At 61.7% G+C, this 57,671-nt stretch carries 49 protein-coding genes and 1 pseudogene (1 of these 50 running past the window's edge); 16 read left to right on the top strand and 34 right to left on the bottom strand.

Translation table 11 applies throughout. From position 1 onward, the window contains the following. Positions 1-1,056 carry the 5' portion of a metalloprotease PmbA gene (pmbA, locus tag NRB16_RS12095; protein WP_045487867.1) on the bottom strand. Its footprint begins 291 nt before the window's first position, so only the first 1,056 of its 1,347 coding nucleotides appear in the window; it begins with the start codon at positions 1,054-1,056; its stop codon lies off the left edge, out of view. Positions 1,057-1,163: 107 nt separating this feature from the next. On the opposite strand from pmbA, the gene yjgA reads away from it, so the two are divergent. Next, positions 1,164-1,685 carry a ribosome biogenesis factor YjgA gene (gene yjgA / locus NRB16_RS12090; protein WP_045487864.1) on the top strand — a complete coding sequence of 174 codons (522 nt, stop codon included), beginning with the start codon at positions 1,164-1,166 and terminating at the stop codon, positions 1,683-1,685. A gap of 24 nt (positions 1,686-1,709) precedes the next feature. On the opposite strand, the gene tldD is transcribed toward yjgA, so the two are convergent. The 8 genes from tldD to mreB all read right to left on the bottom strand — a co-directional run bounded on the left by tldD (position 1,710) and on the right by mreB (position 13,205). Beyond that, a complete protein-coding gene (gene tldD, locus NRB16_RS12085; protein WP_045487862.1) occupies positions 1,710-3,149 on the bottom strand; it encodes a metalloprotease TldD in 1,440 nt (479 codons plus the stop codon). A gap of 2 nt (positions 3,150-3,151) precedes the next feature. Next, positions 3,152-3,997 (bottom strand): carbon-nitrogen hydrolase family protein, encoded by an 846-nt coding sequence (locus tag NRB16_RS12080; RefSeq protein ID WP_257106226.1) that lies wholly within the window; start codon positions 3,995-3,997, stop codon positions 3,152-3,154. A 32-nt stretch (positions 3,998-4,029) separates the two neighbouring features. Next, positions 4,030-7,851, bottom strand: a complete 3,822-nt coding sequence (locus tag NRB16_RS12075) for a YhdP family protein (RefSeq protein WP_257106225.1) — start codon at positions 7,849-7,851, stop codon at positions 4,030-4,032. A gap of 301 nt (positions 7,852-8,152) precedes the next feature. Continuing rightward, positions 8,153-9,610 (bottom strand): ribonuclease G, encoded by a 1,458-nt coding sequence (gene rng / locus NRB16_RS12070; RefSeq protein ID WP_045487853.1) that lies wholly within the window; start codon positions 9,608-9,610, stop codon positions 8,153-8,155. Beyond that, positions 9,607-10,209, bottom strand: coding sequence for a nucleoside triphosphate pyrophosphatase (locus tag NRB16_RS12065; protein WP_045487850.1), 603 nt, complete (start codon positions 10,207-10,209; stop codon positions 9,607-9,609). Before NRB16_RS12065 ends, rng begins: the two co-directional genes overlap by 4 nt. A gap of 44 nt (positions 10,210-10,253) precedes the next feature. Then, positions 10,254-10,745, bottom strand: coding sequence for a rod shape-determining protein MreD (gene mreD / locus NRB16_RS12060; protein WP_257106224.1), 492 nt, complete (start codon positions 10,743-10,745; stop codon positions 10,254-10,256). Continuing rightward, positions 10,738-11,817 (bottom strand): rod shape-determining protein MreC, encoded by a 1,080-nt coding sequence (gene mreC / locus NRB16_RS12055; protein ID WP_373568459.1) that lies wholly within the window; start codon positions 11,815-11,817, stop codon positions 10,738-10,740. The genes mreD and mreC overlap by 8 nt, the downstream gene beginning before the upstream one ends. A 350-nt stretch (positions 11,818-12,167) precedes the next feature. Next, positions 12,168-13,205, bottom strand: a complete 1,038-nt coding sequence (gene mreB / locus NRB16_RS12050) for a rod shape-determining protein MreB (protein WP_045487844.1) — start codon at positions 13,203-13,205, stop codon at positions 12,168-12,170. A gap of 208 nt (positions 13,206-13,413) precedes the next feature. Here mreB and gatC point away from each other — a divergent pair, with 208 nt between their 5' ends. The 5 genes from gatC (at position 13,414) to NRB16_RS12025 (ending at position 18,257) form a co-directional block, all read left to right on the top strand. Beyond that, positions 13,414-13,701, top strand: a complete 288-nt coding sequence (gene gatC / locus NRB16_RS12045) for an Asp-tRNA(Asn)/Glu-tRNA(Gln) amidotransferase subunit GatC (RefSeq protein ID WP_045487841.1) — start codon at positions 13,414-13,416, stop codon at positions 13,699-13,701. A gap of 14 nt (positions 13,702-13,715) precedes the next feature. Next, positions 13,716-15,167, top strand: a complete 1,452-nt coding sequence (gene gatA / locus NRB16_RS12040; RefSeq protein WP_253116329.1) for an Asp-tRNA(Asn)/Glu-tRNA(Gln) amidotransferase subunit GatA — start codon at positions 13,716-13,718, stop codon at positions 15,165-15,167. Positions 15,168-15,179: 12 nt separating this feature from the next. Further along, the gene (gene gatB, locus NRB16_RS12035) at positions 15,180-16,625 is read left to right on the top strand and encodes an Asp-tRNA(Asn)/Glu-tRNA(Gln) amidotransferase subunit GatB (RefSeq protein WP_045487836.1); all 1,446 of its coding nucleotides are present in this window, start codon (positions 15,180-15,182) and stop codon (positions 16,623-16,625) included. 164 nt (positions 16,626-16,789) lie between these two features. Next, positions 16,790-17,158 (top strand): septal ring lytic transglycosylase RlpA family protein, encoded by a 369-nt coding sequence (locus tag NRB16_RS12030; protein ID WP_045487833.1) that lies wholly within the window; start codon positions 16,790-16,792, stop codon positions 17,156-17,158. 52 nt (positions 17,159-17,210) lie between these two features. Further along, the gene (locus NRB16_RS12025) at positions 17,211-18,257 is read left to right on the top strand and encodes a calcium/sodium antiporter (RefSeq protein ID WP_045487830.1); all 1,047 of its coding nucleotides are present in this window, start codon (positions 17,211-17,213) and stop codon (positions 18,255-18,257) included. 29 nt (positions 18,258-18,286) lie between these two features. Here NRB16_RS12025 and NRB16_RS12020 read toward each other — a convergent pair whose 3' ends face one another. The 4 genes from NRB16_RS12020 to ptsP all read right to left on the bottom strand — a co-directional run bounded on the left by NRB16_RS12020 (position 18,287) and on the right by ptsP (position 24,911). Next, positions 18,287-19,228 carry an AEC family transporter gene (locus tag NRB16_RS12020; protein WP_045487827.1) on the bottom strand — a complete coding sequence of 314 codons (942 nt, stop codon included), beginning with the start codon at positions 19,226-19,228 and terminating at the stop codon, positions 18,287-18,289. A 124-nt stretch (positions 19,229-19,352) separates the two neighbouring features. Next, the gene (locus NRB16_RS12015) at positions 19,353-21,089 is read right to left on the bottom strand and encodes a PTS fructose-like transporter subunit IIB (RefSeq protein WP_045487825.1); all 1,737 of its coding nucleotides are present in this window, start codon (positions 21,087-21,089) and stop codon (positions 19,353-19,355) included. A 15-nt stretch (positions 21,090-21,104) separates the two neighbouring features. After that, a complete protein-coding gene (gene pfkB / locus NRB16_RS12010; protein ID WP_253116331.1) occupies positions 21,105-22,046 on the bottom strand; it encodes a 1-phosphofructokinase in 942 nt (313 codons plus the stop codon). Continuing rightward, on the bottom strand, positions 22,047-24,911 hold the full coding sequence (gene ptsP / locus NRB16_RS12005) for a phosphoenolpyruvate--protein phosphotransferase (RefSeq protein WP_257106223.1): 2,865 nt from the start codon (positions 24,909-24,911) through the stop codon (positions 22,047-22,049). Between the two features lie 335 nt (positions 24,912-25,246). On the opposite strand from ptsP, the gene cra reads away from it, so the two are divergent. Then, on the top strand, positions 25,247-26,230 hold the full coding sequence (gene cra / locus NRB16_RS12000) for a catabolite repressor/activator (RefSeq protein ID WP_045487817.1): 984 nt from the start codon (positions 25,247-25,249) through the stop codon (positions 26,228-26,230). After that, a complete protein-coding gene (locus NRB16_RS11995) occupies positions 26,227-27,036 on the top strand; it encodes a TatD family hydrolase (RefSeq protein ID WP_257106243.1) in 810 nt (269 codons plus the stop codon). Before cra ends, NRB16_RS11995 begins: the two co-directional genes overlap by 4 nt. Before the next feature lies 1 nt (position 27,037). On the opposite strand, the gene ampE is transcribed toward NRB16_RS11995, so the two are convergent. The 3 genes from ampE to NRB16_RS11980 form a co-directional block, all read right to left on the bottom strand. Then, entirely contained in the window at positions 27,038-27,874 is an 837-nt protein-coding gene (gene ampE, locus NRB16_RS11990) for a regulatory signaling modulator protein AmpE (RefSeq protein ID WP_257106222.1), read from the bottom strand. Then, positions 27,871-28,437, bottom strand: a complete 567-nt coding sequence (gene ampD / locus NRB16_RS11985; protein WP_045487811.1) for a 1,6-anhydro-N-acetylmuramyl-L-alanine amidase AmpD — start codon at positions 28,435-28,437, stop codon at positions 27,871-27,873. The genes ampE and ampD overlap by 4 nt, the downstream gene beginning before the upstream one ends. Before the next feature lie 88 nt (positions 28,438-28,525). After that, the gene (locus tag NRB16_RS11980; protein WP_253139345.1) at positions 28,526-30,757 is read right to left on the bottom strand and encodes a DUF1631 domain-containing protein; all 2,232 of its coding nucleotides are present in this window, start codon (positions 30,755-30,757) and stop codon (positions 28,526-28,528) included. Positions 30,758-31,115: 358 nt separating this feature from the next. Here NRB16_RS11980 and nadC point away from each other — a divergent pair, with 358 nt between their 5' ends. The 3 genes from nadC to NRB16_RS11965 are packed head-to-tail and all read left to right on the top strand — an operon-like array spanning position 31,116 to position 34,361. Continuing rightward, positions 31,116-31,964 carry a carboxylating nicotinate-nucleotide diphosphorylase gene (gene nadC, locus NRB16_RS11975; protein WP_045487801.1) on the top strand — a complete coding sequence of 283 codons (849 nt, stop codon included), beginning with the start codon at positions 31,116-31,118 and terminating at the stop codon, positions 31,962-31,964. Between the two features lie 34 nt (positions 31,965-31,998). Further along, entirely contained in the window at positions 31,999-33,072 is a 1,074-nt protein-coding gene (locus tag NRB16_RS11970) for a TIGR00266 family protein (RefSeq protein ID WP_257106221.1), read from the top strand. 41 nt (positions 33,073-33,113) lie between these two features. After that, positions 33,114-34,361 (top strand): VWA domain-containing protein, encoded by a 1,248-nt coding sequence (locus NRB16_RS11965; RefSeq protein ID WP_257106220.1) that lies wholly within the window; start codon positions 33,114-33,116, stop codon positions 34,359-34,361. A 47-nt stretch (positions 34,362-34,408) separates the two neighbouring features. On the opposite strand, the gene NRB16_RS11960 is transcribed toward NRB16_RS11965, so the two are convergent. The 13 genes from NRB16_RS11960 to NRB16_RS11900 form a co-directional block, all read right to left on the bottom strand. After that, complete coding sequence (locus NRB16_RS11960) at positions 34,409-34,987, bottom strand: TerD family protein (protein ID WP_045487792.1); 579 nt, start codon at positions 34,985-34,987, stop codon at positions 34,409-34,411. A 37-nt stretch (positions 34,988-35,024) separates the two neighbouring features. Beyond that, positions 35,025-35,600, bottom strand: a complete 576-nt coding sequence (locus NRB16_RS11955) for a TerD family protein (protein ID WP_045487790.1) — start codon at positions 35,598-35,600, stop codon at positions 35,025-35,027. Positions 35,601-35,627: 27 nt separating this feature from the next. After that, complete coding sequence (locus NRB16_RS11950; protein WP_045487787.1) at positions 35,628-36,665, bottom strand: TerC/Alx family metal homeostasis membrane protein; 1,038 nt, start codon at positions 36,663-36,665, stop codon at positions 35,628-35,630. A 27-nt stretch (positions 36,666-36,692) separates the two neighbouring features. After that, positions 36,693-37,142, bottom strand: coding sequence for a tellurite resistance TerB family protein (locus NRB16_RS11945; RefSeq protein WP_045487784.1), 450 nt, complete (start codon positions 37,140-37,142; stop codon positions 36,693-36,695). A gap of 215 nt (positions 37,143-37,357) precedes the next feature. Next, entirely contained in the window at positions 37,358-38,575 is a 1,218-nt protein-coding gene (locus NRB16_RS11940) for a TerD domain-containing protein (protein ID WP_257106219.1), read from the bottom strand. Then, positions 38,572-39,162, bottom strand: a complete 591-nt coding sequence (locus NRB16_RS11935; RefSeq protein ID WP_045487778.1) for a TerD family protein — start codon at positions 39,160-39,162, stop codon at positions 38,572-38,574. The genes NRB16_RS11940 and NRB16_RS11935 overlap by 4 nt, the downstream gene beginning before the upstream one ends. Positions 39,163-39,209: 47 nt before the next feature. Continuing rightward, entirely contained in the window at positions 39,210-39,950 is a 741-nt protein-coding gene (locus NRB16_RS11930; protein ID WP_045487775.1) for an HAD-IB family hydrolase, read from the bottom strand. After that, entirely contained in the window at positions 39,951-40,901 is a 951-nt protein-coding gene (locus NRB16_RS11925; RefSeq protein WP_253139353.1) for an HpcH/HpaI aldolase/citrate lyase family protein, read from the bottom strand. It abuts the gene before it with no gap. Further along, positions 40,901-41,974: a cysteine protease StiP domain-containing protein gene (locus NRB16_RS11920; protein ID WP_306456424.1), complete on the bottom strand. Its 1,074-nt coding sequence runs from the start codon at positions 41,972-41,974 to the stop codon at positions 40,901-40,903. The genes NRB16_RS11925 and NRB16_RS11920 overlap by 1 nt, the downstream gene beginning before the upstream one ends. A gap of 37 nt (positions 41,975-42,011) precedes the next feature. Beyond that, complete coding sequence (locus NRB16_RS11915; RefSeq protein ID WP_045487770.1) at positions 42,012-42,770, bottom strand: trehalose-phosphatase; 759 nt, start codon at positions 42,768-42,770, stop codon at positions 42,012-42,014. Then, positions 42,763-43,896, bottom strand: coding sequence for a phosphoribosyltransferase domain-containing protein (locus NRB16_RS11910; protein WP_257106218.1), 1,134 nt, complete (start codon positions 43,894-43,896; stop codon positions 42,763-42,765). The genes NRB16_RS11915 and NRB16_RS11910 overlap by 8 nt, the downstream gene beginning before the upstream one ends. A gap of 55 nt (positions 43,897-43,951) precedes the next feature. Beyond that, complete coding sequence (locus tag NRB16_RS11905) at positions 43,952-45,094, bottom strand: trypsin-like peptidase domain-containing protein (protein ID WP_257106217.1); 1,143 nt, start codon at positions 45,092-45,094, stop codon at positions 43,952-43,954. 58 nt (positions 45,095-45,152) lie between these two features. After that, entirely contained in the window at positions 45,153-46,151 is a 999-nt protein-coding gene (locus NRB16_RS11900) for an ATP-grasp domain-containing protein (RefSeq protein WP_253139359.1), read from the bottom strand. Positions 46,152-46,309: 158 nt separating this feature from the next. Between NRB16_RS11900 and NRB16_RS11895 the strand changes: the two genes are divergently transcribed. Continuing rightward, a complete protein-coding gene (locus NRB16_RS11895) occupies positions 46,310-46,855 on the top strand; it encodes a DUF1523 family protein (RefSeq protein WP_045487759.1) in 546 nt (181 codons plus the stop codon). A gap of 96 nt (positions 46,856-46,951) precedes the next feature. Here NRB16_RS11895 and NRB16_RS11890 read toward each other — a convergent pair. Continuing rightward, positions 46,952-47,044, bottom strand: a pseudogene (locus NRB16_RS11890) (IS200/IS605 family transposase); the annotation flags it as partial. A 14-nt stretch (positions 47,045-47,058) separates the two neighbouring features. Between NRB16_RS11890 and NRB16_RS11885 the strand changes: the two are divergent. From NRB16_RS11885 to NRB16_RS11870, 4 genes are all read left to right on the top strand, one after another. Then, a complete protein-coding gene (locus NRB16_RS11885) occupies positions 47,059-48,282 on the top strand; it encodes a transposase (RefSeq protein WP_257106216.1) in 1,224 nt (407 codons plus the stop codon). Positions 48,283-48,419: 137 nt separating this feature from the next. Then, the gene (locus NRB16_RS11880; protein WP_257106215.1) at positions 48,420-49,436 is read left to right on the top strand and encodes a class I SAM-dependent rRNA methyltransferase; all 1,017 of its coding nucleotides are present in this window, start codon (positions 48,420-48,422) and stop codon (positions 49,434-49,436) included. A gap of 109 nt (positions 49,437-49,545) precedes the next feature. Beyond that, positions 49,546-52,497, top strand: a complete 2,952-nt coding sequence (locus NRB16_RS11875; RefSeq protein ID WP_257106214.1) for a DUF748 domain-containing protein — start codon at positions 49,546-49,548, stop codon at positions 52,495-52,497. Between the two features lie 3 nt (positions 52,498-52,500). After that, complete coding sequence (locus NRB16_RS11870) at positions 52,501-52,812, top strand: DUF2845 domain-containing protein (RefSeq protein WP_257106213.1); 312 nt, start codon at positions 52,501-52,503, stop codon at positions 52,810-52,812. Between the two features lie 156 nt (positions 52,813-52,968). On the opposite strand, the gene NRB16_RS11865 is transcribed toward NRB16_RS11870, so the two are convergent. From NRB16_RS11865 to NRB16_RS11850, 4 genes are all read right to left on the bottom strand, one after another. Beyond that, entirely contained in the window at positions 52,969-53,319 is a 351-nt protein-coding gene (locus NRB16_RS11865; protein WP_257106212.1) for a BON domain-containing protein, read from the bottom strand. A 246-nt stretch (positions 53,320-53,565) separates the two neighbouring features. Continuing rightward, positions 53,566-55,947 (bottom strand): TonB-dependent receptor, encoded by a 2,382-nt coding sequence (locus NRB16_RS11860; protein ID WP_257106211.1) that lies wholly within the window; start codon positions 55,945-55,947, stop codon positions 53,566-53,568. Positions 55,948-56,025: 78 nt separating this feature from the next. Next, positions 56,026-56,994, bottom strand: a complete 969-nt coding sequence (locus NRB16_RS11855; protein WP_045487743.1) for a FecR domain-containing protein — start codon at positions 56,992-56,994, stop codon at positions 56,026-56,028. Then, positions 56,985-57,500 carry a sigma-70 family RNA polymerase sigma factor gene (locus NRB16_RS11850; RefSeq protein ID WP_257106210.1) on the bottom strand — a complete coding sequence of 172 codons (516 nt, stop codon included), beginning with the start codon at positions 57,498-57,500 and terminating at the stop codon, positions 56,985-56,987. The genes NRB16_RS11855 and NRB16_RS11850 overlap by 10 nt, the downstream gene beginning before the upstream one ends. Positions 57,501-57,671 lie beyond the last annotated feature (171 nt).

Genomic DNA, 57,671 nt, shown 5'->3' with positions numbered 1-57,671 from the left:
GCTGACGAACAGGTTATGCACCCCGCCAGCGTTGGCGGTGCTGGGCATACCCAGTTTGCGACCTGAATAGGTGCTCAGCACATACGACACAAGGTCGCCATTTTCGACAAATGGTTTGGCGTAGGTAGCAAGGCCGTCACCATCGAACGAGGCGCTGCCCATTGCCCGCATCAGGTGCGGCCGTTCATCGATGGTCAGCCACTCAGGGAACAGCCGCTGGCCCAGCGCGCCTTCAAGGAAAGAGGACTTACGGTACAGGTTACCGCCAGAGATCGCGCCCAGGAAACTGCCGAACAGCCCGCCGGCCAGTTCGGCGCTGAACAGGACCGGTACTTCGCAAGTGGGTACTGGACGCGCGCCCAAACGGCTGGCTGCGCGCTCGGCAGCCTTGCGTCCAATGCTTACCGGATCGCTCAGCAAAGAGCCCTGACGGTTGACGTCATACCAGTAATCGCGCTGCATCTGGCCGCCATCTTCGGCGATCATCACGCAACTAAGGCTATGCCGGGTCGAGGCGTAACCGCCGATAAAGCCGTTGCTGTTGCCGTACACACGGCAGCCCTGATGGGTATTGAGCGTGGTGCCATCAGCGTTTTTGATCCGCTTGTCGGCATCAAATGCTGCCGCTTCGCAGATCAGCGCTTTTTCGATGGCCTGTTCCGGGGTGATATCCCAGGCATGGTAAAGGTCGAAATCCTTTACCTCGCGAGCCATCAACGCCGCATCGGCGAGCCCGGAGCTTTGGTCTTCGGAAGTGTGTTCGGCAATCGCCAGCGCTGCGGCGACGGTTTCACGGATCGCTTCAGGGCCGACTGCCGAGGTGCTGGCCGACCCTTTACGCTGGCCGACATACAGGGTGATGCCAAAGCCCTGATCGCGATTGAATTCCACAGTCTCGACTTCGCGCTGACGCACCGAGGTCGACAACCCCTGGTCCACGGATACCGCCACTTCGCAGGCCGTGGCGCCCTGACGCCGGGCTTCGGCAATGATCTGCTCAACCTGCTGCTCAAGGGCCGACAAGGCCTGCGGGCCGACGCTTTGGGTTGCACTCATGACTTTCTCCATCAAATTCTGCTTTCGGCACGGCCCGTATACCGAGCGGACCGGACAAGCGGCCCCCGAGTGGTTATCATGGCGCCGTTTATTTGCGGACGGCCCCCATGGTTGATTCTTACGACGACTCCCTCGACGGGGAGAAAAGCAAAACCCAGGTAAAACGCGAGATGCAGGCTCTGGTCGAGCTTGGCGAACGCCTGACCACCTTCAAACCCGACCTGCTCGACAAGCTGCCGCTGACCGACGGCTTGCGCAAGGCCCTGGCCGAGGCCCACAAGCACACGGCCCACGCCGCCCGTAAACGGCACATCCTGTTCATCGGCAAGCTGATGCGCGATCAGGACCAGGAGGCCATTCTGGCGCTGGTGGACCAGCTCGACAGCTCGACCCGTCAGTACAACGAGCGCTTTCACGCCCTTGAACGCTGGCGTGACCGGCTGATTGGCGGTGACGACGGCGACCTGGAAAAATTCGTCGTCGAGTACCCCGAAGCCGATCGCCAGCAGCTGCGTTCGCTGATCCGCCAGGCCCAGCACGAGGTGGCACGCAACAAACCGCCAGCCTCCAGCCGCAAGATCTTCAAGTACATTCGCGAGCTGGACGAGCTGCAGCGCGGCCTGCGTTAGTTCCCGTCCTTTCCTGCCCTGCTCTCAGGCTCCGGTGCCGCCAACAGTGATCGCATCGAGCTTGAGGGTCGGCTGCCCCACGCCAACCGGCACCGATTGCCCATCCTTGCCACAGGTCCCGACACCACTGTCCAGTTTCAGGTCGTTACCGACCATTGACACCCGGCTCATGGCTTCCGGACCGTTGCCGATCAGGGTCGCACCCTTGACCGGCGTAGTGATTTTGCCGTCTTCGATCAGGTACGCCTCGCTGGTAGAAAACACGAACTTGCCGCTGGTGATGTCGACCTGACCGCCGCCAAGGTTGGCGCAGTAGATACCTTTTTTCACCGAGGCGATGATTTCCTGTGGATCGCTCTGCCCGCCAAGCATGTAGGTGTTGGTCATGCGCGGCATCGGCAGGTGCGCGTAGGACTCACGACGACCATTACCGGTGCGCGCCACACCCATCAGCCGTGCATTGAGCTTGTCCTGCATGTAGCCCTTGAGCACGCCGTTCTCGATCAGGGTGGTGCATTGGGTCGGGGTGCCTTCGTCATCGACGCTCAGCGAACCACGGCGACCTGCCAGGGTACCGTCGTCGACGATGGTGCACAGTTTGGAGGCAACCATTTCGCCAATCCGGCCGCTGTAGGCCGAGCTGCCCTTGCGGTTGAAATCGCCTTCCAGACCGTGGCCAACGGCTTCGTGCAACAGCACACCGGACCAGCCCGAGCCGAGCACCACCGGCAGGGTGCCAGCCGGAGCCGGCACCGCTTCGAGGTTGACCAGCGCCTGGCGCAGCGCTTCACGGGCATAGCCCATGGCCCGGTCTTCATTGAGGAAGTAGCGGTAATCGGTACGTCCGCCGCCACCGTGACCACCGCGTTCGCGGCGGCCGTTCTGCTCGACGATCACGCTGACATTGAAGCGCACCAGCGGCCGCACATCGGCCGCCAGGCTACCGTCGGCGGCGGCGACCAGAATCTGCTCCCAGACCCCGGCCATGCTCACCGACACTTGCTGAATGCGCGGGTCCAGGGCCCGGGTGGCGATGTCGATGCGTTTGAGCAACTCGACTTTTTCCGCACGGCTGAGCACTTCGAGCGGGTTATCCGCCGCGTACAAGCGAGTCACATCCTGGGCAGTGAAGGCCTGGACCCGGCCCTGCTGACCGGCACGGGAAATCGAGCGGGCGGCGCCTGCGGCGGCCGTCAGGGCTTCCAGATTGATGGCGTTGCTGTAGGCAAAACCGGTTTTTTCTCCCGACTGGGCACGTACGCCCACGCCCTGGTCCATGTTGAAACTGCCTTCCTTGACGATACCGTCCTCCAGCGCCCAGGACTCGGAAATGATGCCCTGGAAGTACAGATCGGCTGCGTCGATTCCCGGCCCGGCCAGCTCGCCCAGCACCGCTTGCAGGTTATCCAGGCTCAACCCGCCAGGGGCCAGAAGGTGTTCGCTGACTGAGGACACGTCACTCATATTCACTCCGAAGCAGGCCGCACCGCGTCCTGCACTGTAAAGCGCCGGTGACTGGACACCGGCATCCGCGCCCGTATGGACGCCTGTTCTTCACTGTCGCGCTGCGCCAACAGCACGGCTTCGCCTTTGTCCTGCTCGGCCAGCACCCGCCCCCAAGGGTCGATGATCGCGGCCTGGCCCCAGGTTTCCCGTGGGCCGGGGTGCACGCCGCCCTGGGCGGCTGCCAGCAGGTAACACTGGGTCTCGATCGCGCGGGCGCGAATCAGAACCTCCCAGTGCGCCGCACCGGTCACGGCGGTGAACGCCGAAGGTGCGGTAATCAACTCAGCGCCCGCTTCACGCAAGGCGGTGTACAACTCGGGAAAGCGCAGGTCGTAACATACGCTCAAGCCCAGCCGGCCTACCGGCGTGTCGGCCACCACTACGTTGGCTCCATGAGCATAGTCATCAGACTCACGGTAGCGCCCGCGATTGTCAGTAACATCCACATCGAACAGGTGCAGCTTGTCATAGCGCGCGGCCTGTTCGCCGTGTTCATCGATCAGCAGCGAGCAGGCGGTGACCTTGCCCTCGGGCTGCCCCTCGGGCGGCAACGGCAAGGTGCCGGCGACTATCCATAACCTGAGGTCGCGGGCGGCCTGTTTCAACCATGGCAGGATGGGACCATGGCCCAACGCCTCGGCACGCCCGATGGCGGCAGCGTCACGCCGGCCCAGTGCCGAGAAATTTTCTGGCAGCACCGCCAGCCGGGCGCCCTGCCCGGCGGCCTGCTCCAGCAAGCGCCGGGCCTGGCGCAGGTTGTCTGCAATGTCGCTCTGGCTGACCATCTGAATGACGGCAAATGTCATGGCTTGCTCCTGAGTCCTTTCCGGCAATACGGTTACTGAGGCTTCTCGAACGGTTTGTCGAAGGTGATCTTCGGCTCCTTCCAGGGACCTTCGACCTTGTACTGGACGCTGGCAAAGCGTGCTACACGATCGCCCAGCAGTTTGTCTGCGATAAACAATGCACCGCCGATGGCTGGTGCACCCACAATCAGCGCGGCAATCGGCAGGTTGTTGGTAACCGGCAGAGTGACCAGCAGCTTGGCATCGACCCGATCCTTGACCATATCCAGGGTGCCGTCCAGCTCAAGATTACTCGACGGACCGGTCAGGGTGATCGGCTTGCGTGTCACATAGACACCGTCGCTGGCCACCAACAGACCTTTGACCCGATCGTAACTCAAGCCCTTGCCCAGCAGGTCGGAGAAGTCCAGCCGCAGGCGACGGCCGATGGAGTTGAAATTCAGCAAGCCGAATACCCGTAACGCTTGCGCACCGCCCTCGACCTCGACGAACTGACCATTGCGCAGCGTCGCATCCAGGCTGCCGGAGTAACGCTTCAGACCGACCCAGGCTGGCGAGCCGGGCCAACGCCCGTCGATGTCCAGATCGAACGTCTGACTGGTCACGGTCGGGGCGAAATTCCAGGCTTTGAGCACATCGCCCAGATTCTTGCCCGCCATATGCCCCTTGAGCCAACTGCTGCTGGCCCCTGGCGCACCTTCCCAGCCACCCTCGCCCTCCAGCAACAGGCCCTTGAGCCCCAGGCTCAGATCGCTCAAGCGCAAGCCTGTCGGCGTCGGACGGACTTTCAGCGCCCAGGCGCCGACCAGTTGCTGGCCCTGGAACAGCTGGTTGATATTGACGTTCAGTGCCGGAATCTTGCGCGGGTCAACCTCCGCCAGCGGGTCAGGCGGGTTATCCACCACCGGCGCGTCAGGATCGGGCGCCGGCAAGCGTACATACTGCATGGCGATGTCGATCGGCGCGTTTTTGGCATCGGGCAACAGCGCACTGCCTTTGGCCTGGGTACTGTCCAGCGACAATCGCCAGGCGGCAGCATTGCGCTCCAACTGAACCCGCGCCTGGTCCAGGGTGGTGCCCATGGCGGTCAGCCTGCCGACCTGCAGATCCACACCGCCAAGGGTCTGTCGGGCGCTGCCGCCGGGGTCGTTGCCACTGTAGCGCTGAGCAATGTCCTGCCAGGGGCTGAGGTCCAGTTCCGCCAGGCTGCCGGTAATCCGCAAGCCTTTGGCCTGGGGCACCACTGCGCCGCCCTGGCCGATAAACAGCTCGCCACGGCCTTGTGCCGGGTTGCTGGCCGGCGCCGCCCAGGCCAGATTGGCCAGCTCGCCATAGGCCGCATCATAGCGCCGCTCGCTGCCTTGCAGGGTCATCCGCAATTCACTGGGGCGGGCTTCATCACGGGATTTGCCGAACGGGGCCGGCAGATCCACTGCCAATCCTTGCAGGCTTGAAGTGATCGACAGCGGCGTCGACGCGCCATCGAGCAGCAACTGCAACTGGTAAGGAATATCGCCCGACACCGGCAGCGGCTGGGTAAAGCTCAGCCAGTCGGTGAGACGCTTCAAGGCAATCTGGCCATTGGCAGTGATGCGCGTGACGTTCGCGCCTGGCTTGCCTTCAGCGGTAATCTCGGCGGTAACCGGACGACCGAACGCCTGAGCACTGACACCCTTGCCAGACAACCCCCGCGCGCTGTCAAAACGGAACTCGCCCTTGAGCTGGGTCAGGTCCAGTACCGGCTCGGCCAGTTTGAGTTGCGCGCCCTCACTGGCGAAATCCACCAGGATCTTCGGTTCCAGGCCCTTCTCCAGCGGGATGTCCAGTTTCAGGCTGCCATTGAGCGGCCCCTGCCCCTGCCAACCGGCAAACGTCGCCGCCGTACCAAGCGGCGCGCTCTGGAGAATTTTCAGACCGTCGACCAGGCTGCCTGCAAACTTGCCGTCTACCAACAGATGGCTGGGCTGCCCTTTGGGCGCATGCGGCACCTCGACGCGCACCTCACTGACCCGGGTATCGAGCAGCTGGCCCTTGCTGGCCTTGATCCGTACCCCGCTGTTCTCGACATACACCTTGCCGTCGATGCCGGTCAGCAACGGCCAGCCCGGCTGGAAGTCCAGCGTTGCATTGCCCACATCGAAGAACAGGCTGATCACCCGCGCGGTGTCGCTGGCGTCCTTGTGCAACGAGCCCTGATACTGGAAAAACCCTTCCCTGACATCTCCCGCCACAATAGCGGTGCGCAGCCAGTGGTCCAGCGCCGGGCTGAGGACGGCAGGCAGGTACTTGCCGGTAAACCGGCCGTCGCCGTCGGTCAGCCCGACGCGCAGGTCCATATAGTCTTCATGACCGGGCTTGAGATGAATACGGATCAAGAAATCCGCCGCGATCTTGCCCTCTTCGCCAAGCACTTTGATGTACGGCGCAATCAGGGTGAAACGCTCCTGATCGAGGGTCCAGGTCAGGCGAGCGTTGGCTTTGAGGTAGTGCCAGGGCTTGGCGAAAATCGGGTCCAGATGCAGCATGAAGTCATCCGTGGCCAGACGCAGCTCGCCTTTGCCCAGATCACCGCTGATCGCCCCGCTGACGTTACCGGCGGCCGGCGCGCCGTGGTAGGCATCGAAACCGACCCGGTCCAGGTTGGCGGCAAAGCTCAGCCGCTCGTCACCGCTGGCCTGCGGTCGCCAGTCGAGTAACACATTGCGCAGCCCGCCAGTGACCTGCAGACGCTTGACCACCTCGCGCAGACCATCGGGCATCGGTGCCAGCGCCTGAAGCAGCGGGGTCAGTGGGGTCAGGTCGAGGCGGTCGGCCTCGACATGCCAGCGCTCCTCATTCTCGCTGCCGGGCCGGGCCTGATGCTGCTGGACCTGCACCCGACTCTCCCAGCGCTGCTCGCCCAGACTCATGGCCAGCGAACCGAGGGTGACCCGGATCCCCTGATCGTTGCGCGCCAGCCAGGCATTGAGCGCCAGATTGTCGATGCGCGCAGGTTTGTGCTGCTGGTAACCGCCTTCCAGTTGCGGCGCATTGAGACGCACTGCTGCACGCTGCACTGTGCCCTTGTCCCAGCCCAGCCAGAACTCGCCACCGGCCTTCAGGGTGTGCAGATGCCAGTCACGGGTCAGGTTGCCGGGCAACCATTTGGCCCAGTCACTCTGTGGCAGGCTCAGATAGACATCGGCCTGGGCTTCGCGCCAGCGGCTGGCATCGACGCGGGCCTTTACGTTCAATGCCAGCGGCTGGCCATCTGGCAGATTCAAACGGGCGTCCAGGCGCTGCTGCCAGCTGCCGCTGGCCAGACTCAGGTTGACGTAGGTGAACGTCAGCGGGTTGGCCTGGAACGGCTGCACCGTGACCTGGCTGTCGAGCAGCGAAAGATGCGCGACCTGCTGCAGGCTGTTGAGAACCTGCGTCGGATCGGTCGGGGTGTCGTCCTTGACCGGCAGCCCCTGCAAGCGCCACTGACCGTCTTCGGCCTGGCTGAGCACCACTTGCAGACCGCTGACTTCCAGATGCGCCAGACGCACCGTCCGGGCCTTGAGGCTGGCCCACAGCGCCGGCACCACCCGCACCTGATCGAGGCGCAATTGATTGCCGCCTGAGCCAACCATCACATCATGGGCCAGCAACACCGGAGCGAAGCCGCTCCAGCGGCCTTCCAGGCTGCCAATGCTGACCGGCATGTCGAGTGCGCTGCTGACCCGGCTTTCAAGATCGGCACGGTACTCGGCGACCATGGGCACCAGTTGCCGGCCAAGGCTGACGTACAAGGCCGCCAGGACCAACAGCAAGGCACACAGGCTCAACCCCCAACGCGTCAGGGTTGCCAACAGGCCAGGCACACGCCCCATCAGACGAAAATCCGTCGCATGGGGGGTTGTTTCATACAGGCCAGTGCAGTCGGGGCCGAGGTTTGCTCATTGGTCACACGTTACTCGCATCGATACGCTGGGCGGGTTGTTTGCAGGGTGTTCGCGGCTAAAGCCAATACTGTTCGGTTAAGTACACAAATCTCGGTGGGAGGCAGCTCTGCTGGCGAAGACGGCAGCACATTCGCAGCAGATGCTGTGACTTTACTGGCCTCTTCGCGAGCAGACCGGGGCGCCGGCCGGCTCTTCCCACCGGGTCCGCGTGTCGCGGCTAAAGCCGCTCCTACAGCAGCACAACGTCGTATTGTTCCTGGGAATACATTGACTCGACCTGGAAGCGAATGGTTCGGCCAATGAAGGCTTCAAGTTCCGCGACATTGCCCGACTCTTCGTCGAGCAGGCGGTCAACGACCCGCTGGTTGGCCAGCACCCGGTAACCGACCGCCTGATACGCCCGGGCCTCACGCAGGATTTCGCGGAATATCTCATAGCAGATGGTCTCCGGCGTTTTCAGCTTGCCGCGCCCCTGACAGCAGTGGCAGGGCTCGCAAAGGATCTGCTCCAGGCTTTCACGGGTACGTTTACGGGTCATCTGCACCAGGCCAAGCTCGGTGATGCCGATGATGTTGGTTTTGGCATGGTCGCGTTCGAGCTGTTTCTCCAGGGTGCGCAGCACCTGACGCTGATGCTCGACGTCTTCCATGTCGATGAAGTCGATGATGATGATGCCGCCCAGGTTGCGCAGGCGCAGTTGCCGGGCGATGGCGGTGGCCGCCTCCAGATTGGTCTTGAAGATGGTTTCTTCAAGGTTGCGATGACCGACAAAAGCACCGGTATTGACGTCGATGGTCGTCATCGCCTCGGCCGGATCGACCACCAGGTAGCCGCCGGACTTGAGCGGCACCTTGCGCTCCAGCGCTTTCTGGATTTCATCCTCGACGCCGTACAGATCGAAGATCGGTCGCTCGCCGGGGTAGTGCTCCAGGCGATCGGCGATCTCGGGCATCAGTTCAGTGACGAACTGGCCGGTCTTCTGGAAGGTTTCCCGCGAGTCGATGCGGATCTTCTCGATCCGCGGGCTGACCAGGTCGCGCAAAGTACGCAACGCCAGACCCAGGTCTTCGTAGATGACGCTGGGCGGGCTGATGGTCTTGATCTGCTCGCCGATCTGATCCCACAGGCGGCGCAGGTAACGGATGTCCATGAGGATCTCGTCGGCGCCGGCGCCTTCGGCAGCGGTACGCAGGATAAACCCGCCGGCCTCCTTGATGCCCTCCTGCTCGACGCAGTCGCTGACCACCTTTTTCAAGCGCTCGCGCTCGCCCTCGTCTTCGATCTTCAGTGAGATGCCGACATGCGCGGTGCGCGGCATATACACCAGATAGCGCGAAGGAATGGACAACTGCGTGGTCAGGCGTGCGCCCTTGCTGCCGATCGGGTCTTTGGTGACCTGGACCACCAGGCTCTGGCCTTCATGCACCAGCGAGCTGATCGGCTCGACCGCCGAGCCTTCGCGCAGGGAGATTTCCGAGGCATGGATGAATGCTGCCCGATCCAGGCCGATGTCGATGAAGGCAGCCTGCATGCCGGGCAAGACCCTGACGACCTTGCCTTTATAGATATTGCCGACAATGCCGCGACGCTGGGTGCGCTCGACGTGGACCTCTTGCAGAACACCGTTTTCGACCACCGCCACACGGGACTCCATGGGGGTGATATTGATCAGGATTTCTTCACTCATGGCTGCTCACCTTCCGGGCCTTGCCAACAGGGTATGCCGAAAAGCCCCAGCAGGTCTGCTGTTTCACACAACGGCAAGCCGACAACCGCGGAATAACTGCCGTGCAGGGCCTCGACAAATATGGCTGCCAGCCCCTGAATCGCATAGCTGCCCGCCTTGTCCTGCGGCTCGCCGGTGGACCAATAAGCCCGCGCCTGGTCGGCGCTGATCGCTCTGAACCGCACCTGGCTGCTCACCACCCGACTTTCGCAGCGCTGCCGATCAAGCACTGCCACGGCGGTGAGTACCTGGTGTTCACGCCCCGACAAGGCGGCCAGCATGGCCAAGGCATCGGCCTCATCCTGCGGCTTGCCAAGAATTCGACCGTCCAGCACCACTGCCGTGTCAGCGCCCATGACACAGGCAGGCTCATGGTCGAGCAAGGCCAGGCCGGCCGCCGCCTTGCCCCGCGCCAGACGCTCGACATAACTGGCCGGTGGCTCATCAGGCAAAGGGCTTTCGTCGATCTGCGCGCTCAGCACGTTGAAAGGGATGCCGATCTGGGTCAGCAGCTCACGACGTCGCGGTGAACCGGAAGCCAGGTAAAGCACAGGTGGCATGAGGACGTCTCCTTGTCAGCGACGCCCCGCCTGGAGCGCCTGGCTTAATTGATTTTCAAGCGGTTGCTCAGCCCGCGTAAGCCATAGCTGATCCATGGCCACAGCAAGGCACTGACCAGCGCCGGCAGGACCAGGGTCAGGGTAGGCTGGCGATTGCCAGTCAGTGCGCTGAGCCACAACTGGGCCAGTTGCGCGACGCCATAGACCACCAGCAGGATCAGGCATTGCTGCCACATCGGGTAGATCCGCAGGCGCTGCTGCAAAGCCATGACCAGACAGGTGATCAGCGTCAGGATCAATGCATGCTGGCCCAGCAAGGTGCCATACAGCACATCCTCCATCAGCCCCAGCAACCAGGCGGTGGTCATGCCGATGCGATGCGGCAGGGTCAGCGCCCAGAAGGTCATCAACAGCGCCAGCCACATGGGCCGGAAGAACTCCATGAACTGTGGCAACGGTACGATACTGAGCAACAGGCCGATGGCGAACGTCAGCCAGACCACCCAGCCATTGCGCCGGGATCCATGACTAACCACCAATAGGCTCCCGGGAGGTGGACGGTGTTCTGTGGGCGGGGGCCGCTGCCGGTGGGCTCGCCGCCGGCCTGGCGGCCGGGCGACTGCTGGCCGGCGCAGGGCTGGCCGGCTGCGGCGTGCTGTGCGTGGCCGGTGCCGCAAGGCCCGGTATAGGGCCTGGGTAGAACGGCAACAACGCCCCCGGAATGTTCGACAACACCGGCGCGTAAGTGGCAGGTGTCGCAGGCGCTACCGCGGCTTCGCTTCTATCCAGGCTTTCCTGGGCCTGGGCCGCCTCTGCGGCACGCTCTTCAGGCGAACGCCCGTCAGAAAACACCAGCAGCAGGTAGCGACTGCGATTCAAAGCGGCAGTAGGCACCGCCCGCACAATGGCGAACGGTTGCCCGGAATCGTGAATCACTTCCTTGACCGTCGCCACCGGATAACCGGCCGGGAAGCGCTGGCCCAGGCCAGAGCTGACCAGCAGATCACCCTCTTTGATATCAGCGGTATCGGCCACATGCCGCAATTCCAGACGCTCCGGGTTGCCTGTACCACTGGCGATAGCGCGCAAGCCGTTGCGGTTGACCTGCACCGGAATGCTATGAGTGGTGTCGGTCAGCAGCAGGACCCGGGCGGTATAAGGCATCAACTCGACCACCTGGCCCATCAACCCGCGGGCATCGAGCACCGGCTGGCCGAGGAACACACCGTCGCGCTCGCCTTTGTTGATGATGATGCGATGAGTGAACGGGTTGGGGTCCATGCCGATGAGTTCGGCCACCTCGACTTTCTCGTTGACCAGCGCCGAGGAGTTGAGCAACTCGCGCAGCCGCACGTTCTGCTCGGTCAGGGCTGCCAGTTTCTGCAGGCGCCCTTGCAGCAGCAAGGCTTCAGTCTTGAGTTTCTCGTTTTCGGCGAGCAGCTCGGTGCGGCTGCCAAATTGCGAGGCAACGCCCTGATAAAGACGCTGTGGCAGATCGACGACCCAGTAAGCCTGCATCAGCACCAGCGACATCTGGCTGCGCACCGGCTTGAGCAGGGTGAAACGGGCGTCCACCACCATCAGCGTTACAGACAGCACCGCCAGCACGAGCAGACGCACACCCAGCGAAGGGCCTTTGGCGAAAAGCGGTTTAATAGGCCACTCCTTTCGGGCATTCGCTCGAAGGTGCGGGCCTGGCTTGGCGGATGTTCATGAGCAAGAGAAGCCTGGACAGATGAAAAGCGCGTTGGGCGCGCACACAGGTCGCACAAGGGCTACCTGCAAGAGGATGCTTACAACATGGCTGCACTCGGCGATACTGCGTTGAAATCGACCTCAAAATGCTCATTTACTACAGTAAACTCCGCTTTTTCGGCCAATTTCGCCTTGTATTGCCTTGGTTCGCCGACTTTGTAAGCACCCCCTCACCAAAAAGTGGCTGGCGCACGTCCGACGAATCACTCGCTGGAGAGCAGGTCCATGGAGTGCTTGTCCATCATTTCCAGCGCGCGGCCACCGCCACGAGCCACACAGGTCAGCGGGTCTTCGGCAACGATTACCGGCAGGCCGGTTTCCTGGGCCAGCAACTTGTCGAGGTCGCGCAGCAGGGCGCCACCACCAGTCAGCACCAGGCCGCGCTCGGCGATGTCCGAAGCCAGCTCAGGTGGCGATTGCTCCAGCGCGCTCTTGACCGCCTGAACGATGGTCGCCAGCGACTCCTGCAAGGCTTCAAGCACTTCGTTGGAGTTCAGGGTAAAGGCACGCGGCACGCCCTCGGCCAGGTTACGGCCACGAACATCAACTTCACGGACTTCACCACCCGGGAACGCGGTGCCGATTTCCTGCTTGATACGCTCGGCAGTGGATTCGCCGATCAGGCTGCCGTAGTTACGGCGCACGTAAGTCACGATGGCCTCGTCGAAACGGTCACCGCCAACCCGTACGGATTCGGCATAGACCACGCCGTTGAGCGAGATCAGGGCGATTTCGGTGGTACCACCACCGATGTCGACGACCATCGAGCCGCGGGCTTCTTCAACCGGCAGGCCGGCACCGATGGCAGCGGCCATCGGCTCTTCGATCAGGAACACTTCACGGGCACCGGCACCGAGTGCCGATTCACGGATGGCGCGGCGCTCAACCTGGGTGGACTTGCACGGAACGCAAATCAACACGCGCGGGCTTGGCTGCAGAAAGCTGTTTTCATGAACCTTGTTGATGAAGTACTGCAGCATCTTTTCGCAGACGCTGAAATCGGCGATCACACCATCTTTCATCGGACGAATGGCAGCAATGTTGCCTGGAGTACGGCCCAGCATACGCTTGGCCTCGGTACCTACAGCGACGACGCTCTTCTGGTTGCCGTGGGTGCGGATGGCAACAACCGAGGGTTCATTCAGGACAATACCGCGCTCACGCACGTAAATAAGGGTGTTGGCAGTGCCCAGGTCGATAGAAAGATCACTGGAAAACATGCCACGCAGTTTCTTGAACATGGGAAGGGGACCCTAGGGAACGCGTGGGTAAAAAAGTGCGGCAAACTCTAACAACGACAGGGATTTTGGGCAAGGAGCCAATATGTTAAATTGGCTGTTTTTCCGAGCACGACCCTGCGCGTTTGAGGTTCTAGGACCGCAAAATCGCCGTTGTGTTCCGCAATCAGTGCATGGACCCTGATCCTTCGCACCCCACTGGAGAATTCTCATGGCGCTCGAACGCAGCGACGTGGAAAAGATCGCCCATCTGGCCCGCCTGGGCCTTGACGATGCCGACTTGCCACGCACCACCGAAGCACTGAACAGCATTCTCGGCCTGGTCGACCAGATGCAAGCGGTCGACACCAACGGCATCGAACCGCTGGCGCACCCTCTGGAAGCCTCGCAGCGCCTGCGCGAAGACGCCGTCACCGAACAGAATCATCGCGACGAATACCAGGCCATCGCCCCAGCGGTCGAGCAAGGCCTGTATCTGGTACCGAAAGTCATCGAGTAAGGGAAAGCGCCTGCATGCATCAAATGACTCTGGCCGAGATCGCCCGCGGACTCGCCGACAAGAAATTCTCCTCTGAAGAGCTGACCCGCAACCTGCTCGAGCGCATCAATAAGCTCGACCCGCAGCTCAACAGCTTCATTACCGTCACCGAAGACCTGGCCATCACCCAGGCCCAGGCCGCCGATGCCCGGCGCGCTGCCGGCGAAACCGGCGCACTGCTCGGTGCCCCGCTGGCACACAAGGACCTGTTCTGCACCCAGGGTGTGCGCACCAGCTGTGGCTCGCGCATGCTCGACAACTTCCGGGCGCCGTACGACGCCACGGTTGTGGAAAAGCTCGCCAAAGCCGGCACCGTGACGCTGGGCAAAACCAACATGGACGAATTCGCCATGGGTTCGGCCAACGAGTCGAGCTACTACGGTGCGGTGAAAAACCCCTGGAGCCTTGAGCACGTACCCGGCGGTTCGTCCGGCGGCTCCGCAGCGGCGGTTGCCGCGCGCCTGCTGCCTGCGACCACCGGCACCGACACCGGCGGCTCGATTCGTCAGCCTGCTGCGCTGACCAACCTCACCGGCCTGAAACCGACCTACGGTCGGGTTTCGCGCTGGGGCATGATTGCTTACGCATCAAGCCTCGACCAGGGCGGCCCGCTGGCCCGCACCGCTGAAGACTGCGCCCTGCTGCTGCAAGGCATGGCCGGCTTCGACGCGAAAGACTCCACCAGCATCGATGAACCGGTGCCGGACTACAGCGCGACCCTGAACGACTCGCTCAAGGGGCTGCGCATCGGCCTGCCGAAAGAGTACTTTGGTGCTGGCCTGGACCCGCGCATTGCGCAACTGGTGCAAGACAGCGTCAAGGAGCTGGAAAAGCTCGGCGCCGTGGTCAAGCCAATCAGCCTGCCGAATCTGCAGCACGGCATCCCGGCCTATTACGTCATCGCGCCGGCCGAGGCATCCTCGAACCTGTCGCGTTTCGACGGCGTGCGCTTCGGCCATCGCTGCGAAGAGCCCAAAGACCTCACCGACCTGTACAAGCGTTCGCGTGGCGAAGGTTTCGGCCCTGAGGTGCAGCGCCGCATCATGGTCGGCGCCTATGCGCTGTCGGCCGGTTACTACGATGCCTATTACCTCAAGGCACAGAAGATCCGCCGGCTGATCAAGAACGACTTCATGAACGCCTTTGCCGAGGTCGACGTAATCCTCGGCCCGACCACGCCGAACCCGGCCTGGAAGCTCGGCACCAAGAGCAGCGACCCGGTCGCCGCGTATCTGGAAGACGTGTACACCATCACCGCCAACCTCGCCGGCCTGCCAGGCCTGTCGATGCCGGCCGGGTTCGTCGACGGCCTGCCGGTCGGCGTGCAATTGCTCGCTCCTTACTTCCAGGAAGGTCGCCTGCTGAACATCGCGCACCAGTATCAGCTAAACACTGACTGGCACACCCGCGCCCCTGAAGGCTTCTAAGGAGAAGATCACATGCAATGGGAAGTCGTCATCGGGCTGGAAATCCACACCCAGCTTTTGACCCAATCGAAGATTTTCTCCGGCAGTGCCACCACGTTCGGCTCCGAGCCCAACACCCAGGCCAGCCTGGTTGATCTGGGCATGCCGGGCGTGCTGCCGGTGCTCAATAAAGAAGCCGTGCGCATGGCGGTGAAGTTCGGCCTGGCGGTCGATGCCGAGATCGGCCAGCACAACGTGTTCGCGCGCAAGAACTACTTCTACCCTGACCTGCCCAAGGGCTACCAGATCAGCCAGATGGAACTGCCGGTGGTCGGCAAGGGCCACCTGGACATCACTCTGGAAGACGGCACGGTCAAGCGCGTCGGCATTACCCGGGCGCACCTGGAAGAAGACGCCGGCAAGAGCCTGCACGAAGATTTCAGCGGCATGAGCGGCATCGACCTGAACCGCGCCGGCACGCCCCTGCTGGAAATCGTTTCCGAGCCTGACATGCGCAGCGCCAAGGAAGCGGTCGCCTATGTGCGCGCCATTCATGCGCTGGTGCGCTACCTGGGCATCTGCGACGGCAACATGGCCGAAGGCTCGCTGCGCTGCGACTGCAACGTCTCGATCCGGCCAAAGGGCCAGGTCGAGTTCGGCACCCGCTGCGAGATCAAGAACGTCAACTCGTTCCGCTTCATCGAAAAGGCCATCAACAGCGAGATCCAGCGCCAGATCGACCTGATCGAAGACGGCGGCAAGGTCGTGCAGCAAACTCGCCTGTACGATCCGAACAAGGACGAAACCCGTGCCATGCGCAGCAAGGAGGAAGCCAACGACTACCGTTACTTCCCCGACCCGGACCTGCTGCCGGTGATTATCGAAGACTCGTTCATCGAAGCCACCCGCGCCACCCTGCCCGAGCTGCCGCAACAAAAGCGCGAGCGCTTCCAGAGCCAGTTCGGCCTGTCCAGCTACGATGCCAGCGTACTGGCCAGCAGCCGCGAGCAGGCCGATTACTTCGAGCAGGTGGTCAGCATCAGCGGTGACGCCAAGCTGGCGGCCAACTGGGTCATGGTCGAGCTGGGCAGCCTGCTCAACAAGCAAGGCCTGGAAATCGAAGCGTCGCCGGTCAGTGCCGAGCAACTGGGTGGCATGCTGCTGCGCATTCGCGACAACACCATTTCCGGCAAGATCGCCAAGATGGTCTTCGAAGCGATGGCCAATGGTGAAGGCAGCGCCGATGAAGTCATCGACAAGCGCGGCCTGAAGCAGGTAACCGACAGCGGCGCGATCGAGGCGATGCTCGACGAGATGCTTGCCGCTAACGCCGAACAGGTCGAGCAGTACCGCGCCGCCGACGAGGCCAAGCGCGGCAAGATGTTCGGCTTCTTCGTTGGCCAGGCAATGAAAGTCTCCAAAGGCAAAGCCAACCCGCAACAGGTCAACGAGCTGCTCAAGACCAAACTGGAAGGCTGATTCAAGGTCACCCCCTGTAGGAGCGGCTTTAGCCGCGAAGGATTTAGCCGCGAAGGTTTCGCAGCTAAATCGGATCGCCGCCCGGCCGCTCCTGCAAGACGGGTGATCTGTTGCAGCCCATACAGGCTCATGCCTGGCGTAATAACCCGAGAAGGATAATCTCCATGCGCCGATTGCTCATTGCCTGTTCCCTGCTTTCCCTGCTGGCTGGCTGCGCCAGCCACACCATTGACCCGCACGGTTACGACCAGATCGGTACCGCGTCCTATTACGGCAACGCCCACCATGGCAAGCGCACCGCCAGCGGCGAGCCGTTCGACCAGCATGCCCTGACCGCCGCGCATCGCCAGTTACCCTTCGGCACCCGGGTCAAAGTCACCAACCTCAACAACGAACGCAGTGTCGTGCTGCGGATCAATGACCGTGGCCCGCACACCCGCGGCCGGCTGATCGATGTGTCCCGCGAAGCCGCCGAGCAACTGGGCATGCTGCGCAGCGGAACCGCCAAAGTCCGTATCCAGAGCCTGGAATGAGGGCCTTGCCATTAGCTATCTGATTGCTCTGCCCCCCCAACTGCTGCTGCAATTGGCCAGCGGCCTGCTGTTGCTATTGATCGGTGCCGGTTTGTCGGTACGCGCCGCTGTCGGCCTGGCCGCCCTGTTACAGGTGCGTGCGCTGATCATCGGCCTGACCGTCGTGGCCCTGGGCAGCAGCGCACCACAGCTGTCGGTGGGCTTGCAGGCGGCCTTGACGGCAAGCCCGGATATCGCGGTGGGCAGCGTGGTCGGCGGGCATATCTTCAATATGCTGGTCACGCTGGGATTGTGTGCACTGATCATCCCCTTGCGTGTGCCATTGCAGGTGGTGCGTATCGATATACCCTTGCTGATTGGCGCCTGCGTGCTGCTGTTCGTACTGGCACGCAACGGTGAAATCAGTACGCTGGACGGCGTGATACTGCTGCTGGGCCTTGCCGCCTGCCTGTTGATCATCCTGCGTCAGGCCAGCCACGGCGCACGACACGGGCATTACCAGAGCACCGAACAGTTGAGCCGTCGGCCACAGGCAGCCAAGCACTTGCTGATGCTGGCCGCAGGCCTGACGGCGCTGGTCAGCGGTGGCCATATGCTGGTCGAGGCGACCGTGGTGATCGCCATTCACCTGGGCCTGTCAGAGCGCATCATCGGTTTGACCCTGATGGCGGTCGCCACCTCGATCCCGGCGCTGCTCACCTCGTTGATCGCAGCCCTGCGCGGCGAACGCGACATCGCCGTAGGCAACGTGATCGGCAGCAGCCTGTTCAACCTGCTCGGCGTATTGGGCCTGACCACGCTGGTCGCTCCACAGCCGCTGTCAGTCTCGCCCAACTCACTGGTCTACGACCTGCCGATCATGCTCGGTGTGACGGTACTGTGCCTGCCGCTGTTGCATTCCGGGCTGCGTATAGACCGCCTCAAAGGCCTGCTGCTGCTGGCGCTCTACGCACTCTACGGGCTGGACATCATCGGCTTCAGCACCGGCTCGCTGCAGGCCGAACGCCTGGAAAGCCTGATGCTACGCTTCGTGCTGCCGACACTGACCGCTCTGGTCTTGCTCGGCATGCTGCGCAGTTGGTGGCGCCAACACCGATAGCAGCGCAGGCGCTCCCCGCCTGCAACTGCCTAGATCCAGCCACCCCACTGCAACAGGAAGATTCCGATGTTGGTGGTCACTGCGGCCGCCAGGGTGGTCAGCACAATGATCGCTGCCGCCAACTCGTAGTTGCCATTGGCCGAGCGGGCCATGATGTAGCTCGACGCTGCGGTCGGGCTGGCGAAGTACAGGAACAGAATGCCCAGCTCTGCGCCCCGGAAACCATAAGCCCAGGCCGCCAGGGTACAGATCAGCGGCAGCCAGACCATTTTCATCAGGCTCGCGCCAACCGCCATTTTGCCGCTCTTGCGCAGCGAGGCCAGCGACAGGGTGCCACCGATACAGATCAGCGCCAGCGGCAGGGTCATCTGCGCCAGATAGTTGGCCGAGGTTTCGAACCAGGTCGGCAGGCGCACACCGTAGTAGGCGAACGGCGAAGCGACGATTACGCTGATGATCAGCGGGTTGGACAAGACGCTCTTGATCACGCTCCACGGGTCGGATTTGATCACCGGGCTATACACCGCCAGGATCATGGTCGACAGCGCGTTGTAATAGAGGATGACCATCGCCGCGAGGATCGCCCCGACCGAGATGCCATGGCTACCGTACATGCTCGCCGCCAGCGCCAGGCCGACCACGCCGTTATTGCCACGGAATGCGCCTTGCACGTAGACGCCGCGGTCTTCGAACGGAATGCGCCAGATCGCCCAGCCCCACAGCAGGGCGAAGCTCAACAGGGTCGAGAGCGTGAAAAAGATCAGCAGGTCAGGCTGCAGGGCGGTGCTCAGATCAGCATGGACAATGCCCATGAACAGCAACGCCGGCATGGTGACATTGAACACCAGCGACGAAGCGGTAACGATGAAGCCGTCATTAATGGCGCCGATACGCTTGAGAAACACGCCCATGAACAGCATGGCAAACACCGGGGCGGTGACATTGAGTGTTTCAAGAAAAATTGCCAGCATGCCCCACACCCCGTCCCGTCGTTAGGTGACTAATGATAAGCCAAGTACGACATCATATGTGACAGGGTTTTACAGAAGCAGGCGCCAGCCGCGACACGACTGACGCCTGTATTGCCACGGCAACTCAGCTCTGCGGCGCCACTCGCAACTCGACCACATCCGGGCGTTTAAGCATGGCGTAGAGCACACCGGTCAGCAGGCTGCCGGCAACGATGGCCAGCAGGTACAGCAAGGCATGGTTGATCGCGTTGGGGATCAGCATCACGAACAGGCCGCCATGCGGCGCCATCAGCTTGCAGCCAAAATACATCGACAGGGCGCCGGTCAGGGCGCCCCCGGCGATGCTTGCCGGAATGACCCGCAACGGGTCTTTGGCGGCAAACGGGATCGCGCCCTCGGAAATGAAACACAGGCCCAGCACGAAAGACGCCTTGCCGGCCTCTCGTTCACTCTGGGCAAACTTGCGCCGCGCAAGCAGGCTGGCGATGCCCATGCCGATCGGCGGTACCATACCGGCCGCCATCGCCGCCGCCATGGGCGCGTAGCTCTGCGATGCCAGCAAGCCGACCGAGAACGCATAAGACGCCTTGTTGATCGGCCCGCCCAGATCGACGCACATCATCGCGCCAAGCACCACACCGAGCAAAATGGCGTTGGCGGTGCCCATGGTTTCCAGAAACTGGGTCAAGGCACTGAGCATCCCTGCCACCGGCCGCCCCACCACGTAGATCATCATCAGCCCGGTAAACAGGCTGGCCAGCAGCGGAATGATCAGAATCGGTTTGAGTGCTTCGACGCTGGCCGGCAAACGCGCATAACGGTTGATCAGTTGCGCGCTGTAGCCGGCCAGAAAACCGGCGACGATCCCGCCAATGAAGCCCGCACCGAGGGTACTGGCCAGCAAGCCGCCGATCATCCCCGGCGCCAGCCCCGGCCGGTCGGCGATGGACCAGGCGATGTAACCGGCCAGCAGCGGCACCATCAGTTTGAACGCCGCCTCACCGCCAATCTGCATCAGGGCCGCCGCCAGAGTGCCCTGCTCCTTGAACGCTTCGATGCCGAACACAAACGACAAGGCAATCAACAAGCCGCCGGCCACCACCATCGGCAGCATGAACGACACACCCGTCAGCAGGTGTTTATAGACGCCATTGCCCTCGCTCTTGGTCGCTGCCGCGCTGGCTTTACCGTGGGTTTCGACCACTGCCTCGCTCAATGCTTTGCCGAGGATCGCTTCAGGTTGCTTCAGGGCGATACCGGTACCGCAGCGGTAGATCCGCTTGCCGGCGAAGCGCTCGGTGGCCACTTCAATATCGGTGGCCAGCAGCACCACATCGGCCTGTTCAATGGCCTCGGCGCTCAATGGGGTACGGGCACCGACCGAACCCTGGGTTTCCACTTGCAGCTCGTGGTTCAGGCGTTTGGCAGCCTGTTGCAAGGCCTCGGCGGCCATGAAGGTGTGCGCCACGCCGGTCGGGCAGGCGGTGATGGCCACAATACGCGCGCCCTGCGCGGCTGACTGCACGGCCGCCGCCGGGCTGCTCGCCGGCTGGAAAGGTTGTGCCTGCGCGGCGGCGCCCTTGAGAAACCCTTCGGCATCCTGCAACGCCTGAGCGGGCGCAGCCTGGTATAAGCGTTTGCCGGCAAACCGGCTCAGATCCAGAGGGCCGGTGTACACGGCAACCACCAGATCGGCCTGCTCGATGTCTTGCGCCGACAGACAACGCTGCGGCTTGTGCGGGTCGACCACCTCGACGCAGGTCGACCAACCCAGGCGCTGGGCTGCCGCGTCCAGCAAGCGGGCGCTGAGTACGCTGCTGATCTTGCCGTTGGGGCAGGCCGTGACTATGGCTAATTTCATTACCCTTTCCTCTTGTTATTCTTCGCTCAGGCTGCGCACGGTCACGCCGCTCGCCAACGATTCAAGTTGTGCGGCATCGCTGATGCCGAACCCGATCTGGGTCACCGCCAACGCCGCGACTGCCGTGGCGGTGCGCAGCGCCTGTTGCGGCTCATGGCCATTTAGCAGGCCGTGTAACAGCCCCGCCAGCAATGAGTCACCGGCCCCCACCGTACTGGCCACACGAACCTTGGGCGGTCGCGCATGCAGCGCTGCGCCAGCGCGGAACCAGCACAGCCCCTCGCCACCCTGGGAAATCACCACATGCTCGATACCGTGGCGCTGCAGCTCGCGGGCCGCCGCCGTCTGCGCGGCAACGGAGTCAAGCGGCACAGCAAGCACCTGGGCCAGCTCTTCGGTGTTGGGCTTGATCAGCCACGGCGCAGCTTGCAGACCGGCGCGCAGCGCCTCGCCACTGGTGTCGAGGGCCACTTTGACACCCTGCTTGTTGAGCATGCCCAGCAAGCGTTGCAACCACTGTGGCGTTACGCCGCGCGGCAGGCTGCCGGCCACCACCACCGCGTCGAACTGTCCGGCGATCCGCTCGATACGCTCAAACAGCGCATGCTGCGCCTCGCTACCGACCTCAAGACCCGGCCCGTTGATATCGGTGATTCGCCCATCGGCTTCGGCCAGCTTGAGATTGCTGCGCGTCTCGCCCGGCACCCGGACAAACGCATCGACAAAGCCGCGTTGCTCGAACAATCGATCAAACGCCTGAGGGTTATCCAGGCCAAGAAACCCCGACACGGTCAGTTGATGGCCCAGATCAGCCAACACCTGGGCGACGTTGAGTCCTTTGCCCGCCGCATGGGTGTGCATCGCCTCGCTGCGATTGACCTCGCCGATACGCAGTTGCCCCAGCTGGACGGTCAGGTCCAGTGCCGGATTGAGAGTAACGGTCAGAATCCGCGCCATTCAGAGAGCCTCCACCAGTGTACGCACGTGTGTGGCGCTGCTGGCTTTCAGCGCCTCCCGGGCCAGTGCCTGAGCGCTCGACAGGCTGAGTTCGCGCACGCAGGCCTTGACCTCGGCAATGCTGCGCGCCGCAACGCTCAGCTCATCCACCCCAAGACCGACCAGCACCGGCACGGCCAGCGGATCGGCGGCCAGCTCGCCACACACGCCGACCCACTTGCCTTGGGCATGCGCCGCCTTGACGGTCATGTCGATCAATTGCAGGACCGCCGGGTGCAGGCCGTCGGCCTGGGCTGACAACGTCGGGTGACCCCGGTCGATGGCCAGCGCGTACTGGGTCAGGTCATTAGTGCCTACGCTGAAGAAGTCCACCTCCTGGGCCAGTACCGGGGCCAGCAGGGCGGCAGATGGCACCTCGACCATGATGCCCACTTGCAGATCGCTGACCGGAATCTCGCGGCGCAGGCGCTCAACCATGTCGCGGCCCTGACGCCATTCTTCGACACTGCCGACCATCGGGAACATGATCCGCAGCGCACGGTTATCGGCAGCGCGCAGCAGGGCACGCAATTGCGCCTCCATGATCTGCGGGCGCTGCAAGGTCAGACGGATGCCGCGCACGCCGAGGAACGGGTTCTCTTCCTTGTCGATGGGCCAGTACGGCAGCGGTTTGTCGCCGCCAACATCCAGCGTGCGCACCACCAGCGCACGGCCGCCCAGATCATCCAGCACCCGCCGGTATTCGAGTTCTTGGGTCGCTTCGTCCGGCGCCTGGTCATGAGCCATGAACAACAGCTCGGTACGCAACAGGCCAATACCCTCAGCACCCTGCTCCACGGCTGCCGGTGTGCCGCTGCTGTCGCCGATGTTCGCACACACCTCAACCCGATGACCGTCGCGGGTCTGGGCCGGCTCAAAGCGTGCAGCGAAGGCAGCCTTGAGGCGCTGCTCGCGGGCGTCACGCTCATCAAGGGCGCGCTGCACCACAGCCTGATCCGGTGCCACGGTCAGGCGGCCACGTTGCGCATCGAGCAGCAACGGCGTGCCCGGCTCGATCAACAGCACCTGCTCACCGGCGCCCACCAGCGCGGTGATGCCCAGCGCACGAGCGACAATCGCGCTATGCGCCGTGGCGCCACCGCGTGCGGTAAGAATGCCGGCTACCCGTTGCGGGTCGAGGCGCGCCACATCGGACGGGCCAACCTCATCAATCACCAGCACATAAGGTTGCTGCGGTTCGGCGACCTGCCGCACACCGCACAGATGGCCAAGCACCCGCCGACCGACGTCGCGCAGGTCAGCAGCCCGCTCGGCGAGCAGGGCGTCATTGAGTGCTTCCTGGCGCGAGGCCGCCGACTCGATAACGCCATCCCAGGCGGCGGCGGCGCTGGCACCGCTGTCCAGGCATCGCAATACCTCGGCGCTCAGTTCCGGGTCGTCGAGCATTTCCTGATGGGTAACAAAAATCTCGCTGATCGCCTTGGCCTGGCTGCGCTGAATCAGTTGGCCGAGCTCGTCGCGCACCTGAGCCAGGGCGTTGTGCAGACGCTCGCGCTCGGCAGCCGGCGATTGGCCTTGCTGCGGGTAGTCGAAGGTCGGCGTTACCTGCACATGGGCCGGCCCCAAGGCAATGCCCGGTGACGCCGCCACCGCAGCGATCACGGCACCGGCCGACGGCGCCGCTACGCTAAGAGGCGTAGCCGCCTGCAACACGGGCGCAGCTGCAGGTACGGCAGCCAGCGGCTCGACCTGCTCGCCCAAGCCCTGCTCCACAGCCGCCAGCAACGCCGGCAAGGCATCGCTGGCAATACTCGGCTCAGCCACGAACTCCAGGGTCTGGCCACGGCGGGCCCCCAGGCTCAGCAGCTTGCTGAGGCTCTTCGCCGACACCGCGGTTTCGGCACTTTCCAGTACCCGCACGCGAATCTCGCCATCAAAGCCCTTGGCCAGTTGCGCCAGCGCTTTGGCCGGCCGGGCATGCAGACCGTGGGCGTTGGCCAGAACGATCTGTGCAGCAGGCCACTCGGGCGGCACCTGCCCCCCCAGCGCCTGCAACACCGTGCGGCTATTGGTGGCCTGGCCCAGTTCCTGGCCGCGGCCCTCGATCAGCAAGGCACATAGACGCTCAAGCAGCGCCTGGTGCGCCTCGCCCAGGCTGGCCAGACAGAACAAGCCAGTCAACGGCTGGCCCAGGTAGCGCAGAGGCTTGTCCGGGGTTACAAACGCCAGCCCCGGACGCTTGACGGTCTGCTCACTGTGCAACCACCACAGGCCGTCACCCAGTGGCAGGGCTTCGACCTGCTGCAGGATTGCGGCAAAACCGTTATTGACACAATCGGCCTTGCGCAATAACCGCGCGCCCCGCCAGACCAGCTCTTCGAAATCCTCCACCGACAGGCCCAGGCTGATCATCTGCGCATCCAGGGCCAGTTCCTGCGGGGCGCCTTGCAATAGCTTGAGCAGATCCTCTGGCGTTCTGGCGGCACGCAATGACGGTCCCAGATCATCTTCGCCCAGCGCCCGGGTCAATAATTGCAGCAGGCGCAGGTGCTCATCGGAGGTGGCCGCGATACCGATCGCCAGATAGACGATCTGCCCATCGCCCCAGTCCACCCCCTCGGGAAACTGCATCAGACGCACCCCGGTGGTGTGCACCTGATCACGGGTCTGCGGGGTGCCGTGAGGGATGGCAATGCCCTGCCCCAGAAAGGTCGAGCCCTGTTGCTCGCGATCTTGCAAGCCTTGAAGATACCCAGGGGCAACCAGACCGTCAGCCACCAGATGATCGGCCAACAGTTGCAGGGCTGCGGATTTGTCCGCTGCCACCTGGGCCATGGAAATCTGCTCCAGAGCGAGTTCGAGCATGCCTGACTCCTGTTTGGCGCCAATACGCCGCTTGATTCTTGTTTTAGAAATTCTGTTGCACAAATACCGACAGCGTAGAGAACAGATTCACCGTCCGCCTTACAGTTTCAGCGATAAGTGATTAACGTAAAAACTTGCCTGCTGAAACGTTTAATCTAAACTTATGCGGCACATTACTCGATTCTTTGCACAGGTTGAAGCCCACCGGGCCGATTCGCTGCGACGCTCGTCAAATAGTTCGAGCATTCGTCGTCACCCATGGTCTGCTGTAAAGATCACGCCGCTTGGGAGAGAATCCCTGCGGCCATGAGGCAACCAAGACAAAGGAATCTTCGGTGAAACTTAGTGATATCGCGCGTCTGGCAGGGGTTTCAGTCACGACCGCCAGCTATGTGATCAACGGCAAGGCTGAGCAACAACGCATCAGCCCGGCCACTGTGGAGCGAGTGCGGGCGGTGGTCGAACAACACGACTTTCGCCCCAACCCTCAGGCGGCAGGCTTGCGCAGCCGGCACAGTCGCACCCTGGGCTTCATCCTTCCGGACCTGGAAAACCCCAGCTACGCACGCATTGCCAAGCTGCTGGAACAAGGTGCCCGCGCCCGTGGCTACCAGTTACTGGTCGCCAGCTCCGACGATGACCCGCTCAGTGAGCTGCAATTGCTGCAATTGTTCCGCGCCCGCCGCTGCGACGCGCTGCTGGTCGCCAGCGGCTTGCCGGCCAGTGATGATAGCTACCGCCAGTTGCAAAGCCAGGGCATACCGATCATTGCCATCGACCGCGAGATGGACCGTGAGCTGTTCTGCTCAGTGGTCAGCGATGACCAGCAAGCCAGCCAGCAACTGACCCAAAGCCTGCTCAAGACCCGCCCGCAGCACATCGCCCTGATCGGCGCACGCCCGGAACTGAGCGTCAGCCGCGAACGGGCGGCCGGTTTCAGTCAGGCGCTGGAAGGCTTCAGCGGCCAGGTCATCATTGAACAGGGTGATGCGTTTAGCCGCGCCTGCGGACAACGCCTGACCGAGGAACTGCTGCAACGCCTCGGGCACCTGCCTGACGCGCTGGTGACCACCTCCTACGTGCTGTTGCAAGGGGTATTTGATGCCCTGCCGCGCCATGCGACACCGCATCTGGGCACCTTTGGCGACACCCAGTTGCTGGATTTCCTGCCGCTGCCGGTCAACGCCATGGCTCAGCAACACCAGTTGATCGCCGACAAGGCACTGGAACTGGCCCTGAGCGCCATCGAGCAGGAACACTACCAGCCCGGCGTACACGCCATACCGCGCACGTTCAAGCAGCGGATTGGCGAGGTCTGAGCGTGCAGTTGATCGATACCCACACCCATCTGGACTTTCCAGAGTTTGACGCCGACCGCGCGGCGGTGCTGCGCCACAGCCTGAGTCTGGGCGTGCAGCGCATGGTGGTGCTTGGGGTCTATCAACGCAATTGGCAGCGGCTGTGGGAACTGTGCCTGGCCAATCCGGCGCTGTACGCGGCCTTTGGCCTGCATCCGGTGTATCTCGACGAACACCGGCCGCAACACCTCAACGAGCTGGGCGACTGGCTGACGCGCCTCAAAGGCCATGGGCAGTTGTGCGCGGTGGGTGAAATCGGCCTGGACTTCTTTTTGCCCGAGCTTGATCGTCAGCGTCAGCAAGCGCTATTCGAAGCGCAACTGGGCCTGGCTGCGGATGTTGATCTGCCGGTGCTGCTGCACGTGCGCCGCAGCCATGCCGAAGTAATCGCCACCCTCAAGCGCTACAAACTCAAACGCAGCGGTATCGTGCACGCCTTCGCCGGCAGTATCGAACAAGCCCGGGAGTACATCAGGCTGGGTTACAAGCTGGGCCTGGGCGGCGCCGCCACCTGGCCGCAGGCGCTGCGCATGCATCGGGTGCTGCCGCAGTTACCGCTCGACAGCCTGGTGCTGGAGACCGACGCACCGGACATGGCGCCGGCCATGCATGCGCATCAGCGTAACAGCCCGCAATACCTGCCCGATATCTGCCGGGCGCTGGCAGCGCTGATGGGCATCAGCGCCGAGCAACTGGCCCAGGCCAGCACCGCCAATGCCATGCAGATACTAGGCTGGGCCAGCCAGGTTCAAACACCGCGGCAGTGACTCAGAACAGCAGCGTCCACAGGGCAAAACCTGCGTACCAGACAACGGCCGAGCGCACCAGCAACTCCCAGATCAGATCCAGGCTGTTGACCGCACTGATCCCGACAGTCGGCGCCGGTACTTCACTGGCCACACAGCCGATGCGGGCGACCAGACGCGCCGCGCTGATGTTCCAGTTCAGCAGTTCCTGCAACAGTTCCCGGCTGACGGCGGCAAAGTTGCCGACCAGCGCGAAGCTGGCCGCCAGCAGGCGTACCGGGATCCAGTCGAAGGCATGGCGCAATTGCCCGGCACGCTCAGCCACTGGCTTGCTGCTGGCCTTCTCGGCGCTCAGCGCCAGCAAGCGATACGCCAGCGCAGCCACGGGACCGAGCAGGGCATACCAGAAAATTACCGCGAAAAAGCCTTGGTAGGCCTGCCACAGCAGTTGCGCCTGCACACCGGAGATCAGTTGCTGTTCATTGTCGGCCTGGACGTGCAGATCCCGTTCGGCGACATGCACCGCCGCCTGCACATCACCGCGTCGGCACGCATCACGAAACGGTCCCAATGCGGCGAGCACATCACCGCGGCCCAGGCTGTAGATCAACACCAGCAGGTGCACCGGCAACAGCATCCAGCCGTAGGCAACCGAACCAATGATCAGCATGGCCAGGTGCAACACCAGCACCGGCAGCAATACGACCAGCGCCAGTACCAGCCAGGGCTGCCGCGCGGTACGCGGCGCCGCTTCGAGCCGTGCCAATTGCTTGAGCCAGGCATCGTCACGCTGGACCTGTCGGCGCAGAGCAGAAAATTTTTCGATCACAATTGCCAGCAACAACACCAGAAAACTCATTCGTTACCCCCACACACCTGCTGCACAGCCTGTCGAAAACGCTCCCAGTCGAAGCACGGCCCCGGATCGGTCTTGCGCTGCGGGGCGATATCACTATGCCCGCAGATACGCTCGACGGTGATGCCCGGCCAGGCCTGGCGCAGCTGCCGGGTCAGCTCGACCAACGCCGTATATTGCAGATCGGTGAAAGGCTGATCGTCGGTGCCTTCCAGCTCGATGCCGATGGAAAAGTCATTACAGCCCTCACGCCCCTCGAAGCTTGACACTCCGGCGTGCCAGGCACGCTCCAGACAAGACACGAACTGGCTGACTTCACCATCACGCTCGATGAGAAAGTGCGCTGAAACACGCAGTTCGGCAATGCCTTCGAAATACGGATGCGCGCCTGGGTCCAGACGGTTCTGGAACAAGGCCTGGACATGGCCGGTCTTGAAACAGGCGGGCGGCAGGCTGATATTGTGGATTACCAGCAGCGAGATTTCGCCTGCGGGCCGCGCATTGAAGTTGGGCGACGGGCAGTGGTTGATCCCGCGACACCAACCGCTTGCGGAGTCCAGTTGCATGAACACTCCTTGATGGACGTTTGGACAGCCGCCAGTATGCCCTTGCCAGGGCGTTTTGCGACAGTTGCAGAACGCCCTCCACTTGTGTTCAGGCGCCCTTGCCCCTGCGCAGGTTGCCCATGACCGAGGCCAGCGCACGGTCAAACAACAAGGAATCGTCCAGCACTCGCACCGAGCCGCGGCGGAACTCCACCGCCAGGCCCATACGGGTCTTTTCCAGGACTTTCATGCCAGTGCGGTTGACGAACACATAGCGGCCACCCGGCTCGACGATGGCGGCCAGCTTGCAACGCAGCTTGTGCTCTTCATCCTCCTGAATCTCGACCCACATCCCGACATTAAGCCGGTTGACCTGCAGCAGACCGGCGTCATCGACGGGCAATGACTGCAGCGGCTCGCTGAACAGTTGTTCTTCCGGCGCAATGAGGACGATTTCCTCGACCACATTGATCATCGGCGCAGCGTCATCAGTTGCCAGCGGCGCTTCGGTCGCCCCCTGCTGATGCCGCGACAGACGCTGCAGTGCCTGCATGTGCAGCACTTCCAGCTGGCTGAAAAATTCGCTGGTGGCAAAAGGGTCGAAGGCCGCACTGGCCAGCCCTTCGCGCAACACCTTGAGCAGCCCCGGGACCTGCTCAAGCAAACGCTGGCGAGCCTCGGGTTCCTCGTGCGGCTCGACGCTCCAGATCAGATCGTCCACGGCATCAAGGCCGGCCTGCCATTCCTGGGAGACCTCACCGTGCTTGAGGCAGGTCAGCAGCAGCACCTTGCTCCAGGCTTCCTGAAGCAGGCGCACAACAACCTGCGGCAGGGTTCGGCCCAGCAGCCGAAGGTTCAGCTCCTGCTGCACACGCTGACGGGCCAACTCAGCTCGCGAACGGCCTTCTTCGGCATCGCGGGTGCGTTGTTCAAGCAACTCGCTGCGGCGCCGCTCATCACTGGTAAAGGCGAGGAAATCCGCCAACAGCTCGGAGAAGATCGCCGTGTCGTCGACAAAGTCATTGAGCAGCCGCTGGACGATATGCTCGACCCGCAGGTACAGCGAATCACGCTGATAGTCATCACGCCCGCCCCAGCCCAGCGCGGCAGACGCGATCTCGTTGAGCAGACGACGCGCCGGATGGCTGCCACGGCTGAAAAAGCTTTTGTCGAGCACCGCGACCTTGAGCATCGGGATCTGTAACCGGCCGATCAGCGCACGCAGCGAAGACGGCAGATTACGGTCGTCCAGGATGAATTCGAACAGCATCGAGATCAGGTTGATAACGTCTTCATCGCCGCCACCGACGATCCGTGACTTGCCGCTGCGCACACTGACGCGGGTCAGCAGTTGTTCAAGCTGCTGACGCAGGTCGAAGTCTTCGACCTCCTCGCCAGACGGTACGTACTGCTGCAGGTGCGACAACAGGCGCAGCAGGTCCTGACTGGAAATCGGCCGGATTTCGGCATTGGAATCATGCCGAGGTGCCAGGCTGCCACGCAGATGCGCCAGCAGTTCCTGCATTGCCTCGAAGACTTCCTGAACGCCTTTGTCGAGCTTCTCGGTAGCCTGAACCAGCGCCGGATCTTCCAGCCGCGCAGTACGCTGCTCGCGCTGCCCGCGATCGGTCATGCGCCGCGCCGGCAGGGCTTTCATGTCAGGCAGGATGCCCGTGGCGATCAACAACTGGTTGGCTTCTGCGTACAGCTGATCGGCATCGGCCAGAACGTATCTCTCGAACAGCTTGAGGATGATCAGCTTGACCCGAATTTCCACCCCGAAGCTGCGCGCCGATTGCAGAAAGAAATCGCACAGCAGCATGGGCCCCAGCGGATTGCTCTGGTCGGTGATGGGCTGGGGGACCAACTGGTTCAGGCGCGCGGTCAACTGACCAAGGGCCAGGCTGTCGCGGCTCATGACCTTGGTCACCATGGCATCAACCGCCACGGTGCGCTCCAGATCGTCATTATTGACCAGTTCCAGCTTGTCGAAGACCACTGGCCCCGGCAGCACAGGCTCGGCGACCTGGTACTGGCCCAGAACCAGAAACGCTTCGTAGAACTTGTCGACGAAGGTTCGCTCGATGCTCTTGCGCTTGAGGCGCAGATCACGCATGGCCTCGAAGAAGTGGTTCTGCTCGCTGTTGTTACGCGCCCGATCAGCCATCTCGAAGAGGGTGTCGTCAGCATTGTCAAACAGCCTCTGCAAGGCGTCCTTGAGCTGCTGCGCAGCCTTGTCGCGCACCTGCAACAACACGACAGGCAAGCGAGCCAATGGCGTCTGGGTCGCCTGCAACGGCACCGCTTTGCTCAGTGGCACAACCTTTTCGTCGCTTTGCATTGTATCTCCTGACAGGAATTGGCTCTCGGGTGCACCTGGAAACTGCTGGCGTTACACCCGCAGAGGCTGTGTGAAACGACTGCGCTCGGCCTTGGCAGCTCAAACCCACAACCAATGTCAATCTCATGACGTCAATTACAAGTCGTGATTATCTTGCAAGATCCGTTCGCAATTCCATAGGGGAATCCCTGCCTCCCCCCGTAGACCACAAATTTGCTGATCTGTCGCAAACAGCGCCCTGAAACCGACCAACTGTCATGCGCCGCCCCGGCAAAAAATCGCCGGTCAAGGCCTGCCATGGGTGGGTAGCGGCAGTGGCGTGCCTTATACTCGGCCGACTTTGTGAGTGGAGCCCGCTATGCCGAATGTACGACTTGCTGCCCTGACCGCTGAAATCGAAGCCAACGTCCGTCGTGCGTTGCTTGAGGATGTCGGCAGCGGCGACATCACTGCCCAGTTGATCCCGGAGAGCCGTCTGGCCAAGGCCACGATCATTTCTCGCGATAATGCGGTGATATCCGGCACGGCCTGGGTCGATACCGTGTTCCGCCAGCTTGATCCACGGGTTGCAGTGCACTGGCAAGTTGCCGACGGTGACCGGGTCAACGCTGACCAGATTCTGTTTCATCTTGAGGGGCCGGCCCGTTCATTGCTCACCGGTGAACGCAGTGCGCTGAACTTCCTGCAGCTGTTGTCCGGTGTCGCCACCCGCGCGCGGTTCTTCGCCGACCTGGTAAACGGCACACAAGTGCAATTGCTCGACACCCGCAAGACCCTGCCGGGCCTGCGTCTGGCACAAAAATATGCAGTTACCTGCGGTGGCTGCCATAACCACCGCATCGGCCTTTACGATGCATTCCTGATCAAGGAAAACCACATCGCCGCCTGCGGCGGCATCCCTCAGGCCGTTGCGGCCGCACACAAGATCGCGCCAGGCAAACCGGTCGAGGTGGAAGTCGAGAGCCTTGATGAGCTGCGCGAAGCGCTGGACGCCGGCGCCGATATCATCATGCTCGACGAGCTGAGCCTGGATGACATGCGCGAAGCGGTGCGCCTGAACAATGGCCGCGCCAAGCTCGAAGCCAGCGGCGGCATCAGCGAGCAGACCTTGCGGGTGATTGCAGAAACGGGGGTGGACTATATCTCTATCGGCTCGATGACCAAGGATGTCAAGGCGGTGGACCTGTCCATGCGTCTGAGCCTGTAAGGCAGCCATCGCATCTATAGCAGGAGTCAGCACCATGCAACAGTGGTTCGTAGTGAATGCGGGCAAGCAGTTGGGCCCGATGGATGACGCAGCGGCTCGACTGATTGCCCGGGAAGCACCGGGCGCCTGGTGCTGGACCGCAGGCATGGCCGATTGGCAGCTGATTTATCAGGTGCCACAGGTGCGTGCCGTGAAAAAGGACGGCATCACGCCTTTCCCCGACCCGACTGCTGACATGCTGCAGCCTCGGCCCACTGCAGTGCCGCCGCACAGTGCACCGCCCGCACAGCCCTCCGCCCAACCGGTTCCAGCGGCAGCCAGCCCGGCGTCTGGCGCCTCCAGTGGTTATGGCGCCCTGGCAGTGACCGAGGGCGTTGACTTCAAGCTGTACGGCAGCGAGACGCAGTTCGTCGAGCTTGAGCTGGACCGTGGTGAAAGCGCCGTGGCCGAAGCCGGGGCGATGATGTACAAGACCTGCGACGTACAGATGGAAACCATCTTCGGCGACGGCAGCAGTCAGTCCTCCGGGCTACTCGGTTCATTGTTCGGTGCCGGCAAGCGCATGCTCACCGGCGAAAGCCTGTTCACCACGGTGTTCTCGCAACAGGGCGCAGGCAAAGGCCGGGTGGCCTTCGCTGCACCCTACCCCGGCACCATTCTGCCGCTCAACCTGCGCGATTTCGGCGGCAAGCTGGTGTGCCAGAAAGACAGCTTTCTGGCCGGGGCCAAGGGCGTGTCCATCGGCATCCAGTTCCAGAAAAAGATCCTCACCGGGCTGTTCGGCGGTGAAGGCTTCATCCTGCAGAAACTCGAAGGTGACGGCTGGGTGTTCGTGCATACCGGCGGTACGGTAAGGCGTATCGAGCTGGCACCTGGGGAATCGCTGGATGTCGATACCGGTTGCCTGGCAGCCATGACCCAGAACGTCGATTACGACATCCGCATGGTCGGCGGTATCAAGTCGATGCTGTTCGGTGGCGAAGGCGTGTTTTTCGCCCGCCTGACCGGTCCCGGCACCGTCTGGCTGCAGAGCCTGCCCTTCTCGCGCCTGGCCGGACGCATGCTGGCGGCCCTGCCGGCTGGCAGTGTGGGCCGCAGCGAACGCTGATCGCTGCAGTCAAACGTCCACGTCAAACTCCAGGAGGCGCCATGCTGATTTCCCAAGGACAACGTGTCCCGCTGTCGAACCTGATCTCGGGCCAGACATTGACCCTGACCCTCGCCATCGACTCGCCACATGTCATTGACTATGTGTGCTTCGGCGTCGACGCCAACGGCAAGCTGTCAGATGATCGCTACATGATCTTCTTCAATCAGCCGGCCAGCCCGTGCAATAGCATCCAGCAGCAAGGCAATGAGTTTCGCCTGAACCTGAGCAGCCTGCCGGCCAGCATTGATCGGCTGGTGTTCACCGCCTCGATCGATGGTGCAGGCACCATGCAGCAGATCCGCGCCAGCCACTTCAGTATCGGCGAGGCGGGTCGCGAGGTTGCCCGCGGCGAGTTCTCCGGCAGCAGCTTCAACGCCGAAAAAGCGATCATGGTCATTGACCTGTATCGCAAGAACGGTGAGTGGCGGCTGGCTTCCAACCTGCAGGGCTACAACGCAGGGCTCGATGCCCTGGTGGTGCATTTTGGCGGCGAGGTCGCCGATGAGCCTGCTCCGGCGCCGGCACCTGTCGTGGCGGCCGCGAAAATTTCTCTGGAAAAGAAAGTGGCCGAGGCGGCTCCACAACTGGTCAGCCTGGCCAAGAAAGCCCAGGTCAGCCTGGAAAAGGCGCAGTTGACCGATACCCGTGCCCGGGTCGGGCTGGTGCTGGATGCTTCCGGCTCCATGAACGGCCAGTACTCCAGAGGCCATGTCCAGGAAGTCGTTGACCGTCTGTTGCCGCTGGCAGTGCATTTTGACGATGACGGCGCGCTGGATTGCTGGGCCTTTGCCGCAAAGCCAATGCGCTTGACGCCGGTCACCTTGAGCAACTTCCGCGATTTCATCAAGACCGACCATGGCGGCTGGCGCGACTGGGAACTGGGTTCACGGGTCAATAACGAACCCAAGGTCATGCGTCAGGTGATCGACTTCTACAAGCAGTCTGGCGACCGTACCCCGGTGTATATCCTGTTCATCAGCGATGGCGGCGTATCGCAGAACCGCGAGATCATCAAACTGATGAGCGAAGCCGCCAGGCTACCGATCTTCTGGCAGTTTGTCGGCCTGGGCGGGCATGGTTACGGGGTTCTGGAGAAGCTCGACGACATGGAAGGCCGAGTGGTGGATAACTGCAATTTCTTCGCCCTCGACCGACTGGACGAGATTGCTGAAGAGAAACTCTATGACCTGCTGATGGAGGAGTTTCCTGACTGGCTGAAGGCAGCCAAAAGCGCAGGAATTCTCTAATAAAAAAACCGCCATCGAAGATGGCGGTTTTTGTTTACCGATCAGGATCAGCCGATCGATACACCATGAGCTTCAGCCAGTGGCTTGAGGCCGCCGGCGAAGCCCTGGCCGATGGCCTTGAACTTGAACTCGTCGTTGTGACGATACAGCTCACCGAAGATCATCGCGGTTTCGGTGGAAGCATCTTCCGACAGGTCGTAACGGGCGATTTCCTTGCCGTCAGCCTTGTTCACAACGCGGATGTAGGCGTTGGAAACCTGACCGAAGCTCTGCTTGCGTGCATCGGCGTCGTGGATGGTCACAGCGAACACCAGCTTCTTCACGTCGGCAGCCAGGCCGGTCAGCTTGACCAGTACCGACTCGTCGTCGCCTTCGCCAGCGCCGGAGCGGTTGTCGCCCAGGTGCTCGACCGAGCCATCAGCCGACTTCTTGTTGTTGTAGAAAATGAAGCCGCTGTCGTTCAGCACCTTGCCATTTTCACCAACGACGAAGATCGAAGCGTCGAGGTCGAACTCGGTACCGTCAGTCACGCGAGGGTCCCAGCCCAGGCCAACAGTGATTTCCGACAGACCAGGAGCTTCTTTGGACAGAGAGACGTTGCCGCCTTTGCTCAGACTTACAGCCATTTGCGTGTTCCTCCAGTGAATACAGATAAAGCCTGAATCAGAAATTCAGGCCGAGATTGTTGGCAACAGCGCGCAGGCCACCGGCATAACCCTGGCCGACAGCGCGGAATTTCCACTCGCCATTGTTGCGGTACAGTTCGGCGAACAGCATGGCGGTTTCGGTCGAGGCATCTTCAGCCAGGTCGTAACGTACGATCTCGCTGCCGCTTTTCTCGTTGACCACGCGAATGAACGAACCACCCACCTGACCGAAGTTCTGCTTGCGCGAATCGGCGTCATGGATGGTGACCACGAACACGACTTTCTCGACGTCGGCCGGTACGCGGCTCAGGTCGACCTTGATCACTTCGTCGTCGCCGTCACCGGCACCGGTACGGTTGTCACCGGTGTGCTCGACGGAGCCATCAGCGCTCTTGAGCTGGTTGTAGAAAATGAAATCCGCTTCACTGCGGACCTTGCCACTGGCGCCGATCAGGAAAGCACTGGCGTCCAGATCGAACTCCTGACCGTCGGTGGCGCGTGGATCCCAGCCCAGGCCGATCAACACATTGGTCAGGCTCGGGTCAGTCTTGGACAGCGAAAGGTTGCCACCTTTTTGCAGAGTCAAAGCCATGATTGGGTAATCTCCTTTTTCCAGTATTTACGCTTTTGCAGCCGGTTCTTCGTCTTTGGCCGGGAACAGTACGCTGGCCAGAATACCGATGGCCAGTACAACCATGACGACGATCAGGCTGGTGTTCGGGCTGATGCCGTAGCCGTGGCCGAAGATGTGATCGGTTGCGTTCAGGCCCAGTTTGAAGGCGATGAAGAACAGCAACGCAATAACTGCTTTTTCCAGGTGCACCAGGTAGCGCTTGAGTGCTTCGAGGACGAAGTACAGGGTACGCAGGCCCAGGATTGCGAACAGCATCGCCGAGTAGACGATCAGCGGCTCACGGCTGACAGCGATGATCGCCGGTACCGAGTCGAAAGCGAACAGCACGTCGGAGATCTCGGCCACAACCACACACAGAAACAGTGGGGTTGCAAACAGAGCACCTTTGGCCGCCAGAGTGATACCGGCGTTTTCAGGCTTCTTGATCTCTTCTTCGAGTACCGAACGGCGCACGAAGAAGTTGTGGCCGTGCAGCTTTGGCCAGACCGGGAACAGTTTCTTGGCGAAGCGGTAAGCCATGTGCTGCGAGTAGTCGATCTCTTCGTCGTCGTCATCGCCGGCACGCAACATCATGATTGCGGTCCAGGCAACGATGATCGCAAACACCACTTCGACCCATGGGCCCAGGGCCAGCAGGCCGGTACCGATGGCCACGAAGATGCCGCGGAACACAATGGCGCCCATGATGCCCCAGTACAGAACACGATGGCGCAGGCCATCGGGAATCTTGAACCAGGCGAACAGGGCCATGAACACGAACAGGTTGTCGACACTGAGGACTTTTTCCAGCGCATAGCCGGTAAAGAACAGGGTCGAAACTTCTGAGCCGTGCTGGAAGTACAGGAACACGCCGAACGCCACCGAGATGGCGACCCAGAAGATCGACCACAGAGAGGCCTGGGTCAGGGTGATCGGCTTGTTGCCGCGGTGCGAAAAGAGGTCGATGATCATCGCGCCAACGGCAAGACCGATAAATACGGTCATTGTCAGGGGCGGGAAGCCGATAGCAGTGCTGCTTTCCATTTAACAGAGTACCTCGAGGGATATAGATTACAGATCGAAGTCGGCCGGGTTCAGGCCCAGTTCGCGACAAATGATCCGGCACACCTGGCGCTCGCTTTCTTCGAAACTGCCGTCGGCACCACCAATGGCGCAGCAGACGCGAATCAACAGACGCGCAGCATCTTCCTTGTTCTTGATCTTGCCAATGGTCTTGAGTGCTTCGGCACGACCGATCTCGACATCGAATTCGAACTTGGAGCAAGCATCCTGGAAGGCCTTGATGACATCTTTCATGTCAAAGGCTTTGAGTTCCTGGGAGTTCTGGATGAAACCCGCCATCTTCTGCTTCTCGGCGGAGCTGATATCACCATCAGCAGCCGCGACCAGCGCACATCCCGACACAACCGCATCAAGGAATTCGCGGTTCTTGTACTTCGAGACCTCAGAGGCGAGTTTGTCACGCGCCGCTGTTGCATTGCTTTTCAACCAGTCCAGCATTCTATCCCCCTTTGGAGCGGCACGGCCGCCCCAACACTCTTAATTACGGAATCCACGTGGGCACCTCTAAAAACTACCTGCGTGGCCATCGCGTTGTTGAAATCAGGCTAAAAGTGCTCACTTACAACCCGTAAGCTCCGCTTTTTAGCCTGATTTCGCCTGGCGCTGGCTGCCTCGCCTACGTTTTTAGAGGCACCCACTGACATCAACGACATTCACTTCGAGCCAGCCGCCCAGCGCATACCCCAGTTGTAAGCCTTGTCCATATTGCTGTGGCCGTTATGGAAATCAACCCGGCGAGTCACCTTGACCGCGCCGTTGTCGTTTTCCAGCAGGGCGATCGCACACATGCCCTGGCGACCGCCCTCCTCGTTCAGACGCACCTCGATCGGTGGCTGGCCTGGCACGTGGATCGTGATCACCCCGTCGGTTTCCTTCCAGTTCGGTGCGCCCTCGTAAATGAAGGCGTAGATCAGGATCCGGCGAATCTTGCTCCAGTGGCTGCCATTGATATGCAACCACTCACCCTCACTGACAGAACCGGTACGGTCGTCGCCCATCAGCTTGATGTAAGGCTCTTCCTGCAGCGAACCGAAGGCATTGCCCAGCGCCTGCACGGCGCCCTTGTAACCGTCCTGCAGCTCGAACAGGCAGCCGACATCGAGATCGATGGCATTGCTTTTGAGCCGCGAGAAAAAACCGCCCGAACCTTCGCTGCGGCGGTTCCAGTTCAGGTTGACGCGAATTTCGCCGAAACCGGCACTGGTCTTTTCCAGACTGATCGAGGCGCGTGTCTTGTCCAGCGTGATCTTGCTCAGGCTGACCGTGGGTTTGGCCGCAGGTGCCGGTGCCGGAGCTGGAGCTGGAGCTGGAGCTGGAGCTGGAGCTGGAGCTGGAGCTGGAGCTGGAGCTGGAGGCTGCACCTCGGGAGCCGCCACCTCAACCCCGAAGTTCTTCGCCAGCGGCTCCAGGCCGCCAGCAAAACCCTGAGCAACGCAGCGGAATTTCCAGGCGCCCTGACGCAGATAGAACTCACCAAGAATCAGTGCGGTTTCCTGCATGCCCGAGGTGGAAATTGCCGCCTCAAGACCGCCGCTGATGCTCACCTGCAAACGCGAGACCTTATCGAAACTGGCCTTGTTCTCGTGGATGGTTGCGGTCAGTGCAACCTTCTCGATCGCCGGGTCCAGTCGCGCCAGGTCCAGATTGAAGCGCACCTTGCCGGTAGCGCTGTCGGTCAGTTGCACAGCGCCGCCGTTGACGCTGGTCTGGCCGTAGAAACACATGTCCTGGTCGCCACGCACCTTGCCGGTATTGGTCAGCAAAAATGCAGAGATGTCGATTTCAGCACCTGCCAGAGGCGAGTACTCGACGTCGACCGTCAATGGGCCGGCCGCTACTGGCGCGTTGGCGCCTGGGACAAGGTGGGTCATGCGCGAATCGCTCCAATGGCCAGATCGACCAGATCGTCAGCGGTACGGCCGTTGGTCACCTGACCGACTGCGGTGAAGTCCCAGCCGCTTGCGGTACGGGTCAGGTAGGACATGACCACGCCGGTGTGATGGCCTTTCTCGGACAGGTCGAAGCGACCCAGCTCGTTGCGCGAGCCATTGTCGACGATACGGCAATAGGCGTTGGCGACCTTCTCGAAGGTCTGCCCGGTGAACGAGTTGACGGTGAACACCAGGTACTTGACGGTGCCCGGCAGACGCTCCAGGTCGACGCTGATCGTTTCGTCGTCACCGGCGCCTTCGCCGGTACGGTTGTCGCCGGAGTGCTGGATGGCGCCGTCGCGCGATTGCAACTGACGGAACCAGACCAGGTCCAGCGGCTTTTTGTCGGCGTCGAGCATGATGCACGAGGCATCAAGGTCGATCTCGCCACCGCCGCCGAGCAGTTTGCCGAAGAACCCGCTGGCTTTCTCGGGATCCCAGCCCAGGCCCATGCTGACCTTTTTCAGGCCCGTGCCGGCGGTCTTTTCCAGCGAGATTGTCTGGTTTTTTGCCAACGTGAGTGCCATTTTTCGCTCCCTTGAACTACGGTAGTCGGATTAAAAGCGTGACAGCGTTACCGCGATGGCTCATCAAAGCCATCACGATTGTGTAACTTGGCGTTAATGGCCGCCTTGGACGGGGTTTTGGGCAGGGCCTTGTAGCGCCCCCGCTGCCACGCCGGATGGAAATGTCGCCAGTGGGCATCCTGGGCGGCGGCGAGCAATTCGTGGTCACCACTGGTGTCGCCCCAGGCGCGCACCCGGAACTGGCTCAGCGGGCCGTAGACACCTTCAAGACGGCTGACCTTGGAATCACGTCGGCAATTGCTGCCTTCGATCAGCCCGGTCAGCTTGCCATCGACAATCTCAAGGCTGGTGCCGATCAGCTCGACCTTGAGGCGATCAGCAAACGGGCGCAGAACGATTTCTGGCGATGCCGAGCAGAGCGTCACAATGGCGCCCTTTTCAAGCTCGGCTGCCACGGAAACCAAGGCGGTCGGGCGCATCAGGCGATCCCACCACGCGTCGCAGAAGGCTTGGGCCTTTTCCTCGACCCACTGGGCTTCGACGCCGCTGAGGAAAGCTTTGATCAATCGCGCTTTCAACTCGTCGCGGGTCACGCGCCGCGCCAGATAACCGAGACCGGGCAGCACCATGCGCGCCATGCGCGAGGAAAATGTCCGCTGACCGAAGGCGAACTTCAGAAAAGGTACGAAGCTGTCATGCCGGGTCAGGGTTCCGTCAAAATCGAACACCGCCAACAGGCGCTCCTGCACCTCAACTTCCAGATCGGGTTCTATCACTGGCTCTGTCATTTAGCTAACCGCCTCAGCGAGTCGAATGCTGGCATCCACGATTGCAGCCGGCGCCGGCAACACGCCATGCCACTTGGCGCGCTCCATGATGCGGGTTGCCCACTTGTAATGGGTGGCCGGCTCACACATCGCGTCGTTGTACTTGAACACCGCAGCCGCCGCAGAGTTCAATATCATCCGTGCAGAATTCATATCTTCCAGGCTGACCCGCAAGGCGTTCTGGATGGCGGTGATCTGCGAAGGATGGATCGCGGTCTTGCCCACCAGGCCATGGGAGATGTCCAGTGCAAGCTCCTGCTCAAGAATTTCCGGGGTTGCCAGTTGTTCGAAGACCGGCGCGGTCAGGGCAAAACCCAGCGACCCCATGACCCCCGCCAGCATTGGAATCACATAGCCCATCGGCGTGCCATACAGCGTCATGGCCGGATTGCGTCGCAACCCCAGGCACCCCATCAGGTCATTGCCGCCAATGCGCAAGGCAATGATGCGCTGATCGAGACTGCCCTTGAGCGCCTGGCCCAGGTCAGCCATGGCCAGCGGATTGAATACCTCAGGGGTTTCCAGGGTCGGCATCAGCGCCAGCGCCGGATTGGTCACTGCCTGCTCCCAACTGCGCAGGTTGCCCAGCGACAGCTTGGGCACCACGAAACCGTCCACATGGCGCATCAGCGGCCAGTCGTTGAGCACCGCCGCCATCTGCGCATCACGAGGCCGCACGAACAGCAACGGGCCATTTTCGGGACGCCCGCCGACAGTCTCGATACGCAGCAGCACTTCACGCAGGTTATCCAGCGCCGTGGCCACATCAACCGGCGCCACGGCATCTTCCAGACACACCACCAACGAGCGGAGTTCGGGAATCTTGCGGCCAAATACCACCTCGAGGATATCTTCCCGGGTGGCCGGCATGTAGAGGGTCGCGCCCAGCGCATAAGGCGAAAAAAGGGCCATCAGCTGAGACTCCGAATAATGGTTGCCGCCCGATAGGGCCCCAGCGCAGCACCAACCTGCTCGACCGGGACGCCCGCCCGTTCGGTCAGATGCAACAGTAGCTGCACGTCACTGTCACGCTTGTCGCGCACCAGTACATGATCAGGTACCCGGCGCATGACTGCCCGCGTCGCTTCCGCAATACCCGGTTTGATCCGGTTGAAGTTGCTCACTGCAAACCGCACCGCCAGACCATCAATGGCCTGCCCCGCCGCTGCCTGCAACTGCCCAGCCTGGTCTGCCGACCATGGCTGCGCCGTGGTTACGGCAGGCAATTGCCGACGCAGACCGTCAATCCGGTCGACAAACGGCCGGGTCACGTCGTGGGCCTGCAAATGATCGTAGACCACGCAACCATGCAAACCGGCCTCAGACGGCCAGATGGAGCGCGAGACCAGCCCGGAAACGGTAGCACCGAGAATCCCGGAAGGAATGACCCAGTCTTCGGCGGAGGCCGCCAGCCAGGCGCGGCCGCAGGGATCGGCGAGCACCACCAGCCGGGGCGGCCCGCTGAAACGCGGGTCTTGCGCCAGGCTACGTTGTACCTCAGCACTGATTGCGCCTTTGCCGGTCCAGCCGTCGACGAACATGATCGACTGCGCGCCATGAGCCTCGATGATCGTCTTCAGGGCAAGCTGATCGATGCCCCGGTCGCGGATGATACTGATGCCGTAATGAAAGACCTGGCGCCCCAGGTCGCGCAGGGCGCGGCCCAGCAGCACGCCCAACGGCAGGCCGGCACGCACGAACGACACCAGCACGATCTGCGGCCCGTGGCACTCCCGGTCAAGGGCTTGGGCAAGTGCCTGGACATCTTCGGCCATACGCTGACCGTTGTACGCCAGGGCGCGCTCGTATAGCTGCTGGTGCTCAGGCGTCGGCGCCTGTTCCTGGCTGATCATTTCCGAATAGTGCTTTTGCCGGGTCTGGATCAACCGCTCTTTTTCTTCGACGCCGGTGACTTCGATGTCGACACTGCGCAGCAGAAACTGCACGTCGTCCTCACGGTAGCTGCCGCTGCCGACGGTGGGCATGCCCTGAATCGGACCGCGCACCGGGCCGTGCCGCGGGTTACTCACCGGTCGCCTCCAGAAACACCCGGGCCAACTGACTGCGGGCCGGGGTTGCCCACCAGTGACATTCGTTCATGAAGTCCAGGTCAGTGATGCTGTCGCCAAAGCCCAACACCGGGCGCTCGCCATGCACCGCCCGGTCGCGGCGCAACCATTCCTGCACGGCATAGCGCTTGGCCAGACCATCGGGCAGGAATGCCAGGTTGTTGCCATTGCCATGCACATGCATGCCGTCGAGCAGGCCACGGGTCTGAACTTCAGCCAGCACCCGCTCAAGGATCCGGTCGTCGCTTTCGTTGTGCTTGGTGACGACGTAATGGAACAGGCGCGCCTCCTCCACCACCCAGCCGCGCAACGAAAAACCCAGTTCCTGACCAATCGCCAGGGTCGCGGCGCACAGCTCGTGCAAACGCATCTGATAGCCCGCCAAGGTTTGCTTCATCTGCTCGTTCCAGTCCTGATCCACCCGGCCGCCGGCATCGAGCATCACCCCGCCATGCGAGCAGATGGCGCCCTGCGTGAATGGCAGCTTTACCCGGCTGTAGGCCTCGACACTGCGGGCGGTCACCGGCACCACGTCGGCATTGGCCAGCATCCAGTTGACGAACGATTGCTGCACGTTGGTCATGTAGCCGTTGGGGTTACCGCTGATATCCACGGTCGCAGGGTGCTTTTCGATACCCGGCGCGGTCTTGCGCGCGGTCTGAAACAGCGTGTCGTCAAGGTCGACGAGAATCAGAGGGCGTGGATTACTCATCACAGATGACCTCGGCATTGAGTGCTTCGACCAGTTCGGCCGCGACGGCCTGAGCCGGGGTTTCGGTGCAGATCAGTACCCGGTCGTAGTGCCCGGGGCGGACGTTGTAGAGAAAATTGGGAATCCCCAGCCCGTAGTTGTCAGCGAACGACAAGGCATGCCCGATGGCATGGCCCAAAGCAATCGGCGAACGGCTGGTGGAGCTGAAATGCACATCGGCACCGGCCCGCTCCAGCCGCTCAGCCAGCAGGAACGGCCGCCAGACGAACTCACTGGTACCCACCACGAGGATTTTCTCCCCGGCCTTGACTTGCAGGTCCGGCGCCAGGCTGTCGTTGACCGAACGCACCCCCAGCCGGCCCCAGTCATTATCTGCCGACAATGACCAGTCACCCGCCGCCACGGTGCCTACCTGAGGCATTTCAGGCAATGGCGCCTCAGGGTCTTCGGCAAAGTGATAGTTACCCTGCAGCAGCGAAACCTGCTCGGTCTGCACGTTTGCGCTGCGGCTGACCGCGCCTGCCGACCAGTCGGTCAGCACACAGGTCACCAATCGCTCGATCCGCGTCAGGCCGGCCTCGACCAGCGCGTGATGCAGGTTGATGAAGGTCTTGCCGGTCGAGGCTTCGTCATCGACCAGCACCAGCGAACGCGCGGCAAGCATCATTTCGCGCAGGAGCGGGTCGACAGGCTGGTGAATCAGGTGGGCACTGGCATGGCTGTGCTCTTCTTCGAAACGGGCGAACAACTCAGTACCGGTTGGATGCCGGGTGCTGACCATGTACAGCACATCGTCGCGGGTCTGGCTGTAGGCGCGATGCACCCCGGCACCAAGGCCGACGGCAGTCTCTGCCATGCCGATGATCAGGACCGGCCCCGGCAGGTCCGCAGGAATCCGCGCGGCAAGGTCTTCGAAACTCTGCTGCATGACCGCCGGGCGCACAGGAATGTGCCGGCCCAGTACTCGTGAGACGAACAGAAAGGCACGCTTGGGGTTACGCCGCTCGGCAAAGCCGAACAGCGAATCAGGGGCAATGGAGGAGGCATCCACCGTCACATCGAGGCGTCCACGCATCAATTGGGCATGCAGCATGGTCGGTTGGGGAAGCGCCTGACGGCTGTTCATCGATCAAATCCTGGTTGGAGAAGCAAGTGTATCGGGGTGTACCGACCAATCAGAGTCAGCTACGGGAGGCTTCGACCAGCCATAACGCCGACTGTGCGGTACGGGATATTTCAGTTGTGCTGTAGGTTCTTTCCGGGCGCAGCAACGTCGTTGGTACCCGACAGGCTTGTAGAAACGCCACCAGCAGCGCGGATTTGACTGCAAAGTTCATATTCTGTGCGTCCGGCACGCTGGAGGTGACCATGCCGACCACCGCGCCGCCGCTGTCGAACAGTGGACTGCCACTGGAGCCAGGCTGGATCGGTGCGGTGAATTGCAACAGGCTGGCATCGCTGTGCAGGCCGAACAGGCTGGAAATACCGCCTTGGGTGACCTGCAGGCTGCCACCGGAAATCGACGCCAGCGGATAGCCCAGGGCAACGACGTTGTCACCCGCCTCGCAGCCCGGCCCTTCGCGAAACGGCAATGAGTGAAGCGGCGAGGCCCCCTGCACGCGCAGCAAGGCAATGTCATTGCGTCGGTCAACCACCACCGGTTCGACCTTGTAGCGGCCTTCCAGAGAGCTGATATGCAGTACGCTCATGTCTTCGATGACATGCGCGCAGGTCATCAAGTGCGCCGGCCCCACCGCGAATGCCGTGCCGGTCGCTGACTGATGTCGCGGTTCGTTCTGGCCACCGCTATTGGCACCGCGCCGCGGGTGGTAATCGCTGACCGTCAGGCCGATGTTGCGCCCGAATGCCGCCAGGCCATAGGCCGAGCCTTCGCTCAGGGCACGAAATTTCCATTGCTCATTGCGGCGGTAGAACTCACCGATGATGATCGAGGCTTCGCCGTTGTCGCGCAGGTCAAGGCGATACTCGATGTCGTTGTCGATCTGCAGGGCCACGCTGCTGACGTCACTGACCGGGCCGGCCGCTGCATAGACATAAACCATCAACAGCACCCGGTCGCTGCCGCCCGGAAGGTTGTCGAGGGTCAGGGTGCAGCCGACGTTTTCCGGGCCGCCGCTCCATTCCATCCAGCGCTGCTCATCATGCAGCAACGCGGCGTCGCCGGTAGGCTGGCGCTTCTCGTTGACCGGCAGCAGCGCCACGGCGGCAAAGTCGCCGAAAACCGAAGCCTTGCCGCTCTCCAGATTCCAGGAGCAGCGGGCATTGGCAAGAGCGATGTTTGCGCCAGGTGCCAGCACTTTCATACCGGTCCTCCTTGATGGGCTGAAAGACTGACTAATAGTAAAAATCTATTATTCACGATCACGCGAGAGCCCGTACAGCCACCGTAATGGCCTTCACGCGCATATTTGGCAACCAATTTGTTTCCGGTTCTTTCAGGCCAAGACGTCGACACGCAAAAATACCGGGCAAGTTGACGCCTGTTTCACGGGTATAACCGATACCGCCGGAATAACGCGGGTTAATTTCCAGCAGGTGCGGTTTGCCCTGCGCGTCATCGCGGGTCTGTACATTGACCAGGCCGTCGCAGCCGAAGTGTTCGGCTGCCTGCATCGCCAGTTGCACCGCTGGCGTATCGCGCTCAAAACTCTGATGCAGGCCCTGCTTGCGCCGCCCGACCCCGGTAATCACCTTGCCGCCTTCACAGATCAGGTCCACCGAACACTCACTGCCCGCCATGTACGGCATGACCAGCATCGCAGGGCGCTCGCCAGGTTGCCGATAGGCCTGCAGATAAGCGTCGAAGGTGGTCTCGCGCGCATCAGGGTTGGCAAAACAGCGGAACGCATCAACGCCGTCCTTGAAGCGCCAGAAGCCATGACCAAAAATGCCGACCGTTGGCTTGATGCATACCTCACCGTACACGCTCAACGCGGCGTAGGCCTCTTGCAATTGCTCGGCATTGGTTACCGTGATGCCCGGTATACAGGCCAGCCCGGCCTGCTCGGCGGCGGCGGTAAAACAGCTCTTGTCGTCTACGCTGTGGAAGGTTTGCGGCGACAGGCCGCCGGTGACCAGATCGAGGTCGGCTTCAGCGAAACGCTGACGATGGTTTTCATAAACACTGCCAATGCGTCCGGCCACCACGACCTTTACCCCCAGTTGCCGGGCCGTGCTGATCACCCAGTCGACCCGCTCGGCGCTGTTATGGGGTTCGCGCAGGGCGATGTCAGCCTGGCAGGTAATTTCCGGACGCTCCTGGCGATGCGAGGCAACGATACGTACCGACGCTGGCAAGGCTTCGCGTGCGCCCATGATGATTTCACGTTGGCTGGACTGCCCTTCCAGGAACCAGATCATGCAACTCTCCGTCGTTTGCAGCCATCCGTGATGGCCTTGTCGAATTTTGTAATAACTGATTTGCTGCAAAATACTGGAATTCAAGCAAAGTCGCGCGATTTCTAGTAGAAAGCCGCAGATTCCTGACACTCAAGCAATTCTTCAAAGAGGACAATGACATGAAGTGGCTCAGACGGTCGATCTGGCTGGTGGTTTTTCTGGTTGTGGGCGTGGGCGCACTGAGCCTGCATTACCTGCTGCCACGGCATGATGTGGTGCTGGTCACCGGCGTTGAAGTCAAACGCATGGACGCTGACGGCGTGATCAACGCCGAGAACCCGGCAGACGGCCCGACCCGTGACGTTTACTTCATTAACACCGAAGACCCGCAAACCAAGAAAGTCGTGGTTTACCGCAACGAAGACACCGGCTGGAGCTTCCCGTGGTACTTCAAGTTCGACTCGGCCGACCTGCAGGCCAAGGCCCAGGGCTACTCGCGTGACGCACAGCAACTGGTCCTGATCCGTCATTACGGCTGGCGTATCCAGATCCTGTCGATGTTCCCCAACATCACCGCCGTTGAGTCGACCAGCAGCCGTGACGAGCCCTTCCCGGTGTTCAACACCGTGTTCTTCACGGTGCTGATCCTGATCGTGCTGTTCAGCGCCCTCTTCATCCGCCGCCGGGTGCGCAAGCCACGTGTCGATGGCGTGGTTCGCAGCTGACCATCTGGGCGCGACAAGCCCCGCCGTTCAGGGCGGGGAAGGATAGCGCGGACGGCGTAGCCGTCCCCGGTTGAAGTAACATGGCGACACAGATGCCCCTCTATGGCGGTATTTCGTTACAAAGACCCCATGGGCATGCATCTTGAAAACACCGTGCCGTCCGCGCCTAATGTCGTCTTCATTGCTCATGGCTCAAGAGCAGCATGCAACGACTTCAAGCCTTCAAGTACGAACTCATGCCAGACGGCCGGCAGGAGCGGCAAATGCGCCGCTTTGCGGGTTCCTGTCGCTTCGTCTTCAACAAGGCGCTGGCGTTGCAGAAGGAACGCCACGAGCAAGGCGAGAAGAAGCTCGGCTATGCGGGCCTGTGCAAGTTGCTGACCGAGTGGCGCAATAGCCCGCAAGCCGCATGGCTGGCCGATGCGCCTGTTCACCCATTGCAACAGAGCCTCAAGGATCTGGAACGGGCCTACACCAACTTCTTCGCCAAGCGAGCCGACTTTCCCCGGTTCAAGAAGAAGGGGCAGAACAACAGCTTGCGCTATCCCGACCCGAAACAGATCAAGCTCGACCAGACCAACAGCCGCCTGTTTCTGCCAAAACTGGGCTGGCTGCGCTACCGCAACAGCCGCGAGGTGCCTGGCACGGTGAAGAACATCACCGTGAGCCAGTCGTGTGGCAAGTGGTTCGTGAGTATCCAGACCGAACGCGAGGTCGATGAGCAGCCCACGGCACAGGGTGCGGCAGTCGGCATCGACATGGGCATTGCCCGGTTCGCCACGCTTTCGGATGGCTCGTTCTACGCACCCCTCAACAGCTTCAAACGCCATGAAACCGCGCTGTGCAAAGCGCAGCAGGCGATGAGCCGCAAGGTCAGATTCAGCCGCAACTGGAAGAAAGCGAAAGCCCGCGTCCAGCGCATTCACTCGCGCATCGGCAATGCCCGCCGCGACTACCTGCACAAGTGCTCCACCACGATCAGCCAAAACCACGCGATGGTGTGTATCGAGGACTTGCAGGTACGCAATATGTCCAGGTCGGCGGCAGGCACGGCCGAGGCGCCGGGAAGAAACGTTCGGGCCAAGTCTGGCCTGAACAGGTCCATCCTCGATCAGGGCTGGTTCGAGTTCCGCCGCCAACTGGACTACAAGCTGGCGTGGCGCGGCGGCTGGCTGATTGCCGTGCCGCCGCAAAATACCAGCCGCACGTGCCCGTGTTGCGGCCATGTGTCGGCGGCCAACCGCCAGACGCAAGCGCTGTTCAGGTGTCTGGGATGTGGTTTTGAAGGCAACGCCGATGTGGTTGGCGCGATCAATGTACTAAGGGCGGGACACGCCCGGTTAGCCTGTGAAGTGAGCGCAGAGGTCATGGCGCCAGCAGCAGGAACCCACCGAAGCGACTCGGGGGCGGCTCGATGCCGCGCCTGAGCGCCGTAGGAATCTCCGGCCTTCAGGCCGGGGAGGATGTCAACGCTCCTGTATGCCGGCACGCAGAGCCCTCCGTGCCGGCTGCGTAACTGATAAACTCCCGCGCCTCATTCCTGTTCCTGCCCGAGGCGCTTTGCATGTCCTTCCTGAACCAGGCGCTCAGCGTCGCCCTCGACCGTCGTCAAGCGCTGCTGGCTGAACTGCATGCGCAAGGCACCGATTGCTACCGGTTGTTCCATGGCAGCCAGGAAGGTGCCGCAGGTCTGACCATCGACCGCTACGGCCCCCAACTGCTGATTCAGAGCTTCCATGAAAGCCTGGCGAGCGACGTCGTACCGGGGTTGATCGATACCGTCCAGCGCCATCTTGGGCTTGAACTGCTGCCGGTGTACAACGACCGCTCGGGCGGCAACTCCAGGATTGATCGCCAAGACAGTGTATTTCAGGCCAGCGAAGCGGCCTTGCAGGATAGCGTCGGCCATGAAGGCGGCTTGAAGTACCGGGTCCGTGCCAGACACCCAGGCCAGGACCCGCTGCTGTTTCTCGACCTGCGCAATGCCCGCAGCTGGGTGCGCCAACACAGCGCCGGCAAGAGTGTATTGAATTTGTTCGCCTATACCTGCGGGGTCGGCCTCAGCGCAGCAGCCGGCGGCGCCCGCGAGGTGTGCAACCTGGATTTCGCCGAGGGCAACCTGGCCGTCGGTCGTGAGAACGGCACGCTCAATCCGCAACTGCCACCGATGCAGTTCATCCAGTCCGATTACTTTCCGGCGATCCGTCAGTTGGCGGGCCTGCCGGTCACCGCCCGGCGCGGGCAGAAGCTGCCAGCCTATCCGCGTCTTTTGCCACGCCAATATGACCTGGTTCTGCTCGACCCGCCCGCCTGGGCCAAGAGCGCCTTTGGCACAGTCGACCTGTGGCGTGATTATCAGAGCCTGCTCAAACCGGCACTGCTGGCGACTGCCGAAGATGGCGTGCTGATCTGCTGTAACAACCTCGCCAAGGTGCCGATGGATGAATGGCAAGAACAGGTGCTGCGTTGCGCTGAAAAGGCCGGACGCCCCGTGCGCGAGTGGCAAGTCATCCGACCGGCCGATGATTTTCCGTCACTGGATAATCAACCACCGCTCAAAACGCTGGTTCTGCAGTTCTGAAGGCAGGCAAATATAGGGAATTTTCCTACGAAGCTGGTCGGCACTGGCTTGTGAACCGAAAGCGCATGCCATACTCCAAGCACCTCCTGCCAGAGAGAGCGCTGCACCAATGCCCAAAGGTCTTAAACGTATTATTGGCGCCCTGGTGGCGGTCTTCGTGCTGTACAGCCTGCTGGGCTTTTTTATCCTGCCGGGCATCGCACTGCGCGTTGCCAACCAGCAACTGGCCGAGTACGCCAGCGTACCGGCCCGCATCGAGCGCCTGGAGTTCAACCCCTACAGCCTGGAACTCAAGCTCTGGGGGCTGAATATCGGCACACCGGGCCAAGAGCAGGTAGCCCTGGAAAAGCTCTACGCCAATCTGCAGATCGACAGCCTGTGGAGCGGTGCCCTACATTTGCTTGACGTCGAGCTGGTAAAGCCGAAAACCGAACTGCTGTTCGACAAGAGCGGCCAATTGAACCTCACGCAGTTGTTCAAGCTGCCTGCCACTGAGCCATCGCCCGCAGCCGAACCTGCTGGCAAGCCCTTTGCCCTGCGCATTGACCGCATCAGGCTGGTCGATGGCTACCTGCACTTTCGTGACCTGCGTCCCGGCGAGCCGATCGAGTTTCTCTACGACCAGTTGAATCTGGAACTGAAAAATCTCAGCACCCTGCCTGAAGACAATACTGATGCCACCCTGGTGGCGGCCGGCCCTGACGGCGGGCAGATCGACTGGCAGGGCCGCTTCAGCCTGGCGCCGATTGCCTCCGAAGGCACCCTCAAGGTCACCGACAGCAAGATGAAACTCTGGTGGCCCTATGTACGTGACGCCGTGCCGCTGGTCTTGCAGGATGGCCGACTGAGCCTGGAAACCGGCTACAAATTGAATCTGGCCAAGAACACTGAGCTGCAACTGAGCAACATCCGGGCAAACGTGACGGCCCTGGCACTCAACGCCCCCGATGGCCGTTCACTGGTGCGTTTGCAAAACCTGGAGGTCAGTGACACAAGCCTGGATCTGGTCAAGCAGCAGGTAGTAGTCGGTAAAGTGCGCAGCCAGAAACTGGAAACCTGGGCGGCCCGTGAAGCAGACGGGCAACTGGACTGGCAGAAACTGTTCGCCGGCCAGCCTGCCCCCAAAAAGCCCGCCGCCGCCAAACCCGCCGCTGACGACAAAGCGGCCGAGCCTGCGGCGCCAGTCGCACCGGGCAAACCCGCTGAAGCTTCGCGGCCCTGGCAGGTGCTGGTGCGCGATGTACAACTGCGCAACTATCAGGTCCATCTCGCCGACCGGGTGCCAAGCGACCCCGTTGCTCTGGAACTGGGCCCGCTGAATCTCGACCTGCAAAATTTCGACAGCCTGAACAAGTCGCCCTTCAAGCTCAGGCTCGATACCGGCCTGGGTAAGCAAGGCAAGCTGACCGCCGCCGGCGAAGTGAATCTGGCCCCGGTCAGCGCCAGGCTCAATGTCACCAGTGAAGACCTCGACCTGCGCATCGCTCAAGCCTATATCAGCCCGTTCATCCGTCTGGAACTGCGCAGCGGCATGCTCGGCAGCGACCTGGCAGTGGATCTCAAGAGCACCGAGCCGCTGGCCCTGAGCGTCACCGGCAAGGCGCAGGTCAACCAGTTGCACGCCCTCGACACGCTCAAGCAGCGTGACTTCGTCAAATGGCAGCAACTGCTGCTGGGCGGCCTGAACTATCAGCATGGACAAAGCCTGTCCATCGACCGGGTCGATCTGCAGCAACCCTATGCGCGCTTCATGATCAACGAAGACCGCACCACCAACGTCGATGACTTGTTGATCCCACAGCCGGCCGAGCCAAAAACCGCGACCCGCAGCAAAAGCAGCGCCAGCGCGCAAAAGCCGCTGGGTATCCGGGTCGGGGAAGTGAACATCAATGATGGCTCGGCGTACTTCGCTGACTTCACCCTGACGCCGAACTTCGCCACCGCCGTGCAACAACTCAACGGCCGGATCGGCCCGATCGATAACAGCCACAACAAGCCGGCCCCCGTCAACATCCAGGGCAAGGTCGACCGCTACGCCCCGGTGGTCATCCACGGCAGCCTCAATCCGTTCAACCCGATGTCCAGCCTGGACATCGCGACCAGTTTCAGACGCGTCGAACTGACCACGCTGACCCCTTACTCGGGCAAGTTCGCAGGCTTTCGCATCCGCAAGGGCCGGCTGAACCTCGACCTGCATTATCAAATCAGCGAAGGCCGGCTCAAGGCCGAGAACACTGTGCTGGTCGAACAGTTGCAGTTGGGTGAGAAGGTCGACAGCCCGGATGCCCTGGACCTGCCGATTCGGCTGGCGGTGGCACTGCTCAAAGATCCCCAAGGGCGGATCTCTCTGGAATTGCCGGTGGAGGGTGACCTGAATAACCCGCAGTTCAGTGTCATGCCGATTGTCTGGCAGACCCTGCGCAATCTGGTAGTACGCGCCGCCCAGTCGCCATTCAAATTTATCGGCGGGCTGGTGGCCGGTGGCGGCTCGCAGGATCTGGGCAGCATCCAGTTTGCGCCTGGCTCCAGCAGCTTGTCAGGTACAGCGCAACAGGCGCTAGACAAACTCGCCGCAGCCCTCAAGGAGCGTCCGACACTGCGTCTGGAAATCGAGGGCACCAGTGCCCAAAGCAGTGACGGCCCTTTGATCGCGCGCCAGCGTCTGGAGCGTGAGTATCAATTGACCTACTACAAGATCATGCAGCGCCGTGGTGACAAGGTCCCGGCCAACGCCAGCCTGTTGCAGGTGCCGGAAGACGAAAAGGCACCGATGCTCGAAGGCATTTATCGCGCCCGGCTCAAGCAGCAACCACCGGCACAGTGGGAACAGCTTGATCAGGAAGCCCGCACCAATCAGCTACGCAATGCCATGCTGCAGTTCTGGAGCAGCAATGAAGTGCTGTTACGCGAGCTCGGTCAGGACCGGGCGAGCAGCATCAAGGATTATCTGGTGGGCAAAGCAGGACTGGAAGATGATCGGGTGTACTTCATCGACGCGCAACTCGGCAAGGCCCAGGCCGACGGCCAGGTCATCACCCCCCTGCATCTGGACAGCGAATAACCCATGAGCCGCTCTTTGACCTGCGTCACCCTGACCCTGACCGCACTGTTGGCAATCCCGGCACAGGCATCGACCATGCGCTGCGGCAGCCAGTTGATCAGCCTCGGTGACCATGCCTTCGAGGTCGAAAGAAAGTGCGGCACGCCGGTCAGCCAGGCGGTGATCGGCTCGAAGGAGAGCTTTAGCGGCAACTATCGGTATTCGGAACAGGTACGAATCGAGGAGTGGATCTACGGCCCTGATCACGGCATGTTTCGTTACTTGCGCTTCGAAGGCGGACGATTGATACGCATTGACAGCAAGCGCGGCCAGTAGCGCCAGTGACTTTTCAAGACTCCAATAGAACAGGCCCCGACTCAAGAGCCGGGGCCTGTAATGGCCACATCCGTGTGGCCGATCGCATGAACTTTCTACACCAGGCTCGGGCCTCCCTGGCCAGAACCCGTGTCAGATGCTCATAGTCGAACCGAATTATTCAGCTTTCAGCGCTTCAGCAGTCACCGACTTCACGCCTTTGATGTTCTTGGCGATGTTCACGGCAGTGTCCTTCTGAGTTTCGGTCACTTTGACGTCCGAAGACAGGGCAACCACGCCGTTAGCGGTTTCTACTTTGATGTCAGAGCCCGGAATGCCTTTTTCGGTCAGCAGGTCAGCCTTCACCTTGGTGGTGATCCAGGTGTCGCTGCCTTCTTGCTTGGCGTTTTCAACAGTCGTGTTGGCAGCCAGCATCAGCGGAGCCTGAGTAGCGGTCTGGGCGAATGCGCCACCGGTCATGGACAGAGTCAGAGCAGCGGCAGCAGCAGCGATAGCGAACTTCTTCATACGATGAACTCCTGTTTTTCTGAAAAACCGCGCCAATGTCTAGCGAGGGTTAACAGGTATATCGCAAGCGCTGTGCCAACTTTTTAACCCTTATAATTTCGTTATTAATCAACAAGTTAAAAATTAATTATAATTTGCGCATCGTGCAGATTGCCCGCTCGGCCGCTCAGGACGCTTGCAAGTTGCAAGTGTTACACCCAGCTGACAGGTTAATCCTTGAGCAGCTCAGCGGCTGGCGAATCAGATCTAGAAGCCCATGCTCAGAGTAGCGGTCACGGAGGCCGGTTCGCCGGCATAGTTACCGGCACTGGCGACCGTCTCGATGTAATCGCGGTCGGTCACGTTGCGGGCATTGAGCGATACCCGCAGCTGTTCATTGATGTCGTAGAACAGGCTCATGTCGATGCGCGCATAACCGCTGGCACTGTAGTTGTTGGCCAGGTTGCCATAACGCTTGCCGGCATAAATCACCCCAGCGCCCATACCCAGGCCTCGCAGTGGGCCGTTCTGCAACTGGTAGCTGGACCATAGCGAGCCACTGAGCACCGGAATACCTTCCAGGCGATTGCCTTCTTCAAGCTGGGTGTCCTTGATCAGCTTGGCATCGAGCACGGCCACGTTGCCGATCAGGTTCCAGCCATCGCTGATCTCGCCGCTTACATCCAGTTCGAGGCCGCGCACCCGCTGCTGACCGGTCTGGATCGAATAGTTGCTATCGGCAGGGTCTGTGGTGGACAGGTTCTCACGACGGATCTCAAATGCCGAAAGGGTGGCACTCATGCGCTCGGGAATCAGCTCGTACCTGGCGCCGATCTCGTATTGTTCGCCGGTTTCCGGGTCCAGCACGCTGCCATCGCGGGTCAGCCGGTTTTGCGGCGCAAAGGACGTGCTGTAGCTGGCATACAAGGCCAGCCGGTCAGTCGGCTGATAGACGATGCCGGCCCGCGGCGAAGTGTCCGACGGCTCGATATTGATATCGCTGTAGCTGCCGGTTGCCGTGTAGTTGCGGTTGCGCTGCTCGACCTTGTCCCAGCGCACACCAAGCAGCAGTTTCCATTGCTCACTGAGGTCAATCTGGTCCTGCAGATACAGCCCGTAGCTGTTCTGCCGCACCCGAGTGTCTTCACCAAAGCTGAACGGGCCAGGCTGTGCGCCATGCACAGGGTTGAAGATGTCCAGCGCTGCCAGATTGGCGCGCAGCATCCGCACTTGGCGCCTGCCATTGACCGTCTCGAAGCCACCCAGCACTTGATGTTGCAGCCCCCACAGCGATAAATCGGCAATGGCTTCGAACTGGGCGCTCAGCGAACGGGCCGACTCGTCGAAATCCGTCGCCCGCCGATTGGTCGTGCGGCCATCGCTTTGCAGCGATTGCTGGGACACGTTGAGCATGTGCTTGCTCGATTCATCCCAGCGAGTGACCTGACGCAGGGTCAGCCAGTCGTTGGCTTGATGCTCGATGCGTACCCAGGCAGCAGTCTTGTCGCTTTCAGCTCTGGACCAGGGTTCTTCAAGAAACAGTTTATGCCGCGAGTCGACCTTGCCATTGAGCGCCAGCAGGCCGCGGTCGTACTGGGCGTCGGTTTCGGTGTACTCCAGGCCCATCTCTACCCGAGTGAGCTCATTTGGTTCCCAGAGCAACGTCGGCGCGATGAAGCGCCGGTGGCTGTCGCGGTACAGGTCGCGGAAGCTGCCCTCGGTCTGCGTCGCAATGGCCAGCCCGCCGGCCAGAGCATGCTGGCTGTCCAGTGGACCGCTGAGGTAGGCCTGCAAGCGGCGCATGTCCCAGGAACCGACCTGCGCCTTGAGCTGGCCTTGCGGCGTATAGGTCGGCTTGCGGGTCACCAGGTTGATTAAACCGCCGGGGTTGCCGCGCCCGTACAACACCGAGGCCGGCCCCTTGAGCACTTCAACGCGCTCGATGTTGCTCAGGTCGCTGAGGATTTCCGGGCGGACCACCAGCGAGTTGGTCATCATCCCGTCCACCGCATAAGTGGTGTTCTGAAAACCGCGAATGAAGAAGCTCTCGGTAGTGCCGCCGTGAGTGTTGCCGCGCTGAATACTGCTGACGTTACTCAAGGCATCGCCCAGGCTGGTGATCTGTTGATCCTCGATCACCTGGCGGGTGACCACCTGAATCGACTGGGGGATATCGCGCAACGGTGTGTCGGTTTTGGTTCCGGTAGCGCTGCGCGCCGCACTATAACCTTCGACCGTGCCAATCGCCTGGCTGCCTGAATGCTGCCCGGAAATGTTGGTGGCATCGAGCTGCAGTGCCGAACCGTTGGCCGGCAACGCACGCAATGTGTAGGTGTTGCCAGCCTGTGGCACGGCCTCAAGGCCGCTGCCACGCAGCAGTTGCCCGAATCCCTGACTGATCGTCCACTCGCCTTTGAGTGCGTCACTGCGCAGGTTCTGGGTCACGACCGGGTCAATCGGTAGAGTCACCCCGGCTTTGGCAGCGAAGGCGGCGAGGCTTTCGCTCAGCGGGCCGGCTGGAACATCATAGTACTGCGTACCTTGCTGGGCATGGCTCTGCGGCGCCACGGCGATGCAGCTCAAGGCCAGCGCCGGAGCGCCGATGGCCCTGGCGAGCAAAGCGACACGAAACAGCGATGATGCGGGCATGAAGGGGGTTCCTGATGGCGTGTAAGTGCGTTTTCAGGAGGGAGGACACGCCACCGGCAAAAAACACGACAGGGTTTATCAACTTTTTTGCAGCGGCCCCAGCGTGACCCAATACCGCGTCACATAACTGACCTTCACCGGCAGGGTCAACGCCACTGCCGCCAGGACGCTGTCAGTGTCCTGTAGCTGGAAGGCACCGGAAATCAACAGCCCGGCCACTTGCGGCTCACAGCGGGTCCAGCCACGCCGGTAGCGCCCCAGCTCGGCGACAAAGTCAGCCAGCGGCATGCGTTCGACCCGCAGCACGCCGTCCAGCCAGTCAATGCCCCGCACCGGCTCAGGCAACGCCTGGACCGTGCGGGTCGTGACACGCGCCTGCTGGCCGGCAGCGACGTCCAGACGCACGCCAGGCGCCTGGTGCGGCACGACGGCCACCTGCCCCTCCAGCACTTGCAGCAGGTCGTGGTCAGCCAACTGGCGAACCGAGAACTTCGTACCGATCGGCCGGTAATTGCCAAGCCCGGACTCCACCGAAAACGGTCGGCCATCGGCTCGGCCGGTGGTGACGAAAATCTCGCCTTTGCGCAGCACCAGCATGCGCTCAGCCGGCGTGTAGCGAACGTCGATGGCACTGTCGGTATTGAGTTGCACCAGGGTGCCGTCAGACAGGCTGACGGTGCGGCGCTCGCCTACGCCGGTACTGATATCCGCCACCAGCGAAACCACCGCCGGGCTGCGCGATGCGGCAAAGCCCAGCGAGCCGACGACGATCATGGTGGTCAAGCTCTTGAGTGCCAGGCGCCGTTTAAGGTTGGCACTGCGATACAGGGTCGAGCGCCCGACTGCCGGAGGAATACTCTGCAATTGTTCGCTGAAGCGGTTGGCCAGTTGCCAGGCACGCTCGTGCTCGGCGTGCTGGCGTCGCCAGTGGGCGCAATTCTGGTGATCCTGCTCGGTTACATCCGCAGCCTGCAGCCGCAGGATCCATGCCGCCGCCTGGCGAGCAATCTCACGGTCAATCGGGACAGTCTTTGCACTCAAAGCCATTCACTCGAAGCCAGGACGATACATTCCTCGAAACCTTGTAACAGATAACGCTGCACGGTACGCACGCTGATATTCAAGGTCAGGGCAATTTCTTCCTGGCTATAGCCCTCGATCTGCGACATCAAGAACGCCTGACGGGCCTTGGCCGAGAGCCTGGAAAGCACCTGATCGACCTCATTGAGGGCTTCGAGAATGGCGGCCTGAGACTCAGCGCTGGGCGCCTGTTCGTCCGGCAAGCTGGCCAGCGCATCGCGCCAGGCGTCTTCCAGAGAACGACGGCGATACAGATTGGCCAGCAGACGCTTGGCAATGGTCGCCAGATAGGCGCGCGGCTCACGCAGATCTTCAGCCTGATGCGGGACACTCAGTACGCGCAGAAAAGTATCCTGGCTCAGGTCTGCGGCATCACTGCGGTCATACACACGACGGCTCAACCAACCGGTCAGCCACGCATGATGAGCGGTGTAGAGGCGTTGGACAGGCGCATAGTCTGCAGGTGTGGGCATGGAATGAGTAAGCTTTACTGATGAGAATGCATCTCAGTTTATACAGTCCGGCCCGGTGCCAGCAATCGTCGTACAACCTCTCAGGCTGATTGCCGCAAAATCTGCAGGCGAAAAAAATCCACGCCCCTTGTCTGGGGGGGGGTTTTTTTGGGCAGCCCGGCGGGCCAGACC

Source organism: Pseudomonas sp. LJDD11, assembly GCF_024584215.1.
In the GTDB taxonomy this organism is placed as follows: domain Bacteria; phylum Pseudomonadota; class Gammaproteobacteria; order Pseudomonadales; family Pseudomonadaceae; genus Aquipseudomonas.
This window is presented reverse-complemented; position numbering and strand designations above follow the sequence as displayed.

Bases quoted from the DNA above. Each gene is read 5' to 3' on its own strand.
- ampD (WP_045487811.1), bottom strand. From the start codon at position 28,437: ATGCAACTGGACTCCGCAAGCGGTTGGTGTCGCGGGATCAACCACTGC.
- nadC (WP_045487801.1), top strand. From the start codon at position 31,116: ATGCCGAATGTACGACTTGCTGCCCTGACCGCTGAAATCGAAGCCAAC.
- NRB16_RS11955 (WP_045487790.1), bottom strand. From the start codon at position 35,600: ATGGCTTTGACTCTGCAAAAAGGTGGCAACCTTTCGCTGTCCAAGACT.
- gatC (WP_045487841.1), top strand. From the start codon at position 13,414: ATGGCGCTCGAACGCAGCGACGTGGAAAAGATCGCCCATCTGGCCCGC.
- NRB16_RS11910 (WP_257106218.1), bottom strand. From the start codon at position 43,896: ATGAACAGCCGTCAGGCGCTTCCCCAACCGACCATGCTGCATGCCCAA.
- NRB16_RS11855 (WP_045487743.1), bottom strand. From the start codon at position 56,994: ATGGCTTTGAGTGCAAAGACTGTCCCGATTGACCGTGAGATTGCTCGC.
- NRB16_RS11950 (WP_045487787.1), bottom strand. From the start codon at position 36,665: ATGGAAAGCAGCACTGCTATCGGCTTCCCGCCCCTGACAATGACCGTA.
- NRB16_RS11875 (WP_257106214.1), top strand. From the start codon at position 49,546: ATGCCCAAAGGTCTTAAACGTATTATTGGCGCCCTGGTGGCGGTCTTC.
- NRB16_RS11930 (WP_045487775.1), bottom strand. From the start codon at position 39,950: ATGACAGAGCCAGTGATAGAACCCGATCTGGAAGTTGAGGTGCAGGAG.
- NRB16_RS11925 (WP_253139353.1), bottom strand. From the start codon at position 40,901: ATGGCCCTTTTTTCGCCTTATGCGCTGGGCGCGACCCTCTACATGCCG.
- NRB16_RS11935 (WP_045487778.1), bottom strand. From the start codon at position 39,162: ATGGCACTCACGTTGGCAAAAAACCAGACAATCTCGCTGGAAAAGACC.
- NRB16_RS11885 (WP_257106216.1), top strand. From the start codon at position 47,059: ATGCAACGACTTCAAGCCTTCAAGTACGAACTCATGCCAGACGGCCGG.
- tldD (WP_045487862.1), bottom strand. From the start codon at position 3,149: ATGAGTGACGTGTCCTCAGTCAGCGAACACCTTCTGGCCCCTGGCGGG.
- NRB16_RS12075 (WP_257106225.1), bottom strand. From the start codon at position 7,851: ATGGGGCGTGTGCCTGGCCTGTTGGCAACCCTGACGCGTTGGGGGTTG.
- ptsP (WP_257106223.1), bottom strand. From the start codon at position 24,911: ATGCTCGAACTCGCTCTGGAGCAGATTTCCATGGCCCAGGTGGCAGCG.
- gatA (WP_253116329.1), top strand. From the start codon at position 13,716: ATGCATCAAATGACTCTGGCCGAGATCGCCCGCGGACTCGCCGACAAG.
- rng (WP_045487853.1), bottom strand. From the start codon at position 9,610: ATGAGTGAAGAAATCCTGATCAATATCACCCCCATGGAGTCCCGTGTG.
- NRB16_RS11900 (WP_253139359.1), bottom strand. From the start codon at position 46,151: ATGATCTGGTTCCTGGAAGGGCAGTCCAGCCAACGTGAAATCATCATG.
- NRB16_RS11850 (WP_257106210.1), bottom strand. From the start codon at position 57,500: ATGCCCACACCTGCAGACTATGCGCCTGTCCAACGCCTCTACACCGCT.
- NRB16_RS11865 (WP_257106212.1), bottom strand. From the start codon at position 53,319: ATGAAGAAGTTCGCTATCGCTGCTGCTGCCGCTGCTCTGACTCTGTCC.
- NRB16_RS12015 (WP_045487825.1), bottom strand. From the start codon at position 21,089: ATGAAATTAGCCATAGTCACGGCCTGCCCCAACGGCAAGATCAGCAGC.
- yjgA (WP_045487864.1), top strand. From the start codon at position 1,164: ATGGTTGATTCTTACGACGACTCCCTCGACGGGGAGAAAAGCAAAACC.
- NRB16_RS12065 (WP_045487850.1), bottom strand. From the start codon at position 10,209: ATGCCACCTGTGCTTTACCTGGCTTCCGGTTCACCGCGACGTCGTGAG.
- NRB16_RS11920 (WP_306456424.1), bottom strand. From the start codon at position 41,974: ATGCCCACCGTCGGCAGCGGCAGCTACCGTGAGGACGACGTGCAGTTT.
- NRB16_RS11965 (WP_257106220.1), top strand. From the start codon at position 33,114: ATGCTGATTTCCCAAGGACAACGTGTCCCGCTGTCGAACCTGATCTCG.
- pfkB (WP_253116331.1), bottom strand. From the start codon at position 22,046: ATGGCGCGGATTCTGACCGTTACTCTCAATCCGGCACTGGACCTGACC.
- NRB16_RS12030 (WP_045487833.1), top strand. From the start codon at position 16,790: ATGCGCCGATTGCTCATTGCCTGTTCCCTGCTTTCCCTGCTGGCTGGC.
- NRB16_RS11915 (WP_045487770.1), bottom strand. From the start codon at position 42,770: ATGAGTAATCCACGCCCTCTGATTCTCGTCGACCTTGACGACACGCTG.
- NRB16_RS11970 (WP_257106221.1), top strand. From the start codon at position 31,999: ATGCAACAGTGGTTCGTAGTGAATGCGGGCAAGCAGTTGGGCCCGATG.
- NRB16_RS11945 (WP_045487784.1), bottom strand. From the start codon at position 37,142: ATGCTGGACTGGTTGAAAAGCAATGCAACAGCGGCGCGTGACAAACTC.
- NRB16_RS11880 (WP_257106215.1), top strand. From the start codon at position 48,420: ATGTCCTTCCTGAACCAGGCGCTCAGCGTCGCCCTCGACCGTCGTCAA.
- NRB16_RS11905 (WP_257106217.1), bottom strand. From the start codon at position 45,094: ATGAAAGTGCTGGCACCTGGCGCAAACATCGCTCTTGCCAATGCCCGC.
- ampE (WP_257106222.1), bottom strand. From the start codon at position 27,874: ATGAGTTTTCTGGTGTTGTTGCTGGCAATTGTGATCGAAAAATTTTCT.
- gatB (WP_045487836.1), top strand. From the start codon at position 15,180: ATGCAATGGGAAGTCGTCATCGGGCTGGAAATCCACACCCAGCTTTTG.
- NRB16_RS12080 (WP_257106226.1), bottom strand. From the start codon at position 3,997: ATGACATTTGCCGTCATTCAGATGGTCAGCCAGAGCGACATTGCAGAC.
- NRB16_RS11860 (WP_257106211.1), bottom strand. From the start codon at position 55,947: ATGCCCGCATCATCGCTGTTTCGTGTCGCTTTGCTCGCCAGGGCCATC.
- NRB16_RS11870 (WP_257106213.1), top strand. From the start codon at position 52,501: ATGAGCCGCTCTTTGACCTGCGTCACCCTGACCCTGACCGCACTGTTG.
- NRB16_RS12020 (WP_045487827.1), bottom strand. From the start codon at position 19,228: ATGCTGGCAATTTTTCTTGAAACACTCAATGTCACCGCCCCGGTGTTT.
- mreB (WP_045487844.1), bottom strand. From the start codon at position 13,205: ATGTTCAAGAAACTGCGTGGCATGTTTTCCAGTGATCTTTCTATCGAC.
- NRB16_RS11940 (WP_257106219.1), bottom strand. From the start codon at position 38,575: ATGACCCACCTTGTCCCAGGCGCCAACGCGCCAGTAGCGGCCGGCCCA.
- NRB16_RS11960 (WP_045487792.1), bottom strand. From the start codon at position 34,987: ATGGCTGTAAGTCTGAGCAAAGGCGGCAACGTCTCTCTGTCCAAAGAA.
- NRB16_RS11895 (WP_045487759.1), top strand. From the start codon at position 46,310: ATGAAGTGGCTCAGACGGTCGATCTGGCTGGTGGTTTTTCTGGTTGTG.
- NRB16_RS11980 (WP_253139345.1), bottom strand. From the start codon at position 30,757: ATGCAAAGCGACGAAAAGGTTGTGCCACTGAGCAAAGCGGTGCCGTTG.